Origin of the sequence: Azospirillum isscasi (assembly GCF_030849505.1) — a bacterium.
Classification (GTDB): Bacteria; Pseudomonadota; Alphaproteobacteria; order Azospirillales; family Azospirillaceae; genus Azospirillum; species Azospirillum isscasi.
In genome coordinates, this window is the sequence record NZ_JAUJFI010000015.1 from 1 (window position 1) to 55,333 (window position 55,333).

General features: G+C 66.5%; 54 protein-coding genes and 2 tRNA genes (1 of these 56 cut by a window edge). 31 read left to right on the forward strand and 25 right to left on the reverse strand.

All coding sequences use genetic code 11. The features are described from left to right. Window positions 1-417: 417 nt before the first annotated feature. Window positions 418-2,010: a VapE domain-containing protein gene (locus QSG27_RS05280; RefSeq protein ID WP_306704090.1), complete on the forward strand. Its 1,593-nt coding sequence runs from the start codon at window positions 418-420 to the stop codon at window positions 2,008-2,010. 264 nt (window positions 2,011-2,274) lie between these two features. Here the strand turns inward: QSG27_RS05280 and QSG27_RS05285 are convergent, their stop codons facing one another. Further along, on the reverse strand, window positions 2,275-2,496 hold the full coding sequence (locus QSG27_RS05285; protein WP_306704091.1) for a hypothetical protein: 222 nt from the start codon (window positions 2,494-2,496) through the stop codon (window positions 2,275-2,277). Window positions 2,497-2,644: 148 nt separating this feature from the next. On the opposite strand from QSG27_RS05285, the gene QSG27_RS05290 reads away from it, so the two are divergent. From QSG27_RS05290 to QSG27_RS05330, 9 genes are all read left to right on the forward strand, one after another. Beyond that, on the forward strand, window positions 2,645-2,791 hold the full coding sequence (locus QSG27_RS05290) for a hypothetical protein (protein WP_306704092.1): 147 nt from the start codon (window positions 2,645-2,647) through the stop codon (window positions 2,789-2,791). Window positions 2,792-2,907: 116 nt separating this feature from the next. Next, the gene (locus QSG27_RS05295) at window positions 2,908-3,372 is read left to right on the forward strand and encodes a DUF6641 family protein (RefSeq protein ID WP_306704093.1); all 465 of its coding nucleotides are present in this window, start codon (window positions 2,908-2,910) and stop codon (window positions 3,370-3,372) included. Then, on the forward strand, window positions 3,372-3,764 hold the full coding sequence (locus QSG27_RS05300) for a DUF3768 domain-containing protein (RefSeq protein ID WP_306704094.1): 393 nt from the start codon (window positions 3,372-3,374) through the stop codon (window positions 3,762-3,764). The genes QSG27_RS05295 and QSG27_RS05300 overlap by 1 nt, the downstream gene beginning before the upstream one ends. A 53-nt stretch (window positions 3,765-3,817) precedes the next feature. Beyond that, window positions 3,818-4,327, forward strand: coding sequence for a hypothetical protein (locus QSG27_RS05305; RefSeq protein WP_306704095.1), 510 nt, complete (start codon window positions 3,818-3,820; stop codon window positions 4,325-4,327). Between the two features lie 391 nt (window positions 4,328-4,718). Further along, window positions 4,719-5,696: a glycosyltransferase family 10 domain-containing protein gene (locus QSG27_RS05310; RefSeq protein ID WP_306704096.1), complete on the forward strand. Its 978-nt coding sequence runs from the start codon at window positions 4,719-4,721 to the stop codon at window positions 5,694-5,696. Between the two features lie 18 nt (window positions 5,697-5,714). Further along, a complete protein-coding gene (locus tag QSG27_RS05315) occupies window positions 5,715-6,437 on the forward strand; it encodes a hypothetical protein (RefSeq protein ID WP_306704097.1) in 723 nt (240 codons plus the stop codon). 8 nt (window positions 6,438-6,445) lie between these two features. After that, window positions 6,446-8,944: a tetratricopeptide repeat protein gene (locus QSG27_RS05320; protein ID WP_306704098.1), complete on the forward strand. Its 2,499-nt coding sequence runs from the start codon at window positions 6,446-6,448 to the stop codon at window positions 8,942-8,944. After that, window positions 8,941-9,726, forward strand: a complete 786-nt coding sequence (locus tag QSG27_RS05325; protein WP_306704099.1) for a galactosyltransferase-related protein — start codon at window positions 8,941-8,943, stop codon at window positions 9,724-9,726. Before QSG27_RS05320 ends, QSG27_RS05325 begins: the two co-directional genes overlap by 4 nt. A gap of 146 nt (window positions 9,727-9,872) precedes the next feature. After that, complete coding sequence (locus QSG27_RS05330) at window positions 9,873-10,952, forward strand: ParA family protein (RefSeq protein WP_306704100.1); 1,080 nt, start codon at window positions 9,873-9,875, stop codon at window positions 10,950-10,952. A gap of 1 nt (window position 10,953) precedes the next feature. Here QSG27_RS05330 and QSG27_RS05335 read toward each other — a convergent pair whose 3' ends face one another. Then, window positions 10,954-11,382, reverse strand: a complete 429-nt coding sequence (locus QSG27_RS05335; RefSeq protein WP_306704101.1) for an Lrp/AsnC family transcriptional regulator — start codon at window positions 11,380-11,382, stop codon at window positions 10,954-10,956. A gap of 130 nt (window positions 11,383-11,512) precedes the next feature. Between QSG27_RS05335 and rocF the strand changes: the two genes are divergently transcribed. The 4 genes from rocF (at window position 11,513) to QSG27_RS05355 (ending at window position 15,262) form a co-directional block, all read left to right on the forward strand. Then, window positions 11,513-12,487, forward strand: coding sequence for an arginase (rocF, locus tag QSG27_RS05340; RefSeq protein WP_306704102.1), 975 nt, complete (start codon window positions 11,513-11,515; stop codon window positions 12,485-12,487). Between the two features lie 35 nt (window positions 12,488-12,522). Beyond that, the gene (gene rocD, locus QSG27_RS05345; RefSeq protein ID WP_306704103.1) at window positions 12,523-13,740 is read left to right on the forward strand and encodes an ornithine--oxo-acid transaminase; all 1,218 of its coding nucleotides are present in this window, start codon (window positions 12,523-12,525) and stop codon (window positions 13,738-13,740) included. 69 nt (window positions 13,741-13,809) lie between these two features. Further along, a complete protein-coding gene (locus tag QSG27_RS05350; protein WP_306704104.1) occupies window positions 13,810-14,925 on the forward strand; it encodes a M14 family metallopeptidase in 1,116 nt (371 codons plus the stop codon). A gap of 148 nt (window positions 14,926-15,073) precedes the next feature. Beyond that, complete coding sequence (locus QSG27_RS05355) at window positions 15,074-15,262, forward strand: hypothetical protein (RefSeq protein WP_306704105.1); 189 nt, start codon at window positions 15,074-15,076, stop codon at window positions 15,260-15,262. A gap of 57 nt (window positions 15,263-15,319) precedes the next feature. Here QSG27_RS05355 and QSG27_RS05360 read toward each other — a convergent pair whose 3' ends face one another. After that, window positions 15,320-15,778, reverse strand: a complete 459-nt coding sequence (locus QSG27_RS05360) for a hypothetical protein (protein WP_306704106.1) — start codon at window positions 15,776-15,778, stop codon at window positions 15,320-15,322. A 190-nt stretch (window positions 15,779-15,968) separates the two neighbouring features. Between QSG27_RS05360 and QSG27_RS05365 the strand changes: the two genes are divergently transcribed. From QSG27_RS05365 to QSG27_RS05380, 4 genes are all read left to right on the forward strand, one after another. Continuing rightward, window positions 15,969-16,619 (forward strand): TetR/AcrR family transcriptional regulator, encoded by a 651-nt coding sequence (locus QSG27_RS05365; RefSeq protein ID WP_306704107.1) that lies wholly within the window; start codon window positions 15,969-15,971, stop codon window positions 16,617-16,619. Next, window positions 16,606-17,070 carry an SRPBCC family protein gene (locus QSG27_RS05370; RefSeq protein ID WP_306704108.1) on the forward strand — a complete coding sequence of 155 codons (465 nt, stop codon included), beginning with the start codon at window positions 16,606-16,608 and terminating at the stop codon, window positions 17,068-17,070. The genes QSG27_RS05365 and QSG27_RS05370 overlap by 14 nt, the downstream gene beginning before the upstream one ends. A 45-nt stretch (window positions 17,071-17,115) precedes the next feature. Then, window positions 17,116-17,547: a VOC family protein gene (locus QSG27_RS05375; protein WP_306704109.1), complete on the forward strand. Its 432-nt coding sequence runs from the start codon at window positions 17,116-17,118 to the stop codon at window positions 17,545-17,547. Window positions 17,548-17,621: 74 nt separating this feature from the next. Continuing rightward, window positions 17,622-17,987, forward strand: coding sequence for a DUF1428 domain-containing protein (locus tag QSG27_RS05380; RefSeq protein WP_306704110.1), 366 nt, complete (start codon window positions 17,622-17,624; stop codon window positions 17,985-17,987). Window positions 17,988-17,996: 9 nt separating this feature from the next. On the opposite strand, the gene QSG27_RS05385 is transcribed toward QSG27_RS05380, so the two are convergent. The 3 genes from QSG27_RS05385 to QSG27_RS05395 all read right to left on the reverse strand — a co-directional run bounded on the left by QSG27_RS05385 (window position 17,997) and on the right by QSG27_RS05395 (window position 21,774). Further along, complete coding sequence (locus QSG27_RS05385) at window positions 17,997-18,881, reverse strand: hypothetical protein (protein WP_306704111.1); 885 nt, start codon at window positions 18,879-18,881, stop codon at window positions 17,997-17,999. Between the two features lie 117 nt (window positions 18,882-18,998). After that, window positions 18,999-20,285 carry a 4-aminobutyrate--2-oxoglutarate transaminase gene (gene gabT / locus QSG27_RS05390; RefSeq protein ID WP_306704112.1) on the reverse strand — a complete coding sequence of 429 codons (1,287 nt, stop codon included), beginning with the start codon at window positions 20,283-20,285 and terminating at the stop codon, window positions 18,999-19,001. Between the two features lie 28 nt (window positions 20,286-20,313). Further along, window positions 20,314-21,774, reverse strand: a complete 1,461-nt coding sequence (locus tag QSG27_RS05395; RefSeq protein ID WP_306704113.1) for an NAD-dependent succinate-semialdehyde dehydrogenase — start codon at window positions 21,772-21,774, stop codon at window positions 20,314-20,316. Between the two features lie 140 nt (window positions 21,775-21,914). On the opposite strand from QSG27_RS05395, the gene QSG27_RS05400 reads away from it, so the two are divergent. Further along, window positions 21,915-22,499 (forward strand): cupin domain-containing protein, encoded by a 585-nt coding sequence (locus tag QSG27_RS05400; RefSeq protein WP_306704114.1) that lies wholly within the window; start codon window positions 21,915-21,917, stop codon window positions 22,497-22,499. A 249-nt stretch (window positions 22,500-22,748) separates the two neighbouring features. Here the strand turns inward: QSG27_RS05400 and QSG27_RS05405 are convergent, their stop codons facing one another. The 5 genes from QSG27_RS05405 to QSG27_RS05425 all read right to left on the reverse strand — a co-directional run bounded on the left by QSG27_RS05405 (window position 22,749) and on the right by QSG27_RS05425 (window position 28,437). Beyond that, a complete protein-coding gene (locus QSG27_RS05405; RefSeq protein ID WP_306704115.1) occupies window positions 22,749-23,579 on the reverse strand; it encodes an ABC transporter permease in 831 nt (276 codons plus the stop codon). After that, window positions 23,576-24,838 (reverse strand): ABC transporter permease, encoded by a 1,263-nt coding sequence (locus QSG27_RS05410; RefSeq protein WP_306704116.1) that lies wholly within the window; start codon window positions 24,836-24,838, stop codon window positions 23,576-23,578. The genes QSG27_RS05405 and QSG27_RS05410 overlap by 4 nt, the downstream gene beginning before the upstream one ends. Before the next feature lie 152 nt (window positions 24,839-24,990). Continuing rightward, window positions 24,991-26,037: an ABC transporter substrate-binding protein gene (locus tag QSG27_RS05415; protein ID WP_306704117.1), complete on the reverse strand. Its 1,047-nt coding sequence runs from the start codon at window positions 26,035-26,037 to the stop codon at window positions 24,991-24,993. A gap of 94 nt (window positions 26,038-26,131) precedes the next feature. Continuing rightward, window positions 26,132-27,229, reverse strand: coding sequence for an ABC transporter ATP-binding protein (locus QSG27_RS05420; protein ID WP_407653178.1), 1,098 nt, complete (start codon window positions 27,227-27,229; stop codon window positions 26,132-26,134). 290 nt (window positions 27,230-27,519) lie between these two features. Continuing rightward, window positions 27,520-28,437 (reverse strand): LysR substrate-binding domain-containing protein, encoded by a 918-nt coding sequence (locus QSG27_RS05425; RefSeq protein ID WP_306704118.1) that lies wholly within the window; start codon window positions 28,435-28,437, stop codon window positions 27,520-27,522. 109 nt (window positions 28,438-28,546) lie between these two features. On the opposite strand from QSG27_RS05425, the gene QSG27_RS05430 reads away from it, so the two are divergent. From QSG27_RS05430 to QSG27_RS05440, 3 genes are all read left to right on the forward strand, one after another. Next, entirely contained in the window at window positions 28,547-29,752 is a 1,206-nt protein-coding gene (locus QSG27_RS05430; RefSeq protein ID WP_306704119.1) for an acyl-CoA dehydrogenase, read from the forward strand. 196 nt (window positions 29,753-29,948) lie between these two features. Continuing rightward, the gene (locus tag QSG27_RS05435) at window positions 29,949-31,151 is read left to right on the forward strand and encodes a CaiB/BaiF CoA transferase family protein (RefSeq protein ID WP_306704120.1); all 1,203 of its coding nucleotides are present in this window, start codon (window positions 29,949-29,951) and stop codon (window positions 31,149-31,151) included. Window positions 31,152-31,235: 84 nt separating this feature from the next. Further along, the gene (locus tag QSG27_RS05440; RefSeq protein WP_306704121.1) at window positions 31,236-32,162 is read left to right on the forward strand and encodes a DMT family transporter; all 927 of its coding nucleotides are present in this window, start codon (window positions 31,236-31,238) and stop codon (window positions 32,160-32,162) included. Here QSG27_RS05440 and QSG27_RS05445 read toward each other — a convergent pair. The 3 genes from QSG27_RS05445 to QSG27_RS05455 are packed head-to-tail and all read right to left on the reverse strand — an operon-like array spanning window position 32,159 to window position 34,987. Then, on the reverse strand, window positions 32,159-32,554 hold the full coding sequence (locus QSG27_RS05445; protein WP_306704122.1) for a hypothetical protein: 396 nt from the start codon (window positions 32,552-32,554) through the stop codon (window positions 32,159-32,161). The two genes, QSG27_RS05440 and QSG27_RS05445, sit on opposite strands and share 4 nt — an antisense overlap. Before the next feature lie 19 nt (window positions 32,555-32,573). Continuing rightward, window positions 32,574-33,881 (reverse strand): hypothetical protein, encoded by a 1,308-nt coding sequence (locus QSG27_RS05450; RefSeq protein WP_306704123.1) that lies wholly within the window; start codon window positions 33,879-33,881, stop codon window positions 32,574-32,576. A gap of 2 nt (window positions 33,882-33,883) precedes the next feature. Next, window positions 33,884-34,987: a hypothetical protein gene (locus QSG27_RS05455; RefSeq protein ID WP_306704124.1), complete on the reverse strand. Its 1,104-nt coding sequence runs from the start codon at window positions 34,985-34,987 to the stop codon at window positions 33,884-33,886. A 186-nt stretch (window positions 34,988-35,173) separates the two neighbouring features. Here QSG27_RS05455 and QSG27_RS05460 point away from each other — a divergent pair, with 186 nt between their 5' ends. From QSG27_RS05460 to QSG27_RS05480, 5 genes are all read left to right on the forward strand, one after another. Next, complete coding sequence (locus QSG27_RS05460) at window positions 35,174-37,201, forward strand: AsmA family protein (RefSeq protein WP_306704125.1); 2,028 nt, start codon at window positions 35,174-35,176, stop codon at window positions 37,199-37,201. Between the two features lie 31 nt (window positions 37,202-37,232). Next, window positions 37,233-39,014 carry an SLC13 family permease gene (locus tag QSG27_RS05465; RefSeq protein ID WP_306704126.1) on the forward strand — a complete coding sequence of 594 codons (1,782 nt, stop codon included), beginning with the start codon at window positions 37,233-37,235 and terminating at the stop codon, window positions 39,012-39,014. A gap of 106 nt (window positions 39,015-39,120) precedes the next feature. Continuing rightward, window positions 39,121-41,259 (forward strand): excinuclease ABC subunit UvrB, encoded by a 2,139-nt coding sequence (gene uvrB, locus QSG27_RS05470; RefSeq protein WP_306704127.1) that lies wholly within the window; start codon window positions 39,121-39,123, stop codon window positions 41,257-41,259. Between the two features lie 95 nt (window positions 41,260-41,354). After that, a complete protein-coding gene (locus QSG27_RS05475) occupies window positions 41,355-41,624 on the forward strand; it encodes a neuropeptide-like protein 29 (protein ID WP_306704128.1) in 270 nt (89 codons plus the stop codon). Window positions 41,625-41,779: 155 nt separating this feature from the next. Next, a complete protein-coding gene (locus QSG27_RS05480) occupies window positions 41,780-42,895 on the forward strand; it encodes a DUF2336 domain-containing protein (protein ID WP_306704129.1) in 1,116 nt (371 codons plus the stop codon). Between the two features lie 55 nt (window positions 42,896-42,950). On the opposite strand, the gene QSG27_RS05485 is transcribed toward QSG27_RS05480, so the two are convergent. The 6 genes from QSG27_RS05485 to QSG27_RS05510 form a co-directional block, all read right to left on the reverse strand. Then, window positions 42,951-43,706: a copper resistance protein B gene (locus QSG27_RS05485; RefSeq protein ID WP_306704130.1), complete on the reverse strand. Its 756-nt coding sequence runs from the start codon at window positions 43,704-43,706 to the stop codon at window positions 42,951-42,953. A 26-nt stretch (window positions 43,707-43,732) separates the two neighbouring features. Beyond that, the gene (locus QSG27_RS05490; RefSeq protein ID WP_306704131.1) at window positions 43,733-45,430 is read right to left on the reverse strand and encodes a copper resistance system multicopper oxidase; all 1,698 of its coding nucleotides are present in this window, start codon (window positions 45,428-45,430) and stop codon (window positions 43,733-43,735) included. A gap of 11 nt (window positions 45,431-45,441) precedes the next feature. Next, a complete protein-coding gene (locus QSG27_RS05495; RefSeq protein ID WP_306704132.1) occupies window positions 45,442-46,017 on the reverse strand; it encodes a cupredoxin domain-containing protein in 576 nt (191 codons plus the stop codon). Between the two features lie 274 nt (window positions 46,018-46,291). Further along, complete coding sequence (locus QSG27_RS05500; RefSeq protein WP_306704133.1) at window positions 46,292-46,597, reverse strand: hypothetical protein; 306 nt, start codon at window positions 46,595-46,597, stop codon at window positions 46,292-46,294. 492 nt (window positions 46,598-47,089) lie between these two features. Further along, window positions 47,090-47,165: transfer RNA gene (locus QSG27_RS05505), tRNA-Lys, on the reverse strand. 253 nt (window positions 47,166-47,418) lie between these two features. Continuing rightward, a complete protein-coding gene (locus tag QSG27_RS05510) occupies window positions 47,419-47,844 on the reverse strand; it encodes a ribbon-helix-helix domain-containing protein (protein ID WP_306704134.1) in 426 nt (141 codons plus the stop codon). Between the two features lie 277 nt (window positions 47,845-48,121). On the opposite strand from QSG27_RS05510, the gene QSG27_RS05515 reads away from it, so the two are divergent. After that, window positions 48,122-49,171 carry a helix-turn-helix transcriptional regulator gene (locus tag QSG27_RS05515; protein WP_306704135.1) on the forward strand — a complete coding sequence of 350 codons (1,050 nt, stop codon included), beginning with the start codon at window positions 48,122-48,124 and terminating at the stop codon, window positions 49,169-49,171. An 11-nt stretch (window positions 49,172-49,182) separates the two neighbouring features. Continuing rightward, window positions 49,183-49,563, forward strand: a complete 381-nt coding sequence (locus QSG27_RS05520) for a hypothetical protein (RefSeq protein WP_306704136.1) — start codon at window positions 49,183-49,185, stop codon at window positions 49,561-49,563. 203 nt (window positions 49,564-49,766) lie between these two features. On the opposite strand, the gene QSG27_RS05525 is transcribed toward QSG27_RS05520, so the two are convergent. From QSG27_RS05525 to erpA, 5 genes are all read right to left on the reverse strand, one after another. Next, on the reverse strand, window positions 49,767-50,300 hold the full coding sequence (locus QSG27_RS05525; protein WP_306704137.1) for a helix-turn-helix domain-containing protein: 534 nt from the start codon (window positions 50,298-50,300) through the stop codon (window positions 49,767-49,769). 518 nt (window positions 50,301-50,818) lie between these two features. After that, window positions 50,819-50,908: transfer RNA gene (locus QSG27_RS05530), tRNA-Ser, on the reverse strand. Window positions 50,909-50,967: 59 nt separating this feature from the next. Then, entirely contained in the window at window positions 50,968-51,540 is a 573-nt protein-coding gene (locus QSG27_RS05535; protein ID WP_306704138.1) for a hypothetical protein, read from the reverse strand. 76 nt (window positions 51,541-51,616) lie between these two features. After that, on the reverse strand, window positions 51,617-52,402 hold the full coding sequence (locus QSG27_RS05540; RefSeq protein ID WP_306704139.1) for an exodeoxyribonuclease III: 786 nt from the start codon (window positions 52,400-52,402) through the stop codon (window positions 51,617-51,619). Between the two features lie 46 nt (window positions 52,403-52,448). After that, window positions 52,449-52,817, reverse strand: a complete 369-nt coding sequence (gene erpA, locus QSG27_RS05545; protein WP_306704140.1) for an iron-sulfur cluster insertion protein ErpA — start codon at window positions 52,815-52,817, stop codon at window positions 52,449-52,451. A gap of 182 nt (window positions 52,818-52,999) precedes the next feature. Here erpA and QSG27_RS05550 point away from each other — a divergent pair, with 182 nt between their 5' ends. Both QSG27_RS05550 and argS read left to right on the forward strand, forming a co-directional pair. Further along, window positions 53,000-54,208, forward strand: a complete 1,209-nt coding sequence (locus QSG27_RS05550) for a deoxyguanosinetriphosphate triphosphohydrolase (protein ID WP_306704141.1) — start codon at window positions 53,000-53,002, stop codon at window positions 54,206-54,208. 33 nt (window positions 54,209-54,241) lie between these two features. Continuing rightward, window positions 54,242-55,333, forward strand: partial view of an arginine--tRNA ligase gene (gene argS, locus QSG27_RS05555; protein WP_306704142.1) — the 5' portion only. It continues 669 nt past the right edge of the window; the window shows 1,092 of its 1,761 coding nt (coding positions 1-1,092); its start codon is at window positions 54,242-54,244; its stop codon lies off the right edge, out of view.

Below are 55,333 nucleotides of genomic sequence, written 5' to 3' on the forward strand. Positions count from 1 at the left end.
GTCCGCGCGATGACGCGCCACGCAAACCTCAGGCGCCGACCCCTACTTTGCCAAGGCGGTGCTCACCGGAGGCGTACCTATTGCCTGGGGTGGGCCAAGGAAACAGGTCATCTCGTTCATACTGGGTGTCGATCTGGCACATCGTAATCTCCTGTTAGCGCGGTAGTTTGAGTATTTAGCCGCTCGATGCCAGGGAGCTTCGCTGCGATGCACTCTTTAAGATGCCAAAGCCACTACCCAGATAGCGTTCACGCCGGAATATTGCGAGCTGCAACCCGCTCACAGTATAAATAAGCAGACACTTAAAGCGTCTGCTGCAACAGGCTGATACGTGAGAGGTGATAGCGCACGAAGCTCAATAGTTTATCCATGATTTTACAGTGCGTGCGTTGCCTCTCGCGCACTTGATGGCCCCGGATGTTGCAGCATCCGGGGCCTTCTTGTTTAGAGGCAGAAATCATTATGAAAGAAAATTATAGCTGTGATAGCGTTTCTTTGGACATGCCCATGGTTCATTCACCAGGACCAACCCCGATAGATTTTCAGGCCGAGATGATTGCCGACTTGGCAAAGCGGCAAGCGAAGGGGGATCGGATCGACGGTCGGGAGGTCGTCGCGCTTTTGAACCCTGGTGCCGATAACCGCCAAGTTCGGGAATGGCTTGTTCAGAACCGCATCATGAAAGGCGCTGAGTTTGATCAGGCTCTGAAAAGAGAATGGCAGCGTCAAAAAATCGAAAACCGTTTGGGATTTGTTCCCGATACGGTCGTGGCGTTTGTGGAGGGCTATGCCGCTCGTGAGCGGATTGGGACCACATACCGTGGCCTGCTGCAACGCAACAAGCCGGTCACATACGGCAAACTCGTTGATGACAAAGAGTTGGCCAACACCGTGATCAAAGAGGAGGACCGGAGCGACCTCCACATCGACAATTATGTCCGGCTTACAGCGGGCAATCGAACGCAAATCAGCGACTTTCAGCGCGAGTTGCGCCTCCTCTCTGCAGAGTTGGGATTGGGCTACTCGGATAGCAACATTCTTGACGCGGTGCAGGAATGGACGTTGAAGCAACGGGAGGAGCACAAGCTCGCGATCTTCAACCGCATTGCTGGCTGCAAACTCGGCCCGGCGGCGCAAGAGCGCGCGCAAGTGGCGTGGGATGCTCTGGAACGGGCCGCGTTCGACGTATCGGAAACCTGTCCCGGTTTCGCGGTTGCAGTGCTTCGCAAGTTCATCTGGCAGGTCAAGCGCAAGATGCTGGGGTTGCCGGTAACGAACCACCTCATGCCCGTCTTGACCGGCTCCCAGGGCAAGGGCAAGAGCACGTTGGTCCGAAATCTGCTCCGCCCCGTCGAGGAATGCACGGCCCACAGCGACTTCAAACAAATCACCGATGACCGCAACATTCAGCTATGGGAGAATTACGTCATTTTCCTCGACGAGCTTGGGCATGCAAAGCGAGCTGAAATGGATGAGGTCAAAAACATCATCACCGCCGATGTCCTTACCCGACGCCCAATGAGGACCAACGATGTTGAACATGTCGAGCAGCGGGCGACCTTCATCGGTTGCACTAATAAGGGTTTGAGCGAGCTGATCCGGGATGAAACAGGTGTTCGACGCTTTGCCGAACTTGCCTTCACCAACACCCCGGATTGGGACGCGATCAACGCCTTGGATTGGGAACAGATGTGGCGCAGCGTCGATGAGCGGGGACCAGACCCCAGCTCCATCATCGCGGTGGCGTTGGCAACGCAGCAGAGCGCAAATCGGACCATGAGCGCCGTCGAACAATGGGCGCGTCAGGCAAAAGTTGAAGGGAGAAGGCGCGCTGAGGAGCTTCATTCAGTGTTTCGGGAATGGGAGAAAGACAAGTTCCCACGCAATGCCACGGACCTTGCGAGTTGGGGCAAGCAAATGAAGCGCCTTATGCAAAATGACACCGACTTTCCGTGGTCCGCTGGGCGAGACGGTCGTGGCGTGTGGTATTGCAAGGGCGTGGCTGTGTAGGCGGTATGTAGGGAGGGTGTAGGGACTGCCTACACCGTCCTTTTCCAATTGAGTGCTCCCATCTGTGCATTTGATGCTGAAATCACTGGATTTTAATGGGGAAATAGCAGGATTGGCTGTTTGTGTAGGGAGTGTAGGTTATTTCTATTTATTCCCCAGCCAATCGAAAATACCGAAAAACAAGCCTGCGGTAACACAAAGCAGGCTTAAAACGCTACACAGCCTACACTCCCTACACAGCGGGAGTCGGCACCGCGAAGGTCATCATCCGGTTTTGCTTCCTCTTTGCGCGTCTGCCAGCTCCTTTTGCTTCTTGGCAAGCTGTTGCCGCATCTTGTTCACGGTTGCTCGCTTCTTCATGAGCTTTCCTTGCTTGACCAACTCCGCAGCTCGACGGCTCGCGGCATCCGTGGTGCTATCGTCCATTTCCAGCAGACTGGCCGACCATTCCTCGTGAGTAAGCCCCATAACCTCATGCAATCTCATCGCTCGTTCCTCTCTGTTGCGCTTTCCAGCCAGCTATTTACCGTTCGCGCAACCACAAAGAATGCCCGCGTCGGGCTTGATAGTGGCCGCCACGGCTGTAGCATCGAGACCCAGGACTGGCAGATGTATGGAGAGGGCGGAGGACAAGGTGAACGATTTCATCGTTGAAGGGACAGCTCTTGGAAAGCCGATCAGGGTTCGCGTCTTCGCCCAAAACCCGCACCACGCCCAACAGGCAGCGAAGCAACTGACCGGCGATCCGCACATGAGTTTTCGGTCTGTGAAGGCGGTCTGAACATCGTCGGTCTTTGGTGAAATCAAGTTCAGAAACAGCCCTCTGTTCAACTTCCGAGGGTTGAGCGCCAGTGCCATGGCATTAACGTATGTGCGGCAGAACATATGGAGAACGCCATGTCTATTCTGGAAAGCCTGACACTGACGAGCACCGCGAAGCGCATCGACACCAGCCCAGTCGGCACCGCTCGCCGCAAGTTGCTCGACGCCCTGGTCCTTCAGATCGAGGCTGCGACGGCGACCATCAAAGGTGAGGTGTTCATCCGCCGTGTCGGCCGGTGGGTGAACGTGGACGGGACGAAGGAGCGGCGTGACGTTCCGGTTCGTTTCCGGCCCTGGTGGTGGAAGGACGAGGCGGGAACGATCCATCTCCACATCCACTACGGCAACAGGCCGCTCGAACTCAAGCCCGGCAAGTCTGTCATCACCGTGGGCGCGATGGACCGGCTTGTGCCGGTGCTGGAACAGGTTCGTCAAGCCATCATGGCCGGTGAACTCGACAGGTCGATGACCGAGGCGGTCGCGCGGCGGCAGCGCGTGCTGCAGAAGGCGACGACGACCACAGTCGGAAAGGCCACGTAATGACCGACAAGGCGCTGGGGCGTGCGGCAGAAATCGCACGCCTCAACGACCATCTACGCCGAAGCTTCGAAGGCGGTCGGGTGGTCATCACCTCCGGTATCGCGGCACTCGATCCCCTCCACATCAATCTCATTCTGGCCGGAGTGCGGACATTCAATGCCTTCGCGGCAGATAACGACCCCTATGGCGAGCATGATTGCGCGACCCTGATGGTCCGAGGGGTGAGGGTAATGTGGAAGATCGACTACTACGACCCCACGATGACCTATCTGTCATCCGATCCCGCTGATCCCAGCGTGACCGTCCGGGTGTTGACCATCATGCTGGCCGACGAGTTTTGTGGAGTGCGCGCTTGCGAGATGCTGATCCAGACAAATCGAGACTCTGATTGACAGTTTGGCAGAGACTGGCTATCTACCCTCTGTCACTTAGAAAGGAGGGTCTGATGAAGGTAAGTTGGATTACGTTTGAGGGGACGCTAGAGGAGTTCCTGAGTGTCCAACATGCTCTGCCGCAGGGAACAGTTTTCTCTGTCGCTACAGCAGATACGATGCATGAGGAGCCGGAGCTGGCCACGAGTGGCGGCAAGGCAAAGTCACTTCCGCAGCTAAGCAATGAAGATGCAGGGAAGGTGGCGATAGAGTTCGTCAAAAGTCTCCCTGACACCCTCAAGACCGCCTTTTTGACCCTAGTTGAGAGTGAGGATGTGCATCTGGAAAGGGGTGAGTGGGCGAAAAAGCTCGGCTACAGTGACACACAACTCAATGGAACTATGACCCAGCTAAGCGCCCGCGTGGGGGCTGCGATGGTGACCGTACTGGGTGAGGATGCTGTACCGCAAAGTCACAAGGGTGCGCTCTACTGCTTGGTCGAAAAGGGAATGCGGGCAGGGAAGACGGCATTTCGAGTGACGGCGGCTGCTCGCTCTGCGCTGAAAGAAGCGGGGCTTCTATAGGAAATTCCAGCTATGCATGATGGTGCCAAGCGCCGGGAGCAGAGGGATATTCCCCTCCTCTCGGGCGCTCGGCTCGTTTAGGAAAGTTATCCTGTGCGCCGCCGCCCTAGCACAATTCCAGCACATATAGAACAAAAATTGAATAAAAACAATATTTTATGCGCCGGTGCTTTTAACTGAAAATCCCCGTGTCGGCGGTTCGACTCCGTCCCTGGGCACCACTTCATCCCTTCGCGGGACTGTGGTGTCCGAACGCTCCGTCACCCGCGGGGCGTTTTTTGTTGTCCGCATGATTTTGCACGGTGCCCTCCCAGCGCGCGCAGAAGGCGGTGGCGTTCCCATGGCGGCGACCGTATCGTGCGCTCCGCATGGTTCCGGCGCGGATGGCGGGATGATCGATCAGCGGACAAGCGCGTTTCTGGCGGATTTCCTGGCGAAGCCCGGCGGCGATCCGGACCGGCTCGACCGTTTCCTGCTGCACGGCCCCTACCGCGGGCGGCGCGGCGGCAAACCGCGGCTGAAGCTGGCCTTCCACGATTTCTGGCCGGAGTTCGACAAGGGCACGAACTTCTTCATCGAGATCCTGTCCGGCCGCTTCGACCTGTCGGTGGTGGAGGACGACAGCGACCTTGCCATCGTGTCGGTCTTCGGCGGCCGGCACCGCGAGGCGCGCAGCCGCCGCACCCTGTTCTTCACCGGGGAGAACGTGCGTCCGCCGCTGGACCGCTTCGACATGGCGGTGTCCTTCGACCGCATCGACGACCCGCGCCATTTCCGCCTGCCGCTCTACGTCATGCATGCCTACGAGCACATGCGGGAGGGGGCGGTTCCCCATTTCTGCTCCCCGGTCCTGCCGCCAGCACCGCCGACGCGGGCCGCCTTCGCGGAGCGCAGGTTCTGCGCCTTCCTCTACAAGAACCCGAACGGGGAACGCCGCAACCGCTTCTTCCCGGTGCTGGACGGGCGGCGGCGCGTCGATTCGGTGGGCTGGCACCTGAACAACACCGGCAGCGTCGTCAAGATGGGCTGGCTGGCGAAGATCCGCGTCTTCGAGCGCTACCGCTTCGCCTTCGCCTTCGAGAACGCCAGCCACCCCGGCTATCTGACGGAGAAGATCCTGGACGTGTTCCAGGCCGGGGCCGTGCCGCTCTACTGGGGCGACCCCGACCTGGAGCGGGAGGTGGCGGCGGGCAGCTTCATCGACGTGTCGCGTTTCGCCACGGACGAGGAGGCGGTGGAGCACATCCTGGCGCTGGACGACGATTACGACGCCTATTGCGCCCACCGCGCCGTGCCGCCCTTCCTGGGGACGGAGGAGTTCCATTTCGACGCCTACCGCCTCGCCGACTGGATCGAAAGCCGCCTGTAAGGGCCGGATGGGGGAACGATGGCGCGGGTGCTTCTGAATTACGCGGACGGGGCCTTTCTGGCGGCGCAGAAGCGCAACGCCCGGAGCGGGCTGGAGGTCGGCGGTTTCGATTCCGTGGCGATGCTGGGCCGCGGCCACATCGACCCGGCCTTCGTGGAGCGCAACCGCTTCATCCTCGACCAGCCGCGCGGGGCGGGCTACTGGCTGTGGAAGCCCTGGGCGGTCTGGACGCTGCTGCGCGACCATCTGAAAGACGGCGACGTGCTGTTCTATTGCGACAGCGGCGCCCATTTCGTGCACCGCGCCGACCCGGTGATCGAGCTGTGCCGGCAGCGGCGCGACCTGCCCATCCTGCTGTTCACGCTGCAGGACGAGTTCAAGAACCGCGGCTGGACGAAGCGCGACTGCTTCCATTTCATGCGGCTGGACCGGCCCGAATACACCGACGCCACCCAGATCCTGGGGAGTTTCATCGTCTGCGAGCGGACGCCGGAGACCATCGCCTTCGTCTCCGAATGGCTGCGCTTCGCCCAGGACGAGCGCATCCTCACCGACGCGCCGAACGAGTGCGGAAAGCCCAACTACCCGGAGTTCCGCGACCACCGGCACGACCAGAGCATCCTCAGCCTGCTGGCCCGCCGCCGCGGGGTGTCCACGATCCCCGACATCTCGCAATGGGGCGACGACCGGCGCCCGGCGGAGATCCCGCGCATCCTGTTGCACACGCGCTCGCGGGAATAGGGGGCCGCATGGAACCCAACGAAACCGCCGAACGGGCCACAGCGCTGCACCGGCAGGCCGTCGCCGCCCACCGCGAGGGCCGCATCGCGGACGCGGTGCCGCTGTTCCAGCAATCGCTGGCGCTGCGCAAGGATGCGGAGGTCTATCTGGATTTCGGCGCCCTGCTGGCGGCGCTGTCGCACTGGGCCCCGGCGGGGGCGGTCTATGCCGCGGCGCTGAAGCTGGCCCCGGGCTCGCTCGACGCCCATTACGGACTGGCGCTGGCCCACCACGCCCAGGGCCGCCCGGCGGAGGCGGAACCGCATTATCGGACCGTCCTGGCGTCCTGCCCCGGCCTGGGGGAGGCCTGGAACAATCTGGGAGTCGCGCTTCAGGAGCAGGGCCGGCCCGGCGAGGCGGAGGCGGCCTACCGTGCGGCCCTGCGCCACCAGCCGGGGGATGCCGGAACCTGGAAGAATCTGGGGGTCGCCCTGGAGGGGTTGGGCCGGAGCGCGGAGGCGGAGGCGGCCTACCGCGAAGCGCTCGCCCGCAATCCGGACCATGCGGTCACCCTGAACAATCTCGGCGGCCTCGCCCTGGCCGCCGGGCGGCTGGAGGAGGCCGGGGCGGCGGGCCGACGCATGGCGGCGCTGAACCCGGCGGACCGGCTCGCTTGGATGCTGCTGGGCAACGCCGCCCACGCGGCGGGCCGCTGGGCCGAGGCGGTGCGGGTGAACGCGGTGGCGGTCCGGCTGGCGCCGGACGATCCGGCCCCGCGCCGGAATCTCGCCAACGCGCTGGCCGTCTCCGGGCGGCGGGTGGAGGCGGTGGCGGAATACCGGGCGCTCCTGGGGCTCCGGCCCGATTCCCCCGCGGTGGCGGTCGAACTCGCTGTGGAGTTGTGCGGCCTGCACGACACGGCGGGCGCCCTGGCGGTGCTGCGCGGCGTGATCGGGCGGCATCCGGACCATGGGGCGGCGTGGCGTGTTCTGGGGCGGGTCCTGGGGCGGGCCCTGGCCGGCGGCTTCCAGCCGGACGCGGCGCTGGACGCGCTGCGCCGCGCGGTCGCGCTCGATCCCGGCGACCGGGCGGGCTGGGAGGATCTGGGTGCCGTCGCCACGCTGGCGGACCGGATCGCGCTGTCCATCGAGGCCCTTCGCCGCGTCCGCCGGCTCTTTCCCGCCTACAACCCCGCCCTGGCGCAACTGGTGCAGCAGCAGAGACACGCCTGCGAATGGCGCGACCTTCCGGCCCTGGAAAGCGACTTGATCGGGCGGATGCGCGCCGGAGCGCTGGGCGTGCCGCCCTTCGGCCTTCTGGCGGCGGACACGGCCCCGGCGGACCAGCGCGCGGCGGCGGAGCGCTGGGCGCGGCAGAAGGCCGAAGGGGTGGCGGCGGTGGCGCGGCCCGCGGTTCCCGGCGACGGGCGCCTGCGGATCGGCTATCTGTCCGCCGACTTCCACGAGCACGCCACGGCCTATCTGATGGCGGAGCTTCTGGAGCGGCACGACCGGGCGGGGTTCGCCGTCACCGCCTATTCCACCGGCATCGACGACGGCAGCCCGATGCGGCGGCGTCTGACCGCCGCGGTGGAGCGCTTCGTGGACCTGCGCGATCGCTCGGACCTCGACGCCGCGCGGGCCATCGCCGCGGACGGGATCGACATTCTGGTGGACCTGAAGGGCTACACGGCCTTCGCCCGCACGGCGATCCTGGCGGCGCGGCCCGCCCCGGTGCAGGTGAACTGGCTGGGCTATCCCGGCACCATGGGCGCGGACTTCATCGACGTGATCCTGGCCGATGCCGTGACCATCCCGCCGGGTGAGGAGGGGTTCTACAGCGAGGCGGTGCTGCGGCTGCCCCACTGCTACCAGCCCAACGACCGCCACCGGGCCATCGCGGAGCGCACGCCGTCGCGCGCCGAATCCGGCCTGCCCGAGGACGGATTCGTCTTCTGCTGCTTCAACAGCCCCTACAAGCTGACGCCGGCCCTGTTCGACGTCTGGGCGCGGCTGCTGCGCTCCGTGCCGGGGAGCGTGCTGTGGCTCTACGCCGGGAACCCGCTGGTGGCCGGCAACCTGCGGCGGGAGGCGGCGGCCCGCGGCGTGGCGGCGGAGCGTCTGGTCTTCGCGCCGCCGCGTCCCCTGGCGGAGCATCTGGCGCGGCACCGGCTGGCCGATTTGTTCCTCGACACGCTGCCCTACAACGCCCACACCACGGCCAGCGACGCGCTGTGGGCCGGGCTGCCGGTGGTGACCTGCCGCGGCGCGACCTTCGCCGGGCGGGTGGCGGCCAGCCTTCTCACGACGGTGGGCCTGCCGGAACTGGTGACGGAATCGCTGGAGGCGTACGAGGCGCTCGCCCTGGACCTCGCCCGCGGCCCGGACCGGCTGGTCGGGCTGAAGGCACGGCTGGCGGCGGCGCGGGGAACGAGTCCGCTGTTCGACGCCACGCGCTTCGCCGGGGATCTGGAGGACGCCTACCGGACCATCTGGCAACGTTTCGGACCCGCAGGAGACAGGCGATGACGATCACGGACCGGCGGCTTCACATCGTCGTGCCCTACCGCGACCGCGAGACGCATCTGCGGGAATTCGTGCCGCGGATCAGCGCTTACTTCGCAACGCTTCCCGATCCCATCGACTACCGCGTCACCATCGTGGAGCAGGAGGCGGGGCTGCCCTTCAACCGGGGCGCCATCAAGAACGCCGGATTCCTGCTGGGCGAGGCGGAGAGCGGCTACACCTGCCTGCACGACATCGACTATCTGCCCATCGACGCCGATTACGCCTGGGTGGACCGCCCGACCCCCATCCTGTCCTTCGGGGCGGAGCAGCGCCCGGTGGCGCCGGGCCGTTCGGAGCAGACGGTCACCACCGACCTGGAAAGCACCATGGGCGGCGTTCTGCTGATGCCGAACGACGTGTTCCGGCGGATCGACGGCTATTCCAACGCCTATTGGGGGTGGGGTTACGAGGATTTCGACCTGTCGCTGCGCATCCGGTCCCGCCGCATCCCGACCGCGCGGCGGCCCGGGCGGTTCGAGCCGCTGGACCACGACAACGAGGGCTTCAACCCCGACGCCTCGGCCTCGCCCATTTCGCGGGTCAACAAGCGGGTGTTCCAGGCGAACTGGTCCGGCGGGACGATCCCGGAGGAGGACGGGCTGTCCACCCTGTCCTTCGACGTCCTGGACCGCCGCCCCTGCGATGGGGTGCATCTTGGCGCCGAAGGGCGGTGGGAGATCGTGCGCGTCCGCCTGACCATGGCGCCCCTGCCGGGCCAGTTGGCCGCCTTCAAGGCGCGCTGACGCTGTTACCTTTGAGGACAGCGGCGCATCTGCGGGAAGACACCGGCACGCCCGCTTGGCTATAGTGCGGCGCTCGCGGCGTTGTTTGGCCCGCAGAACGACTTCCCACAGAACGACTTCCCGCAGAACGACGAAGCGGAACGGACATGACCAGCCACGAAGACGTCTTCGACGCGCCGGAGACGCGGCAGCCGACCATCCTGGCGGTGTACAACCAGAAGGGCGGCGTCGGCAAGACGACCACCTCGGTGAACCTGGCCCTGGCGCTGGCCGCGCTGGGCAAGAGCGTCGTCCTGATCGACTTCGACCCGCAGAGCAGCGCCACCAGCAACTTCCTGCTCCGGGAAAAGGCGCGTGTCGGCATCAACGACCTGTTGAGCCAGGAAACCTTCGTCGAGGACGCCATCACCCCGACCAGCTTCGACGGGCTGTCGATGATCGTCGGGGCGCGGAAGCTCTATTCGTTGGAGCACGCGCTGGACGCCCGCGGCGGCTCGCAGCGGGGTTTGCGCAAGGCGCTGCACTTCTCGCGCAACCCGCCGGATTATGTGGTGATCGACTGTCCGCCGGCGCTGGGCCATCTGGCGGCGGGCGCGCTGGCGGCGTCGGACCGGCTGGTGCTTCCGGTCTTTCCGGGTCGCTACGCGCTGGACGGGCTGAAGCGCACCCTGTCGGTGGTGGAGCACATCCAGAAGGGCATGAACCCCAACCTGGCGGTGGCCGGTGTCCTGATGCTGTCGATCACCAACGACGAGGTCGGGCGCGATTCGCTGACCCTGCTGCGCTCCGAATATCCGGACCTGATGTTCCGCACGGCGGTGCCCTACGACGTGGACGTGGTGAAGGCGACCTACCGCCGGATGCCCGCCGCGATCTTCAGCCCGGAGGGGCGGACCACCACGCGCTTCCTGGCGCTGGGCTGGGAGATCGTCCATGGCCGCGGCGCCGCCCCGACCGACGAGCAGTTGAAGCCGGCGCAGGACCGCATCCGTGCGTGGCATGCGGACACCGACGCCTCCTACAGCGCCCGCCGCGCGGCGGCCCCGGACGAGGCCGACGAGTCCACGGGCGGCGGCAACGGGCGCGGTGCGTCGGCGGAGGCGCCCGCGGGCGGCGGCGGTCGGGCGCTGATCGCGGCGGTGGTGGGGTTGATCGTCGGGTTTGCCTTGGGCGCCCTGTTCGGTCAGCCGATCCTGGGCGGCCTGCTGGCCGGTCTCGGCGGGTAGGCTACAGCACCGCCTTGCGGGCGGAGAGCAGGATGCTGGTCTCGGTGGAGGCGATGCCGGCGATCTGCCGGACGCGGCGCAGCGTGTCGTCGAACGCCTCTAGCGACTCCGTTTCGATTTCAGCGACCACGTCCCAGCGCCCGTTGGTGGTGTAGACGGTCCGCACCTCCGGAAAGCCGTGCAGGCGGGCGATGACCGTTTCGGCGGCGCGGCCTTCCACCTCGATCATCGTGATGGCCCGGACCATGGCGGGCCGCAGATCCTTGCGCAGAAGCACCGTGAAACCGGCGATGACCCCGCTGCCGACCAGACGGTCGATGCGCGCACGCACGGTCGCGCGCGACACCTTCAGCGCTGCGGCGAGGCCGGCGACGGGCTGGCGCGCGTCGGCGCGGAGAAGCCCCAGGAGGCGGTGGTCCAGGTCGTCCATGCCGGAATGATAAATCGGGCTTTGCAAACTGTCAAAAACGCCGCCGTTCGTTGGCACTTTTCCGTCTTTCTGCCGCCTGTCCCGCCACCGATAGTCATGGAAAGGGTGTTCACACAGGGAGAGGGACGGCATGGCGTCGCTGGAGTCGGCGGATCGGGACGATCCGCGCTTCGTGGAGATCATCGGCGTTCCCATCGAGGCGGGGGCCGGCCATCCCGGCGCCCTGATGGGGCCGGCGGCGCTGCGCACGGCGGGGCTGGTCCGCGCCCTGCGCGATCTCGGGCACGAGGTGCGGGATCTTGGTGATCTGACGCCCGATTCCTGGAGCGATCAGGACCCCGCCACGGCCCGTCTGGCGGAGATCACTGCCTGGTCGCGGGCTCTGGCCGACCGCTCCTACGCCATGATGCGGGCGGGCGGGGTGCCGGTGTTCCTGGGCGGCGACCACAGCCTGTCCATGGGCTCCGTCACCGGGGTGGCCCGCCATTGCCGGGAGGCGGGGAAGCCCCTGTTCGTCCTGTGGCTGGACGCGCACGGCGACTTCAACACGCCGCACACTTCGCCGTCCGGCAACATGCACGGCATGCCGGTGGCCCTGCTGTGCGGGGAGGACGGGTTCGACGCCGTGTTCCCGCCGGAGCAGCGCGCCACCGTGAACCCGGCCCATGTCCATCTGTTCGGCATCCGCTCCCTCGACTCCGGCGAGCGGCGCCTGCTGCGCGCCCGCGGGGTGGACGTGGTGGACATGCGGCTGATCGACGAGCACGGCGTCGGCGTCCACATGCGCCGCATCATCGAGCGGGTGCGGCAAGCCGGCGGCCATCTGCACGTCAGCCTGGACGTGGACTTCCTCGACCCCTCCATCGCGCCCGCGGTGGGAACGGCGGTGCTGGGCGGGGCGACCTACCGCGAGGCGCACCTGATCATGGAGATGCTGCACGACGCGGGCGTCGTCGGCTCCCTGGACGTGGTGGAACTGAACCCCTTCCTGGACGAGCGGGGCAAGAGCGCCCTGCTGCTGGTCGATCTGGTGGCGAGCCTGTTCGGGCGCCGCATCATCGACCCCGCCGTTACCCAGTCGCAGATCGGCGGGCAAGCCGTCTGACGTTCCGACAAGAAACGCACACCGGAGAGAACGCCATGCTTCAGCACGCCGCCGACCTGATCGGGACCGAACACCGCCTGGGCGCCCACAATTACAAGCCTTTGGACGTCGTGCTGTCGCGCGGTGAGGGCGTCTATGTCTGGGACACCGAGGGCAACCGCTATCTCGACTGCCTGTCGGCCTACTCCGCGGTCAACCAGGGCCATTGCCACCCGAAAATCCTGGAGGCGATGGTGCAACAGGCGTCCAAGCTGACGCTGACCTCCCGCGCCTTCCGCAACGATCAGTTGGCGCCGTTCTACGAGGAGTTGGCGGCGCTCACCGGGTCGCACAAGATCCTGCCGATGAACAGCGGGGCGGAGGCGGTCGAATCAGCCATCAAGACGGTGCGCAAGTGGGGCTACGAGGTGCGCGGCGTGCCGGAGAATCAGGCGGAGATCATCGTCTGCTCCGACAATTTCCACGGGCGCACCATCACCATCGTCAGCTTCAGCACCGACCCGGACGCCCGCGGCGGCTTCGGCCCCTTCACGCCGGGCTTCCGCACCGTGCCCTTCGGCGACGCGGCGGCGCTGGAGGCGGCGATGACCGCCAACACGGTGGCCGTCCTGCTGGAGCCGATCCAGGGCGAGGCCGGGGTGGTCATCCCGCCCGCCGGCTATCTGCGCCGGGTGCGCGACCTGTGCACGGAACGCAACGTCGTGATGATCCTGGACGAGATCCAGACCGGCCTGGGGCGCACCGGCAAGCTGCTGGCCGAGGAGCATGAGGGGGTCGAGGCCGACGTGACCTTGATCGGCAAGGCGCTGTCCGGCGGCTTCTACCCGGTGTCGGCGGTGCTGTCGAACTCCGAGGTGCTGGGCGTGCTGAAGCCCGGCCAGCACGGCAGCACCTTCGGCGGCAACCCGCTGGCCTGCGCCGTCGCCCGCGCCGCCATGCGGGTGCTGGTGGAGGAGGGGATGATCGACAACGCCGCCGCCCAGGGCGCCTGGTTCCTGGAGCAACTCGGCGGCATCCGCAGCAACGTGATCCGCGAGGTGCGCGGGCGCGGCCTGATGCTGGCGGTGGAACTGCACCCGGAGGCGGGCGGGGCGCGCCGCTATTGCGAGGCGCTGCGGGCGCGCGGCGTTCTGGCGAAGGACACCCACGACCACACCATCCGCATCGCCCCGCCGCTGGTCATCACCCGCGAACAGGTCGATTGGGCGCTGGAGCAGTTCGACGCCGTTCTGACGGGAACCTCCCTTCCATAAAAGGCGCTTGTGGCCCGCCCCGGCCTCCGCCACGGTGGGGGCGGGCTTTCCAGCAGGCAGCGGTCCGACATGCGCAGCACCATCATCGATCTTCCGTCCGCCACCCCCGGCACCCGGCGGACCCTGACCGTTCAGCGGTTCGGCACGGCGGGCGCGCGGCCCTGCGCCTACATCCAGGCGTCGCTGCACGCCGACGAGATCCCGGCGATGCTGGTGGCCGACAAGCTGCGCCGCATCCTGACCGCGCTGGAGGCCGAAGGGGGGATCGCCGGTGAGGTGATCCTCGTCCCGGTCGCCAACCCGGTGGGGCTGGGCCAGTCGCTGATGGACCATCACCTGGGCCGTTTCGACCAGGACGACGGCAAGAACTTCAACCGCGACTACCCCCACCTGACCGAGGCGGTGGCCGAGCGCGTGGCCGACCGCCTGACCGGGGACGGCGAGGCCAACAAGGCGGCCATCCGCGCCGCCCTGGCCGAATCGCTGGCAGAGCGCACCCCGCGGACCGAGACGGAGCACATGAAGCACCGTCTTCTGGACCTCGCGCTCCAGGCCGATTGGGTGCTGGACCTGCATTGCGACCTGGAAGCGGTGATGCACCTCTACACCCTGACGCCCTCGGCGGAGGCTTTCGCCCCGTTGCAGCGGCTTCTTGGCGCGCAGGCGGTCTTCCTGGCCGAGGAATCCGGCGGCGACCCCTTCGACGAGGCGGTCAGCCGCCCCTGGAACGAGCTTGCCAAGCGCTGGCCCGACCGCCCGATCCCCTTCGGCTGCCATTCCGTGACGGTGGAACTGCGCGGGCAGGCGGACGTGGAGCACGCCCAGGGTGAAGCGGACGCCCAGGCCATCGCCGGCTTCCTCACCCATGTCGGCGTCCTGTCCGGCGAGCCGCCGGCCCTGCCGGAGCCGCTGTGCGCCCCGACCCCGCTGGAATCCTCCGAACCGCTGATCGCCCCGATGGGCGGCGTGGTGGTCTTCCATCACAAGGTCGGCGACCGCGTGGAGGCCGGCGCCGTGGTCGCCGACATCCTGGACCCGCTGACCGGGGAGGTGACCCCGGTGCGCAGCGGGTCGGCGGGTGTGCTCTACGCCCACAGCGCGACCCGCTTCACCCTGGCGGGCAAGCGGATCGCCAAGGTGGCGGGGACGACGCTGCGGCGGACGGGGCCGTTGTTGAGCGCGTAAACGGCTCTATTCTGCGCTTCCATCAGGGGCGCAGTCTCCTCGGAACACGGCGGTGCTCAAGGTTTTCCGGCTCTGCTGGAGACTCCACCGCCTCGTTCATCCGGTTCGCAAGTGGCTTTGGGCCCCAATCTTTCGAATTTGGCTGTCAGTGGAACTGATTCTTGAGCATAGGGTAAAAAGCCGCATGCTGCTCTTTAACCTGCTCAAGGAATTTCTGGCGCTCGGGGGCCCTCATGATGAGATCCTTATGCAAAGGGCTGTTCGCCCAGGTGCTTTCACCATCAAGGGAAAATCCGAAATATTCAGGGTTCAACAGTATTTTATAGGTCAGAAATGAGTGATCATTGGTGAGGCGAAAAGTGGCATTGATCATAAATTGTGGAATGATGACGCCTTACTCAGAAATGGTCTGTCGAATATTCTTGCCATGAGTTGGTTGGTAGTTGCTTGTCGCTTCCATGATGATGTGGTTTATGCCCCGGCGCGCTTGCTCCCGTTGATAGTGGGCATCGGCCTGGATGAAGTGGACATCTTTTCGTGAACAGAATCTGGAGAATTCCCGGCCTCCAGCACCGAGATCGACATTCGTTCCGATAGACACATGCCCCAAGAATTTGCCGTTCGTGATGTTTGCCGTCGTCAGGAAGGCGGTGATGTTGTTTCGGTTGTTTCGGCTTTCGTTGAGTGCTGTGACTGTCCATTTACCAAGGGGTAGGGGAACTTTGGTACGGGAAACCTGGATCGTACCGTCATAGGACGATCCGGTCGGTAGCTGCGAAGCGACGCTGTCAGCGCGAGCTGTGTGAATGGTGAAAAACGCCAAGAATGCCGCGATGGCTGTAAAAAACCGCAAAATGCATCTCCTTCGTATTTGATTTTTGTGAAAGCGCAAGCATAACCAAGAAAAGACTTGGCCAATCGGCAAAGAAAATGCAACTTTAACGTGCTGTAATCGTTAAATGAGAGCTTCCAACGACCGCGGTGGAAGCCTTGTCATAAGGCGCGCTTGACAAACATACCAACCGTTCGGTATGTTTCAGCCCATGCCGCGACCCGCCAAACACCACCCCGAACGCGGCGACGCCCGCGCCCGGCTTCTCGAAGCGGCGCGGGACGTCATCCGCGCCAAGGGCTTTGCGGCGACCTCCGTCGATGATCTCTGCAAGGCGGCGGGGGTCACCAAGGGCGCGTTCTTCCATCATTTCGAGACCAAGGAAGCGCTCGGCGTCGCCGCCGCTGCCTATTGGGCGGAAACCACCTCGGCCTTCTTCGAGAACGCGCCTTACCGCAAGCTCGAAGACCCGCTCGACCGCCTGTTCGGCTATGTCGAGTTCCGCAAGGCGATCATCGACGGGGATCCCGCCGAATTCACCTGCCTCGTCGGGACCATGACGCAGGAGGTCTACGGGTCGCATCCGGCGATCCGTGACGCCTGCGCCGCCAGCATCTTCGGCCACGCGGCGACTCTGGAGCCGGACATCGCGGCGGCCATGGCGGCGCGCGGGATCGAGGCCGACTGGACTCCGGCCAGCCTCGCGCGGCACACCCAGGCCGTTCTCCAGGGCGCCTTCATCCTCGCCAAGGCGACGGGCGACCGTGCCGACGCGCTGGACAGCGTCGATCACCTGAAACGCTACCTCACGCTGCTCTTTTCAACGCCCCGCTCGAAAGGGAATCCCCATGACGGATGTTGAGCGCGACCTCGTTCTGACCCGCAGCCTCGACGCACCGCGTCCCGCGCTGTGGCGCTGCTGGACCGAACCCGAGCTGCTGAAACAGTGGTTCTGCCCCAAGCCCTGGTTCGTGTCCGAGGCGCGGATCGACTTGCGGGCGGGCGGGGAGTTCTTCACGCTGATGAACGGCCCGAACGGCGAATCCTTCGGCGAACCCGGCGTCTTCCTCGACGTGGAGGAGGGCCGGCGTCTGGTCTTCACCGACGCCTTCCGTCCCGGCTGGCGGCCGTCCGGCCGGGCCTTCATGACCGCGGAGGTGCTGTTCGAGGACGCGGGCGCCGGGAAAACCCGCTACACCGCGCGGGCCATGCACTGGAGCGCCGAGGCGCGCGACGAGCACGAGAAAATGGGCTTCCACGAAGGCTGGGGCAAGGCGACCGACCAGCTCGAAGCCCTCGCCAGAACGCTCTGACCCAAAACACTTTGGCCGGAAGAATGGCCGGGAGGAGACGACGCCATGGAACCGACGATCTACCTTTTCTTCAACGGGACCTGCCTGGAAGCGATGACCCACTACGCCGCAACCCTCGGCGGCGAGGTCCTCTACGTGTTCCGCAACGGCGACGCTCCGGATGCGGAAAGCCGGATGCCCGGCGGTGATCATCTTGTGATGAACATGATGGTGAAGCTGGGGGCGGCCAGGGTGATGGCGTCCGACACGCCGGACAGCATGCACAGCAAGCCGCAGGGCTTTGCGGTGTCGATCGCCCCGCCGTCGCTCGCCGAGTTCGACCGTGTTTACGGCGCGCTCGCCAAGGACGCCCGGTCCGTGGAGATGCCACCGGGCGAAACCTTCTGGGCTGAGCGCTTCGCCATGTTCACCGACCGGTTCGGCACGCCCTGGATGCTGAATTACGAAGGCGCGAAGGCCGCTGGCGCGGCGTCCTGACGACGGCATTTGGAAAGGCCCGTGCGGACAAGGGCCTTCCGTTCAAACTTCCGTCCAAACATGGGAGGAACGACATGGCTTACATCGACGGGTTCGTCATCGCGGTTCCGACTGCCAACAGGCGGGCCTTCATCGACCACGCGAGCAAGGCCGACAGCGTGTTCAAGGAGCTCGGCGCAACGCGCATTCTCGAATGCTGGGGCGACGACGTGCCCGACGGCAAGCTCACCGATTTCCGCCGGGCGGTGCAGGCGACGGACGACGAGACCGTCGTCTTCTCCTGGATCGAATGGCCGGACAAGGCCACGCGGGACGCCGCCATGGGGCGGATGGAGGAACTCATGAAGACCGACGAACGGTTCAGTCAGGAGAAGAATCCGATGCCCTTCGACGGAAAGCGGATGATCTTCGGCGGCTTCGCGCCGGTCGTCGAGCTGTGAACGGCGGCCTCAGGGGCGGGTAAGCGCGCCCGCCCCGATGCCGGAAAGCCCGAGATCCGCGGCGGCGCCCCGCATCACCTCCACCGCATCCCGCCTCCTCATGCACCGCCACCCCGCCTCCGCCAGCGCCTCCCGTCGCGCGTCGTCCGCGACCAGGGCGCAGGCCGCCTCGACCAGCCCGTCGTAAGGGGCGAAAGCCATGGCCTCCAGCAGGTCGGGGTCGATCCCGGTGTCGGGGTGGCGCTCGGCCAGAACCGCCTTGCGGTTCGACAGCAGGTGGGAGACGCGGACGATCTCGAAAATGCCCGCCTCGTAGTAATGCAGGTTCAGCACCAGCTTCGCGTCGGCGACGAAGCGGTCGCGCAGGTCGCCGTAATAATGCTGGAGGCTGACCACGGTCAGGCCGCGCTCGCCCAGCGCGTCGAGGATCGCGCGGCGGCGCGGGTTCACGGCACCGTAGAACAGCACGTCGATGCCGGGGGAGGGGCTGTTCGGGATGCGGGTCATCTCGTCCACATGGCCGATGGGGACGTGCCGGGCCCGGATGCCCTGGCGGGCCAGATCGGCGATGTTGCGCGGGCTGTAGTCCCACACCCGGCAGCGGCGCAGCAGGTCCAGGTAATGGGCGTTGCGCGGGTGCAGCGTGGCGATCTGCTCCAGATTGTAGAGGATCGTGCCGCTGGGAAGCCGGTCGCCTTCCTCCGGCGACAGGTCGTGGGCGCCCAGCACGATGGCGCGGCGCCGCCGGCCCACGCGGTTCCAGGCGATGGCCGCGTCGACCCCCAGCCGGCGCAGCGCGAAGCACAGGGTCTCCGCGACCTCTCCGAAGACGCTGGCCCCGGCGTCGCCCAGGCCGTTCTTCTTGATGATGACGATGTCGATTCCGCCGGTCATGCGCCCGCCCCTCCGCTCCGCGCGCCCATCCTAAGGCGCCGGGGGACCGCCGCACAAAAAGAAACCCTCCTTCCCTTGCGGGAAGGAGGGCGTGCAGTCAGGGGACGTCGCGGATGCTTAGGCCGCGACCAGCTCCTCAAGGGAGCGTTCGATGATGTCCAGACCCTCGTCCACCAGCGCGTCCGACGCGGTCAGCGGAACGAGGATGCGGATCACGTTGCCGTAGGTGCCGCAGGACAGCAGGACGAGGCCCTTCTCCGCCGCCTTGGCGACCAGCGCCTTGGTCAGCTCCGCCGCCGGTTCCTTGGTGTCGCGGTCCTTCACCAGCTCCATGGCGATCATGGCGCCCAGGTTGCGCACGTCGCCGATCACCGACAGGGTGTTGCGCTGGGCCATGCTGCGGAAGCGGCCCGCGATGCGCTCGCCCAGGTCGTTGGAGCGCTGGATCAGCTTCTCCTCCTCGATGACGTCCAGCACGGCGAGCGCCGCGGTGGTCGCCAGCGGGCTGCCGGCGTAGGTGCCGCCGATGCCGCCGGGGATCGGGGCGTCCATGATCGCCGCCTTGCCGGTGACCGCCGACAGCGGGAAGCCGCCGGCCAAGCTCTTCGCCATGGTCATCAGGTCGGGCTCGACGCCGGAATGCTCGATGGCGAACATCTTGCCGGTGCGGGCGAAGCCGGTCTGGATCTCGTCGATGATCAGCAGGATGCCGTTGTCGTCGCAGATCTTGCGCAGGGCCTGGAGGAACTCCGGCGGGGCGATGTTGAAGCCGCCCTCACCCTGCACCGGCTCCACGATGATCGCGGCGACGCGGGTGGCGTCCACGTCCGACTTGAAGAGCTGCTCCAGCGCCTTCAGGCTGTCCTGGACGCTGACCCCGCGGTAGGCGTTGGGGAAGGGCGCGTGGTAGACCTCCGCCGGGAAGGGGCCGAAGCCGACCTTGTAGGGCACGACCTTGCCGGTCAGCGCCATCGCCAGCAGCGTGCGGCCGTGGAAGGCGCCGGTGAAGGCGATCACGCCGGGACGGCCCGTGTGGGCGCGGGCGATCTTCACGGCGTTCTCGACGGCTTCCGCGCCCGTGGTGAAGAAGGCGGTCTTCTTCGGCGTGGAACCCGGAACCAGCGCGTTCAGCCGCTCCGCCAGGGTCACGAAGGACTCGTAGGGCGTGACCATGGCGCAGGTGTGGGTGAAGCGGTCCAGCTGGGCCTTCACCGCCTCGACGATCTTCGGATGGCGGTGGCCGGTGTTCAGAACCGCGATGCCGCCCGCGAAGTCGATGAAGCGGTTGCCCTCGACGTCCCACAGCTCGGCGTTCTCGGCGCGGTCCACATAGACCGGCATGGCGTTGGCGAGGCCGCGCGGAACGGCGGCGTTGCGCCGCTCCTGGAAGGACTGGTTGCTCATCTCTAACCCCCGATTGGAAAGGATGGCGTCAGGCGCCCAGGCCGACGCACAGGTACTTGATCTCCAGGAAGTCATCCACGCCGTACTTGGAGCCTTCCCGGCCGATGCCGGACTGCTTGATGCCGCCGAACGGCGCCACCTCGGTCGACAGGATGCCCTCGTTGATGGCGACCATGCCGTATTCGAGCTGCTCCGCCACGCGCCACACCCGGCCGATGTCCCGGCTGTAGAAATAGGCCGCCAGACCGAATTCCGTGTCGTTCGCCATGCGGACGGCGTCGGCCTCCGTCTCGAACTTGAACAGCGGGGCGACCGGGCCGAAGATCTCCTCGCGGGCCACGCGCATCTCCGTCGTGACGCCGGTCAGGATGGTCGGCTCGAAGAAGGTGCCGCCCAGATCGTGGCGCTTGCCGCCGAGCGCCACCGTGGCGCCCTTGGCCACCGCGTCGCCCATCAGCTCCTCGACCTTGTCGATGGCCTGGCTGTTGATCATCGGACCCTGGCTGACCCCGGCCTCCAGGCCGTTGCCGACGCGGATCTGCTTCACCGCCTCGACCAGCTTGGCGGCGAAGGCGTCGTAGACGCCGGCCTGGACCAGCAGACGGTTCGCGCAGACGCAGGTCTGGCCGGAGTTGCGGTACTTGGACGCCAGCGCACCCTTGACCGCCTCGTCCAGGTCGGCGTCGTCGAACACGATGAAGGGCGCGTTGCCGCCCAGTTCCAGCGACACCTTCTTCACCGTGTCGGCGGACTGGCGCATCAGGATCTTGCCGACCTCGGTCGAGCCGGTGAAGGACAGCTTGCGCACGATCGGGTTGGCGGTCAGCTCGCCGCCGATGGCGACGGGGTCGGAGCCGGTGACGATGTTAAACACCCCCGCCGGGACGCCCGCGCGCTCGGCCAGCTCGGCCAGCGCCAGGGCGGACAGCGGCGTGTCCTCCGCCGGCTTGACCACCACGGTGCAGCCGGCGGCCAGCGCCGGGCCGACCTTGCGGGTGATCATGGCGTTGGGGAAGTTCCAGGGCGTGATCGCCGCGACGACGCCGATCGGCTCCTTCAGGACGACGATGCGCTTGTTGCCGGCGAAGGTGGGGATCACGTCGCCGTAGACGCGCTTGCCTTCCTCGGCGAACCACTCGATGAAGCTGGCGCCGTAGGCGACCTCGCCGCGGGCCTCGGCCAGCGGCTTGCCCTGCTCCAGCGTCATCAGGACGGCCAGATCCTCCTGCGCCGCCATGATCAGCTCGAACCAGCGGCGCAGGATTGCCGCGCGCTCCTTGGCGGTCTTGGCGCGCCAGGCGGGCAGGGCTGCGTCGGCGGCGTTGATGGCCTGCCGCGTCTCTTCCGCACCGACGTCGGCGACCCGGGCCAGCTCCTCGCCCGTCGCCGGGTTGGTCACCGCGAAGGTCTTGCCGGAGAAGGCGTCGCGCCACGCGCCGTTCACATAGGCTTGTGTCCGAAGAAGGCTCTGGTCGTTCAGCGACAGCATTGTGATCCGCCTCGATTTGCGATGTGGAAGGAGCGTACCCATGTTTAATAAATTAAACAACCCTAATCGGGTGTTGAGTTTTTGATGACGCACACACGCGAATCCGGTATGCCTTCCGGTCAGGAGTGAGGAACCGATCCATGGATGTGGACGCTGTCGATTTCAACGTGGGCGCGCGCCTGAAGCAGGTGCGGGAAGCGCACGGCCTGTCCCAGCGCCAGTTGGCGCAACGGGCGGGCGTGACCAACGGCACCATTTCGCTGATCGAGCAGAACCGCTGCAGCCCTTCGGTCTCCTCCCTGCGCAAGGTGCTGCAGGGCATCCCGATGACGCTGGCGGAATTTTTCTCCTCCGACGACCTGCCGCCGCGCGAGCAGATCTTCTTCAAGGGCGGCGAGCTGATCGAACTGACCGGTCTGGTGAAGAGCCGGGTCGGCTCCATCTCCTTCCGGCAGGTGGGCGACCTGCGCGGGCGCAACCTTCAGGTCCTGCACGAGAAATACGCCCCCGGCGCCGACACCGGCGGCCGCACCATGCTCCAGCACGATTCGGAGGAGGGTGGGGTCGTCATCAAGGGCCGGATCGAGCTGACGGTCGGCGACCGCAAGGAGATCCTCGGCCCCGGCGACGCTTATCTGTTCGACAGCCGCATCCCGCACCGCTTCCGCAACCTCGGCGAGGAAGAGTGCGAAATCATCAGCGCCTGCACCCCGCCGTATCTGTAATTCCCTCTGTAGTCCCCTCTCTCCCCTGCTCACGCGCAAACGAAGTTTGCGCTGACGCGACAGGCGGACCTTTGGTCCGCCGAAAGCGGGGAGAGGGTTAGGGGGAGGGGGGTGCACTTTTGCCGAACGTACCGCCACGTACACCCTCCTCACCGGCCCTTCGGGCCACCCTCTCCCAAGGGGGGAGAGGGTTGATTTAGCTGAAGTTTAATCGTGGCACGCCGCGGGTGGCGTTCCACGGAACGGGAGTCAGCGCAGATTGCCCTTCAGCCGCTCGTTGCGGCGGCGCAGGGCCTCCAGCGTGGCGAGCAGGATGACCGAGATGGTCGTCAGGATCACCGCCGCCGCCGTGATGGTCGGGCTGATGTTCTCGCGGATGCCGCTGAACATCTCGCGGGGCAGGGTGCGCTGCTCCGGACCGGCCATGAACAGCACCACCACCACCTCGTCGAAGCTGGTGGCGAAGGCGAACAGGGCGCCCGACGCCAAGCCCGGCAGGATCAGCGGCAGGATCACCCGGCGGAAGGCGTAGAGCGGCGACGCGCCGAGCGAGGCGGCGGCGCGGGCCAGATTCATGTCGAAGCTCTGCAGCGTCGCGCTGACCGTGATGACCACGAAGGGCGTGGACAGCGCCGTGTGCGCCAGGATCAGACCGGCGTAGCTGCCGGTCAGTCCGATGGGGGCGAAGAAGAAATACAGGCCGACCGCGGTGATGACGCCGGGCACGACGACCGGCGACAGCACGATGGCCAGCACCAGCGGCTTGAACTTGCTTTTCCACTGGGCGAGGCCGAGCGAGGCCAGCGTGCCCAGCACCATCGACAGGATGGTGGAGGCCACGCCGATGATGACGCTGTTCTTCAGCGACGACACCCAGCGCGGGGAGTTGAGGAAATCCTCGTACCAGCGCAGCGACAGGCCCGGCAGCGGGTAGGTCAGGTAGGAGCCGGAACTGAAGGACAGCGGCATGATCGCCAGGATCGGCGCCATCAGGAAGACCAGCACCAGCGAGGCGACGACGACGGTGGTCGTCCAGGCCGCGCGCTGGCTGGCCGTGCGGGGGGCGTGATTGTCACTCAATTCTTCATCCCTCCCGTGACCTGCTGGCCATGGACCAGCTTTCCATAGACGACGGCCAGCAGCAGCGTGGCGAGCAGGAGCACCGCGCCCAGCGCCGAGGCGAGGCCCCAGTTGACGGTTTCCGTGGTGTAGAAGGCGATGAAGTAGCTGATCATCTGGTCGGCGGCACCACCCACCAGGGCCGGCGTGATGTAGTAGCCGATGGCCAGGATGAAGACGAGCAGGCTGCCCGCCCCGATGCCCGGCACGGTCTGCGGCAGGTAGACCCGCAGGAAGGCGGTGACCGGCGAGGCGCCGAGCGACGCCGCTGCCCGCATGTAGGCCGGGGAGATCGACTTCATGCTGCTGTAGAGCGGCAGGATCATGAAGGGCAGCAGCACATGCGTCATCGCCACATAGACGCCGAAGCGGTTGTAGATCAGCCGCAACGGCTCGTCGATCAGGCCGAGCCAGCGCAGGCTGTCGTTCACGATGCCCTCGCTCTGCAACACGACGATCCAGGCGCAGGTGCGCACCAGAAGCGAGGTCCAGAAGGGCAGCAGCACGAAGATCATCAGCAGGTTCGACTGGCCCGTGGGCAGCGTCGCCAGCATGTAGGCGACCGGGAAGCCCAGGATCAGGCACAGCGCCGTGACGCCGAAGCTGATGGTGAAGGTGCGCCCGAAGACGTCGCGGTAGATCGCCTGCTCTTCCGGTGCGGCGACGATGGCGCCGTCCAGATTGCGGGTCAGGTCGAGCGCGCCCAGCAGGTAGAAGCCGGTGAGCGGCCCGCTGGCGCCCTTGATGGCCGCCCAGGTGGCGCGTTCGCCCCAGGCCGGGTTGATGGCGATCAGCGTGGCCTTGGCGGTGCCGGGGTCCGGCAGGGTCTTCAGGTTGCGCGCCGTGCCCGCCATGATGGTGCGGAACCCGTTCAGCGCGTAGTTCAGCCGCTTGGACGCGATGGCGACGGTGCCGGCGTCGCGCGCCGTCCGGATGTCGCCCGCGAGCGCGGCGAAGGCCGGCTCGCCCGGAACGTCCTTGCCGTCCCAGTCGGCCAGGGCGGCGACGGTGTGGGGCAGGACCTGACGCACCTCCCAATCGTCCACCGACCGCCAGAGCATGCCGGCGATGGGACCGAGGAAGGTGAAGAGAAGGAAGAGGAGAAGCGGCAGAATCAGCGCCAGGGCCTTGAGCCGGCGCGTCCGCTCCGCCCGTTTCAGGCGGCGCTTGAGAGGCACCTCGGACGACGCATCGGCGCCGGCGACGAACGCGGCTGTCATGGGCGGCCTATTTCGAAGAATGCGGTAGAGAGATGTGCGGAGTGGTCGAGGTGGAGCCCCCTCCCTAACCCTCCCCCGCTTCGCAGGGGAGGGGACTTGAAGCCCTCCCCTGCGAAGCGGGGGAGGGTTGGGTGGGGGCTCTGCTCAGCGGCTTACTTCGCCGCCCACTTGTTGAAGCGCTCGGTCAGGCGGTCGATGTTCTCCAGCCAGAAGGGAACGCTGATCTCGACGGCGTTCTTCATGTTGTCCGGAGCGGTCGGCAGATCCTTCAGGACGGCGGGGGCCAGCTTCGACGGGGCGTCCTTGTTGGACGTGCCGTAGGCGATGTTCTCCGACAGCTTGGCCTGGTTCTCCGCCTTGCCGGCGAATTCCAGGAACTTGTAGGCGGCGTCCTTGTTCGGGCTGCCCTTCAGGATGACCCAGCTGTCGATGGTGTAGAGCGCGCCGTTCCACACCATGCCGAAGTTCTTCTTCTCGGCCTTGTTCGCGGCGTCGATGCGGCCGTTGTAGACCGAGGTCATCGCCACCTCGCCCGACGCCAGGAGCTGCGGCGGCTGCGCGCCGGCCTTCCACCAGACGATGTCGTTCTTGATGGTGTCCAGCTTCTTGAACGCGCGCTCCAGACCCTCTTCGGTGCCCAGCACCTTGTAGACGTCCTTCGGCGCGACGCCATCGGCCATCAGGGCGATCTCCAGGGTGGTCTTGGCGCCCTGGCGCAGGCCGCGTTTGCCCGGATACTTCTTGGTGTCGAAGAAGTCGGCCCAGCTCTTCGGCGCGTCCTTCAGCTTGTCCTTGTCGTAGCCGAGCACGAAGTCGTACACGATCGCGCCGACGCCGCAGGCGTCGACGGTCTGCGGCAGGTACGCCTGCTCGCCGCCGATCTTGTTGAACTCCATGGTCTCGAACAGGCCCTCTTCACAACCGACGGCCAGTTCCTCGCTCTCCACCTGCACGACGTCCCAGGTCGCCGCGCCGCCCTGCACCTTGGCGCGCAGCACGCCGATGCCGCCGTCCCAGGACTCGTCGTTCAGCGGGGTGCCGGTCTTCTTGAACGGCTCGAAAAACACCTTCTTCTGGGCTTCCTGATAGGCGCCGCCCCAAGACACGACCGTCAGGTCGCGGGCCTGCGCGGCGGTGGCCAGCGCCACACCGGCGGTGAGCGTCGCAAGGAACCCAACTGCCACCTTAAGCTTCGACATCGTCCCCGTTCCTTCATTATGTATGGTTGCGTCAGGAGGTGGTGCGCCCCCCGGCCCCCCTCCCGGAGAGGCCGGCCGGACGGACGGGTGCCGATCACACGGGATCGAGCGCCCGGCAGTCCTCGGGGCGGAAGCCGATGGACACGCTCTGGCCGTGGCTGAGACCCGCATGGGCGCCCGGCGGCAGCTTGACCATGAATTCCCCGTTGCCGGCGACCTTCAGCACGGCCAGCGCGTGGTCGCCGAGATAGATGGTGTCCTGCACCTGGGCGGGCAGGGCGTTCAGCCCGTCCGGCGCCTGCCCGTCGGTCAGGATGCTGATGCGTTCGGGCCGGACCGACAGCGCGGTGGCCGTGCCCGGGCCGGCCACATTGATCGCCTGGGCCACGACCGAGCCCCCCGCGGCCAGCGCCACCCGGCAGAAGCCCTGTTCGATATTCTCGACGGTGCCGGCCAGCACGTTGTTCTCGCCGATGAAATTGGCGACGAAGCTGTTGACCGGGCGTTCGTACAGCGCGTCCGGCCTGTCGATCTGCTGCACGATGCCGTCGTTGAACACAGCGATGCGGTCCGACATGGTCAGCGCCTCGCTCTGGTCGTGGGTGACGTAGACGACGGTGATGCCCATCGTCTCGTGCAACTGCTTGATCTCAAGCTGCATGTGCTCGCGCAGCCGCTTGTCCAGCGCGCCCAGCGGTTCGTCCATCAGGACGAGCTGCGGGTTGAAGACCAGCGCGCGGGCCAGCGCCACGCGCTGCTGCTGGCCGCCCGAAAGCTGGCCGGGGTGCCGGTGCGCCAGATTCTCCAGCTTGATCATGCGCAGCGCCGACCGCACCCGCTCCTTCACCTCCGCCCGCGGCATCTTGCGCACGGTCAGCGGGAAGGCGACGTTCTCCTCGATCGTCAGGTGGGGGAACAGCGCGTAGTTCTGGAAGACCATGCCGATGTCGCGCTTGTGCGGCGGCATGTTCTTGATCGGCCGGTCGGCGAGATAGATCTCGCCATGGGTCGGAACCTCGAAACCGGCCAGCATCATCAGCGTGGTCGTCTTGCCCGAGCCGGAGGGGCCGAGCAGGGTGACGAACTCGCCCTTCCGGATGTCGAGGTCGAGGTTCTTCACCACGAGGTGCTCGCCGTCGTAGGTCTTCTGCACCCCGACGAAGCGCACCAGTGCCTGTGCGGTCGTGACCATGCCGCCGTCCATCATCCTCCCCCCGTCCGAGCTATCCCGGTCCAGATCCCGCTCCAGGGTTGCGTTCCCGGCACAGGACCTATGCAATGGGTCAGACGGTATACCCGTTTAATAAATTCGACAAGCCCGTTGCTCGCGTCATGATCATTTCAACGGTCTGGCGAAATTTTGTGCATCTGCGAAGGCCATGCACGCGGTTTGAACGGGAGTTTGCTCCTTCCTTGACCGGTTGAGAACCCCGACTTTGGGCGGTTTGGGGTCCGGACGGGCGATTTTGTCCGAGTCGCCCGTCACGCGCCGCGGGCGGGCGGAGAAAAAGGAACGATCCGTTCCACGAGGTCGGTGAATTTTTTCACCAGGGGGGAGCTTTCGTTGCTCCGCCGGGCCAGTTGCAGGGTGGTGAAGGCGTCCGGCGTGTCGAGCGGGCGGTACACCACCCCTTCCAGCGCCACCTGCCGCAACTGGCCGGGCAGAATCGACACGCCCAGCCCGGCGGCGATCAGCCCGATGATGGTGAAGGCTTCCCGGGCGTCCTGCGTCACGTTGGGGCGGAATCCGGCGGCGGCGCAGAGCGCGAAGACCTGCTCGTGCGTGCTGGTGCCGAAATCGGCGGGGTAGAAGACGAAGGGCTCGTCGCGCAGGGCGGCCAGCGGCACGATCTCCCGCCCGGCCAGCGGATGGTCGGCGCGCATCACCGCCAGCAACGGCTCCCGCACGACCTCGTGGAAGCGGAAGGACTCGGGCTCGGGGACGAATCGCGGTTCCCGGATGAAGCCGACGTCCAGCCGGCGGTCGGCCAGCGCCGTCAACTGTTGCTTCGACGGCAGTTCCACCAGCGTCAGATGCACGTCCGGATGGGCGCGGCGGTAGGCGTCGATGATCCGCGGCACCATCGGCAGGAAGGGGGCGGCGGCGGTGAAGCCGACTCGCAGCTCGCCGACCTCTCCCCGCGCGGCGCGGCGGGTCAGCACGGCGGCGCGTTCCGCCCGCGCCAGGATCTCCCGCGCCTCGCCCAGCAGAAGCTGGCCCGGCTCGGTCAGTTCCACCCGGCGCTTGGTGCGTTCGAACAGGCGGGCGCCCAGCTCCGCCTCCAGCGCCTGGATCGACTGGCTGAGCGGCGGCTGCCCGATGCCCAGCCGGGCGGCGGCGCGGCTGAAATGCAGCTCTTCGGCGACGGCGACGAAGTGGCGGAGGTGGCGCAGGTCCATGCGCCCAATCTTATATGTTTTTCATATTAAAGTCTCCTGATAAATGTATTTGAACCATGAAAGCGACCGCGCCATGTTGGGGCGCATCGGACCTAGGGAGACACCAAACATGGCCGCCAAGACCGGAGCCGCCTCCGCGAAGCTCGCATCCTTCACCTGGGAAGACCCGCTGCTTCTCGACGAGCAGTTGACCGAAGACGAGCGGATGATCCGCGACGCCGCGCGGAGCTATTGCCAGGACAAGCTGCTGCCGCGCGTGACCGAGGCCAACCGGCACGAGATCTTCCACCGCGAGATCATGAACGAGATGGGCGAGCTGGGCTTCCTCGGCCCGACCATCGACGGCTATGGCTGCGCGGGCGTCAACTACGTCTCCTACGGTCTGGTCGCCCGCGAGGTGGAGCGGGTGGACAGCGGCTACCGCTCCGCCATGTCGGTGCAGTCCTCGCTGGTCATGCACCCGATCTACGCCTACGGCAGCGAGGCCCAGCGGGAGAAATACCTGCCGAAGCTCGCCACCGGCGAGTGGATCGGCTGCTTCGGCCTGACCGAGCCGGACGCCGGTTCCGACCCCGCGGGCATGAAGACCCGCGCGAAGACGGTCGCGGACGGCTACATCCTCACCGGCTCGAAGATGTGGATCACCAATTCCCCGGTCGCCGACGTCTTCGTCGTCTGGGCGAAGAACGACGCGGGCAAGATCAACGGTTTCGTGCTTGAGAAGGGCATGAAGGGCCTGTCGGCGCCGAAGATCGAGGGCAAGTTCTCGCTCCGCGCCTCGGCCACCGGCGAGATCGTCATGGACGAGGTCTTCGTGCCGGAGGAGAACCGCCTGCCGAACATCGAGGGCATCGTCGGCCCGTTCGGCTGCCTGAACCGCGCCCGCTACGGCATCGCCTGGGGCGCCATGGGGGCCGCGGAGTTCTGCTTCCACGCGGCGCGCCAGTACCAGCTCGACCGCAAGCAGTTCGGGCGTCCGCTGGCGGCGAACCAGATCCCGCAGCTCAAGTTCGCCAACATGCAGACGGAGATCGCTCTGGGCCTCCAGGCCGCGTTGCAGGTCGGGCGTCTGCTCGACGCGGGCAAGGCGGCGCCGGAGATGATCTCGCTCATCAAGCGCAACAACTGCGGCAAGGCCCTGGAGATCGCCCGCGTCGCCCGCGACATGCACGGCGGCAACGGCATCGCCGACGAGTTCCACATCATCCGCCATGTCATGAACCTGGAGGCCGTGAACACCTACGAGGGCACGCACGACATCCACGCCCTGATCCTGGGCCGCGCCATCACCGGCATCCAGGCGTTCAGCGCGTAACGTCTTCAAAAGGGGGCGGGGATTTACCACGAAGACACAAAGGCACAAAGATTCTTGTGAAGAGGCGCTGGCGCTGCGGTCAACTGCCCGAGAAGAGAACACCTCTTTGTGAAATTCTTCGTGTCTTCGTGGTGAGAACCCCCTCAACCGTTTCTGCGCTTCTGTCGGCAGCTTTGTCGAAAAGGATGTGTCCACCATGCCCGGCCCGCTTTCCCATGTCCGTGTCCTGGAACTCTCCCGCGTGCTCGCCGGGCCGTGGGCGGCGCAGACGCTGGCCGATCTCGGCGCGGATGTCATCAAGGTCGAACGGCCCGGCGCCGGGGACGACACGCGCGCCTGGGGTCCCCCCTGGGCCGGGGAGGAGTCGGCCTATTTCCTGTCCACCAACCGCGGCAAGCGGTCGATCACCATCGACTTCGAACGCCCGGAAGGGCAGGAGCTGGTGCGCAAGCTGGCCGCCCAGGCCGACGTCGTCATCGAGAACTTCAAGGTCGGCGGGCTGGTCAAGTACGGGCTGGATTATGACAGCCTGAAGGCGATCAATCCGGGCCTCGTCTACTGTTCGATCACCGGATTCGGGCAGGACGGCCCCTACGCCAAGCGGGCCGGCTACGACTTCATGATCCAGGGCATGGGCGGGCTGATGAGCATCACCGGCCAGCCGGACGCCGAGGCGGGCGGCGGGCCGGTCAAGGTCGGCGTCGCCGTCACCGACGTCTTCACCGGGCTCTACGCCACCATCGGCGTGCTCGGCGCGCTCGCCCACCGCGACCGGACGGGGGAGGGGCAGTGGGTGAACCTCGCCCTGCTCGACGTGCAGGTGGCGGTGCTGGCGAATCAGGCGATGAATTATCTGGTCGGCGGCAAGGCGCCGCAGCGGCTGGGCAACGCGCACCCGAACATCGTGCCCTATCAGGCGTTCGCGACGCTGGACGGCCACATCATCCTGGCGGTCGGCAACGACGGGCAGTTCGCCAAGTTCTGTCAGGTCGCCGGGCGTCCGGAGCTGGCGCAGGACCCGCGCTACGCCACCAACCCGGCCCGAGTCGCCAACCGCAAGGAGCTGGTGCCGATCCTGGAACTGCTGCTGGAGCAGCGCACCAGCCGCGACTGGCTGTCGGCGCTGGAGGCGGTGGGCGTGCCCTGCGGGCCGATCAACGACGTGTCGCAGGTCTTCGCCGACCCGCATGTCCAGGCCCGCAACATTCACCAGGATCTGCCGCACCCCAGCGCCGGGACCGTCCCGACGGTGGCGAGCCCGATCCGCTATTCCGCGACCCCCATCGAGCACACCGTCGCCCCGCCGACGCTCGGCCAGCACACCGACGCCGTGCTGGAAGAGGCGCTCGGCCTATGCGCGGCGGACATCGCGGCCCTGCGGGAGAAGGGCGTGGTCTGAACCGCGCGTTCCCGTCATTTTGCCGCCCTTCATCCCATCCCTCCTCCCGCCGCGTGCGGGGGAGGGATTTTTGCGTGAACCGAGATGACCGCCCTCACCACCCCGTCTTCCGCCGCCACCGACACCCGCCTGGGCATCCTGCTGATGCTGCTGGGCATGTCGCTGTTCACCGTCAACGACGCGCTCGGCAAATGGCTGGTCGCCGACTATCCGGTGGCGATGCTGCTGGCCATCCGCAGCCTGTTCGGCGCGGTGCTGCTGGCCCCGCTGATCCTGCGCGAGGGGGTGCGGTCGGTCTTCGCGGTGAAACGCCTGCCGTTGCATCTTCTGCGCGTCGGCTGCGTGGCGGGAGAGGTCGCCTGCTTCTATTGGGCGGTGCGGTCGCTGCCGCTCGCCAACGTCATGACCATCTACATGGCCGCCCCGCTGATCGTCACCGCCCTGTCGGTGCCGCTGCTGGGCGAGAAGGTGGGCTGGCGCCGCTGGGCCGCGGTGCTGGTCGGCTTCGCGGGCGTGGTGATCGTGCTGAACCCCACGGGCCAGTTCGACGCGCTGCCGTCGCTCATCGCCCTGTCCGGTACGGTGGTCTTCTCCCTCGGCCTGATCTCCACCCGGCTGCTGCGCGATTCCAGCAACCTGTCGCTGGTCAGCTTCCAGACCTTCGGCACCGGCCTGCTGGGCGGCGCGGCGCTGCCTCTGGTGTGGGTGCCGCCGCCGGGGCTGGATTTCCTGCTGCTGGGGGCGCTGGGCGTCACGGCGCTGGCCGGGCACGCGGCGATGAACCGCTCGCTCCAGCTCAGCCCGGCGGCGGTGGTGGTGCCGTTCCAGTATGTGTCGATCGTCTGGGCGGTGGCGCTGGACCTGCTGGTCTGGGGCACCGCGCCGACGCTGCGCATCCTGCTGGGAGCGCTGCTGATCATCGGCAGCGGCCTGTTCGTCTTCCACCGCGAGCAGGCGCTGAATCGCGGTGCCGCGGCGGAGTCCAACGCCGGTGGCGGTCCCGGCGCCTAATCCGGGAAGAAGCGCGGCTCCAGCCGGACGGACACCGGCCCGACCGGCGCCCAGCCGAGCCGCCCGATCACCGCGTTCGACTCCACCGCCCGGCGGCCCGGACCCAGCGACCATGTGACGTGACAGGTCCCGCCGCCGGGCCGGTCGGTGGTTCCGGCGATGGCGACGACCAGCGCCTGGACGCCCTCTCCGTCGTCGGCGAGGCCGACAATGGTCCCCTGGCGCTCCATGGGCAGCGGGTGCCTTGCCCCCACGCCATAGGCCAGCGTGACGTGATGGGCGACGGTGCGGGCGTAGCGCGGGGGAAACAGCGCCAGCAGGCGGGCGCGCTCCGCCTCCGGCAGCGCCCAGCCGACATAGCCCCGGCCGACGTGGCCCCGCTCACGGCTCATGCGGCCTCCCCGGTGCCGCTCAGCGGCGGGCACCTCTCAGGATGTCGTCCATGATCTGGTTGGCTTCCGCGGGGCCGGCAATCAGCTCGATCATGCGGATGGCGGTGTAGCCGGTCCGCGCGTCGCCGACGCCCTCGGACAGCGACTGGCGCGCCGTGCCGGTCAGGGACGCCGTGGTCTGCTGGGTCACGCTCTTCAACTCGCCGCGCAGGCCCAGCGTGTCGGCGATGGTCGAGCATTTGCGCAGGGCGCGGGCCTGGTTCTCCGCCTGCACCATCCGGGCGGTGTCGGCGCCGGGGGCCAGCGTCTCCACGGCGGACAGGATTTCCGTCTCCGCCCCGTCGAGCACCTGGGTGCGCACCAGCTCGTGCACGGACTCCCGGACGGTCTTCAGCCGCTGGTCGAAATCCTTGTTGCGGCTGTGCTCCATGGCGTTGCGCGTGGCCTCCAGGCTGGCCATCAGATCGACGGCGAGGGTCGCCGCGGCCATGCGGTCCACCGTGACGGTTGTGGTGGCGGCGCCGCGCGACCGCTCCTCGATCTGCGCCACCACGGTGCCGCTGAGATCCAGGAACAGAGTGGCGCGGTCGCTGGATTTCTGCCCGAGATCCATGTCCCACAGGCTGCCCAGCAGGATCGACGGATCGGTCAGGCGGGCCGCCGCCAGCAGGACGAACAGCTTCAGCGCCTCCGGGCGGGAGCGCGCGACCTGCCGCCCGATGGTCTGGATGCCCTCCAGATGGTCCTTGTGAAGTTTCTGGATCGGTTTGGGCGACAGGACGGCCTTCAACTCGGACACCGGCTGGGCGATGGTCAGTATCCTGGCGATGTCCTGGATCGTGCGGATGCGGTCGGGGTTCAGCCGCAGGCCGAGATCGTCCACGAAGCGGCCCGCCTCCGCCTCCTCCAGAATGTCGGCCACGGTGGCCGCGGCCATGCTCCAGAAGGCGCGGGCCGGCTCCACCCGCGACGCGCCGTCGCCAAGGGCGGCGGTCACGCCGCGCAGCCGGTCCTTGCCGATCTGGCCTTCCACCAGTGGCCACAGGGAGTTGACCACCCCGCGGTCGATCTTGTTCAGCGGTGCGGGCTGGCCGCCCGTGGGAAGCTGGAACAGGTCTTCGAAGGGTTCGCAGAACAGCCGCTTGAAGGTCGGGCGCCGCTTGGGCCGCACCTCCGCCAGGCGGGGGCGGATCAGCGAGAAGGTGTGCTGGACCTCCGGCAGGTCGCCGATCTGCTGCAGCAGGTCCACCACCTGCCGGAACCGGGCCTCGTCGATGTCCAGCAGCTTGGTGCCGAGGCTGAGGAGGGCATGGGGGTCCATGGTCATGGTCAGGCCGCCTTTGCCTTGATCGCCTCGATCCGCATGACGAGGTCCATGTCGAGCTGGCCGCTGCGCCAGTCCACATAGGCCCTCACCGTCCGGCGGTTCGCGGCCAGAAGCCCGTCCGCCAGCAGCGCGTGGTCGGACTTCTCCTCGTCCTTGGGCAGCAGGGGCAGGACGCGGAACAGCTCGTGCACGGCCATCTCCTGCTCGTGCTTGCTCCGGGTCTGGGCCTCCGCCCAGCTCGCGATGATGAAGTCCCAGCCGTCGAGCAGCCAGGACAGCCGGGTGGTGGCCCGCCGCACCAGCGGGCGCTTGACCTCCCACTGGCGCAGAAGCAGCTCGAAGGCCGCGACGGACTGGTCGAGCTGGTTCACCACGTTGCGGACCTGATTGAGCGTGTGCTCCGCCACCTCCGCGCAGAAGGTGCCGATGGGGGCGGTTTCCGACACGTTGCCGGTGGACCATTCGGTCATGCTGTCGCGGAATTGCAGCAGGTCGCGCGCCAGACGGCGCAGCCGCGCCGGCTTGGGCGAACTGGCGATGCCCACCGGCTCCATGAAGGTCGCCAGCTCGGCCACCCGCGTGTACAGCTCCGTCGGTTCCAGGGCGAGGCTCTGCGCCGCCTTTGTCATGTAGCTGCGGGTGAGCTGCTCGCCCTTCTCGGAACCGAGGCCGGCGCGCAGGATGTCCGACGACTCCAGCCCGACCGCCTTCAGAACCTCCACGATGAGCTGGTAATTGATGAGCAGCCGCTGCTCGTCCTCGTCGCGCAGGGCGGCCTCCGCCGCCTCCACGGCCAGCGGTCCGGCGAGGCCGCAGCGCGCCGCCTGGAGCACCGCCTTGCGGATGTCGTCCGGCGAGCAGCCGTCGCCGCGGCGGATCAGGTCCTGCAACATGCGGTCGTGGACCGTCATGGGAAAGGCGAGCGGCAGGCCCTTCCACGGCACCACATAGACGCCGTGCCCGTCCGAAAGGTTGGGGATCAGGACCTCCAGCAGCTCCCGGTCGTCCTTTCGCACCCGCGTCTGCGCCAGCACCGGGGTCGTGAAGGCCACGGCGGCGCCGCGCTCCTCGAAGGTGGACGGAGCAAAATTAATAAGTGAACGCATGGTTCTCGGGCTGGGAGGGGAGTGAAGGAATGCGTCGCACCAGCCATAGCATGGTCCACTCAATTTTTCGTTAAATCCGTACCAGATCGTCTTTCCCTCTGCCCTTTGTGGGTAGCGCGCCACGCCGCCGGCCTTTTGCCCGTTATTCGGCCAGAGGGTGCTGAGCAGGCAGGGGAGGCGCGGCGGATGGCCGTGGTGAAGTGGATCGGCTATGGGCTGCTGGGGCTGGCGGTGACCGTGGCCGCGGGCATCGGCATCGCGCTGGCCGTCTTCGACTGGAACGACGCCCGCGGCTTCATCGCCCGGCAGGCGTCCAAGGCGCTGAACCGCGAGGTCGCCATCGACGGCGCTTTCAACGTCCGGTTGGGGGACCCGCTGCGCATCCGCGTCGAGGGGCTGCGCATCGCCAACGCGGACTGGAGCGACGAGAAGACCATGGCCGAGCTGCGGGTTCTGGACCTCCAGCTTCGCCTTTGGCCGCTGCTGCGCGGCGACTTCGAATTTCCGGAAATCCGCCTGACCGGCCCCAAGCTGCTGCTGGAGAAGAACCGGGAGGGGGCGGCCAATTGGGCTTTCGGCGGGCCGGACCCGCGCAAGGAGGCCGCGAAGGAGACGGTCAAACCCGAAGACCGTGGCGACCTGCCGATCATCGAAACGCTGCTGGTCGAGGAGGGGCGCGTCCGCTTCCGCGATCCGGTCAGGAAGATCGACATCGACAGCGGAATCAACACCGCCGTCGGCGGCAACGGGGAGCAGGAGGTCCGGCTGGACGGCAAGGGCGATTTCGCCGGCAAGCCCTTCACCCTGACGGCGGCGGGCGGCTCGCTGGAGTATCTGCGCGACGACCCCAAGCCCTACCCGCTGCGGGTGGAAACCGCCATCGGCAAGACCCGCGGCAAGATCGAGGGCTCCATCGCCGAGCCGGTGCTTCTTCAGGGGGTGGACCTGTCGGTGGAGTTGCGCGGCGACGATCTGGCCGACGTCTTTCCGATCCTGGGCATTCCCGTGCCGAAGACGCGGCCCTACGCCATTTCCGGCCATCTGGGGCGCGACGGCGACGTCTGGCGGTTCGAGGGGCTGAACGGCAAGGTGGGGGAAAGCGACCTGTCCGGGCGGGTGGCGGTGGATCTGGGCGGCGACCGCCCGCGGATCATCGGGGACCTCACCTCGCGGAAGCTGGCGGCGGTGGATCTGGCCGGCTTCATCGGCGCCTCTCCGGAAGGGCGGGGCGACTACCCGACCAAGGGGCGGGAACGGATCATCCCGGCCACCGAGGTCCCGCTGGAGAAGCTCCGCACCGCCGACATGGACGTCAAGTTCCGCGGGGAGCATGTGGAGGCGCCCTTCTCCACGCTGGACGATTTGGACGCGCGGGCGAAGCTGGAGAACGGGCGGCTGGTGCTGGACCCGCTGTCGCTGGGCGTCGGCGGCGGGCGGGTGGCGGGAACGGCGGTGCTGGACGGCAGCCGCAAGACCCCGGCGCTGGACGTGAACCTGGATGTCCGGCAGGTGAAGCTGGCCCGGCTGTTCCGCGAGACGCCCTTCGCGAAGGAGATGGGCGGCACGGCCAGCGGGCGCATCCAGTTGAAGGGGCAGGGGGCCACCGTCGCCAACATCCTGGGCGCGTCCGACGGCAAGCTGGGCGTCGCGGTGGACGGCGGGCGGATCACCAGCTACGCGGTCAAGGGGCTGAAGACCAACATCCTGGAAACGCTGGGGGTGGTGCTGTCCGGCGACCAGCCCTTGCCCTTCAACTGCCTGGTCGCCGACGTGACGGTGAAGGACGGGCTGGCGGAAAGCCGGGCGCTGGTGCTCGACACGCCGGAAACGCTGGTGACGGCGGAGGGCACCATCAACCTGCGCAGCGAGGCGATGGACCTGACCGTGCTGGGGCGGGCCAAGAAGCCGCAGATCTTCGCCACCCACGTCCCGGTCCATGTGCGCGGCACGCTGGGCGATCCGGACATCGGCGTCAATCCGGCGGAATCGGCGGCGCGGGGGGCGGCGGCGGTGGCGCTGGGCGTTCTGCTGACTCCGCTGGCCAGCGTCCTGCCTTTTCTTGACCCTGGCAGCAATGAACAGCCACATTGTGGGGAACTCGTCAGGAACGCCCGTTCCCCGTCGAACTCCAGCACCGGCTCCGGCGGTTCCGGCGGAGCCGGCAAGGAACGCGACGCGGCTCCCCCGGGCTCTCCCTCCGGCAAGTCCCAGTAATCACGGATCAACCATCCCCGCAAAAGGCTGCATGACGCTCGATCAGGGATTCGCCTTCGGCATCATCGGCGCGGTGATCGCGCTGCTGATCTGGGACAAGCTGCGCTACGACCTCGTCGCCATGCTGGCGCTGCTGGCGGCGGTGGCCGCCGGGATCGTCAAGCCGGGGGACGCCTTCAAAGGCTTCTCCGACGACATCGTCATCATCGTCGGCTCCGCGCTGGTGGTCAGCGCCGCGGTCGGCCGCTCCGGCATCGTCGAGGAGGCGATGCGCCCCCTCAGCGCCCGCATGAAGACCGTGCCGGCGCAGATCATCGTGCTGACCGGGGCGGTGACCCTGCTGTCCGCGGTGGTCAAGAACATCGGCGCGCTCGCCATTTTCATGCCCATCGCCATGCAGGTGGCGCGGCGCAACGGGACCAAGGTGTCGTCGCTGCTGATGCCCATGGCCTTCGGCTCGCTGCTGGGCGGGCTGATGACGCTGGTCGGCACCTCCCCCAACATCATCGTCAGCCGCCTGCGCAGCGAGATGGTGGGCGAGCCCTTCGGCATGTTCGACTTCACGCCGGTCGGGCTGATCGTCGCGGTGGCGGGCGTCGCCTTCCTGGCGGTCGGCTACCGCCTGCTGCCCAGCGGGCGCCCGGCGGCCTCGGGCAGCGCCGGGGGCTTCTCCATCGACGACTACACGGCGGAGGCGCTCCTGCCGGAGAAGTCCCCCTTCGTCGGCAAGACGGTCGCCGATCTGGAAGCCTACGGCGAGGGCGACGTGACGGTCGCGGCGATCATCCGCGGGCGGCACCGCCGCCACATCCCGTCCGGCCATTGGGTGCTGCTGGCGGGCGACGTGCTGGTGCTGGAGGCCGACACCCAGGCGCTGGCCGACCTCGTGAAGCACGCCGGTCTGGCGCTGATGCACGAGAAGGAGCTGGAGGGGGTGGCGAGCGACGAGGATCTGGCGGTCCTCGAAGCGGTGGTGGAGCCGCGCTCCCCCCTGATCGGCAGCAACGTGGAGGACGTGGAACTGCGGGAGCGCTACGGCGCCAACCTGCTGGCGCTCAGCCGGCGCGGGCGGCCCATCCGCCAGCGGCTGCGCCGCGTGCGCTTCCAGCCGGGCGATCTGGTGGTGCTCCAGGCGCGGGCGGCGGGGCTGTCGGACACGCTGAACGAACTCGGCTGCCTGCCGCTGGCGGAGCGCAACCTGTCCATCGGGCGGCGGCGCAAGCGGCGGATGGCGCTGGCCGTCATGACGGTGACCATCGCCATGGTGGCGACCAGCCTCGTGCCGGTGGCGCTGGCCTTCTTCGGCGCCGCGGTCGCCATGACGGCGCTGCGGGTGGTGACGCTGAAGGAAGCCTACGAGTCGATCGAATGGCCGATCCTGGTGCTGCTGGGTGCCCTGATCCCGGTCAGCGAGGCGTTGCGCACCACCGGCGGGACGGAGCTGATCGCCGGCTGGCTGTCCATCGTCGCGCAGGGGCTTCCGCCGATCGGCGCGCTGGCCCTGATGCTGGTGGCGGCGATGGCGGTCACGCCCTTCCTGAACAACGCGGCGACCGTGCTGGTGATGGCGCCCATCGCGGCCAGCCTCGCCAACCATCTGGGGCTGCGGCCCGATGCCTTCCTGATGGCGGTGGCCGTGGGGGCGGGGTGCGACTTCCTCACCCCCATCGGGCACCAATGCAACACGCTGGTCATGGGACCGGGGGGCTACCGCTTCAGCGACTATGCGCGCCTGGGCCTGCCGCTGTCGCTGATCGTGATCGTGCTGGGCACCGCGGCGATCGCGCTGTTCTGGCCCCTGATGCCGCACTGATGCCGGGGTGACGGCCTGATCCCCGACAAGCCCACGCTCGACAGCGGGGGTGGGGTGGGCCATATACTCGGTTCCCGTTCTGTACCGCTGGCGCGAGCGTTTTCCGATGTCCCATCCCGTCCTGACCGCCCTCCCGCAAAAGTCCCTGCCCAAGCTGGAGGCGGGCAAGAGGTTCGAACTGGTGTCGGAGTTCAAACCGTCCGGCGACCAGCCGCGCGCCATCGGGGAGCTGACCGAGGGGCTGCGCGCGGGCGAGAAGGATCAGGTGCTGCTGGGCGTCACCGGCTCCGGCAAGACCTTCACCATCGCGCATGTCATCCAGCACATCCAGCGCCCCACCCTGGTCCTCGCCCCGAACAAGACGCTGGCGGCGCAGCTCTATGGCGAGATGAAGTCCTTCTTCCCGAACAACGCGGTGGAATACTTCGTCTCCTACTACGACTACTATCAGCCGGAAGCCTATGTTCCGCGCACCGATACCTACATCGAGAAGGAATCCTCGATCAACGAGCAGATCGACCGCATGCGCCACTCGGCGACACGGGCTCTGCTGGAGCGGGACGACGTCATCATCGTGGCGTCGGTGTCCTGCATCTACGGCATCGGCTCGGTCGAGACCTATTCGGAAATGACCGTCGATCTGCGCAAGGGGGAGGTGGTCGCCCAGCCCGACCTGCTGCGCAAGCTGACCGAGCTTCAGTACAAGCGCAACGACGCGGCCTTCGGGCGCGGCCTGTTCCGGGTGCGCGGCGACACGGTGGAGCTGTTCCCCGCCCACATGGAAGACCGCGCGTGGCGCATCTCGCTGTTCGGCGACGAGATCGAGGGCATCCACGAGATCGACCCGCTGACCGGCGAGAAGATCGCCTCCCTGGAGGCCGTCCGCATCTATCCCAACAGCCACTACGTGACGCCCAAGCCGACGCTCAACCAAGCCATCGAGCAGATCAAGCGCGAGCTGAAGATGCGGCTGGAGGAGTTCAACGCCCAGGGCAAGCTGCTGGAGGCGCAGCGGCTGGAGCAGCGCACGACCTTCGACATCGAGATGATGGCGGCCACCGGCGCCTGCGCCGGCATCGAGAACTATTCCCGCTACCTGACGGGCCGCGCGCCGGGCGAGCCGCCGCCGACGCTGTTCGAGTATCTGCCGGGCGACGCGCTTCTGATCGTGGACGAAAGCCACGTCATGGTGCCGCAGATCGGCGGCATGTACCGCGGTGACCGGATGCGCAAGGAAACGCTGTCCGAGTACGGTTTCCGCCTGCCCAGCGCCATGGACAACCGTCCCCTGAAGTTCGAGGAGTGGGAGGGCATGCGCCCGCAGACGGTCTTCGTCTCCGCCACCCCCGGCCCGTGGGAGATGGAGCGCACCGGCGGCGTCTTCGCCGAGCAGGTGGTCCGCCCGACCGGCCTGATCGACCCGGAGGTGATCGTCCGTCCCACCGAAACCCAGGTGGACGACCTGATCCACGAGTGCAAGGAGGTGGTCGCCAAGGGCAACCGCGTGCTGGTCACCACCCTGACCAAGAAGATGGCGGAGGCCCTGACCGAATACATGCACGAGGCGGGTCTGCGGGTGCGCTACATCCACTCCGACGTGGAGACGCTGGAGCGCATCGAGATCATCCGCGACCTGCGGCTCGGCGCCTACGACGTGCTGGTCGGCATCAACCTGCTGCGCGAGGGGCTGGACATCCCCGAATGCTCGCTGGTCGCCATCCTGGACGCGGACAAGGAGGGCTATCTGCGCTCCAAGACCTCGCTGATCCAGACCATCGGGCGCGCCGCGCGCAACATCGAGGGCCGGGCGATCCTCTACGCCGACCGGATCACCGGCAGCATGCAGTACGCCATCGACGAGACGGCCCGCCGCCGCGAGAAGCAGCAGGCGTACAATCTGGAGCACGGCATCACGCCGGAATCCGTGAAGAAGGCCATCGGCGACATCCTGGAGAGCGTGTACGAGCGCGGCGACCACGTCACCGTGAAGACCGGCCTGAACGCGACGGAACTGGTCGGCCACAATCTGAAGTCCGTCATGGCCGACATCGAGAAGCGCATGAAGGCCGCCGCCGCCGACCTGGAATTCGAGGAGGCCGCCCGCCTGCGCGACGAGCTGCGCCGGCTGGAGGCGATGGATCTCGGGCTGGAGCAGCCCGGCAGCATCGGCATCAGCTCCGCCCGCCAGGGCCGCGGCATTCCCGAAGGCGCCCCGAAGAAGCAAGGCCGCCGGGCGCGGCGCTGACCGCCGCCATCATCGGAATAATTTCTCCAAATCGTGCGTTCATCCTGTCAGTACGGCCCGCTCGCCGGGCCGTGAACCCTGGCACAGGATTGCCAATGACGACGCTCCGCTCGCTGTCCCTTCTGTCCCTTGCCGTCTTTCTGCTGTCCGGTTGCTACGTCGCCGCCGGAACGCCCGGACCCGTCTACGGCTATGGACACCGCTCCTACGGGTACGGCTATTACGAGCGCCCGCAGTACCGCTATTATGGGCCGCCCGTCGTTTATGAACGCCCTTCCTACGGTCATCGCGGCGGTCATCGCGGCGGTCATCGTGGCGGCCATCACGGCGGCCCGCGTCACCATCACCGGGGCGGCGGGTGGTGATGGGGCGCCGCCGTCCGGACCGGCCCGGCGCCGGGAATCGTCGTTAACAAAGGCTCAATGCTTTGGTCCGATCATGACCTGAATACATTCGCTCCCGCTGATGCACGAAATCGGGGCACGGGGGGCGAAGCGGGGCAGGAAAGGGTCGGGGACCCATGAGCGACCAACTCACCAAGGACGACGTTGCCAAGCTGCTGTCGGACCCCTCTCCGAACAGCCGTTCCGAACTGGCGGTCAAGGTGGCGAGGCAATTCTCCGCCTCTGCCCTGTCGGACAGCGAACGCAGGCTTGCCGAGGACATCATCCGTTTCATGGCGCGCGACGCCGTCGTGCGCGTGCGCCAGTCGCTGGCCGAGAATCTGAAGGCCAACCCGGCGCTGCCGCGCGACGTCGCGCTGATGCTGGCGCGCGACGTGGAGGCGGTGGCGATCCCGGTGCTCAGCGTCTCGACCGTGCTGACCGACGCCGATCTCGTGGAGATCGTGCGGACGGGCACGGACGCCAAGCACACCGCCATCGCGCAGCGCCCGGCCCTGTCGGCCAGCGTCGCCGATGCGCTGATCGACACGGCGTCGGAAGGGGCGGTGGCGGCTCTGGTCGCCAACGAGAGCGCCGATCTGGGCGAGCGCACGCTCGGCCGGGTCATCGAACGCTTCGCCGACAGCGAAGCCGTGCAGGAACCGCTGGTCCAGCGCGCCCGCCTGCCGATCACCATCGCCGAACGGCTGGTCGCCGTGGTCTCGGAAAAGCTGCAGCAGCATCTGGTGACCAACCACGACCTTCCGGCCAAGGTCGCCGCCGACCTGATCCTGCAAAGCCGCGAACGCGCGACCGTCTCCCTTTTCACCGGGGAAAGCGACGAGGGCGCTCTGGAACGGCTGGTCGCGCAACTGTCGCGCACCGGGCGGCTGACCCCGTCGCTGCTGGTGCGGGCGCTGTGCATGGGCGACGTGGCCTTCTTCGAAACGGCCCTGTCCCATCTGGCCAACGTGCCGCTCACCAACGCGCGCCTGCTGATCCACGACGCCGGGCGGTTGGGGCTGAAATCCATCTACGACAAGGCGAAGCAGCCGCCGGCCCTGCTGCCCGCCTGCCGGATCACGCTCGACGTGCTGAAGGAAACGCCCTACGACGGCGAGGCCCACGACATCGAACGCCACCGCCGCCGGGTGATCGAGCGGATCCTCACCCAGTACGAGGATCTGGCGGCGGAGGATCTGGATTACCTGCTCGACAAGCTGGGGGACCTGATGCGCGCCGAGGCGGACTGAGCCCGGGCTTCTTTCGGGGGTGGGCCGGTCGCTCGGCGCGGCCGGCCCGGTTGATTTAGAACCAGAACCGGACACCGGCGACGAAGGCCAGATCGCTCGGGTCCTCGCCGTGACCGCGGGCGATGTTGGCGGTCTCGCCCAGCTTGCGCTCCCAATTCACGCCGACATAGGGCGCGAACTCCTTGGCGAACTCGTAGCGCAGCCGCAGGCCAAGCTCCACGTCGCTGATGCCCCGGCCCACATGGAGGTTCGCGACCCGCTGGGCCGAGGCGTTCACCTCCACCGCCGGCTGGAGGACGAGCTTCTGCGTGATGAGCAGATCATACTCCGCCTCCAGGCGGGCGCTGAGGTCGCCGTCCTCGCTGACGAACATCCGCGCGGTCACGTCGAGGAAGTAGGGGGCCTGCCCCTGGAGCCCGAGCACGCCGTAGGTCGTCTGCGGCTCCGGCCGCAGGTCGTGCCGCAAGCCGGCCTGCGCGTCCCAGAACTCCGAGATCATCCGGCTGTAGAGAAGCTGGAACTCGGCCTTCTCCAGCTTTCCATCGACCGCCTTGCTGCCCTTGGAGTTGAAGCGGAGTTTGTCGGTGTCGCCGCCGATCCAGCCCTGGGCCTCCCAGTCCACCGAGTTCTCGCCGTCGCGCCAGCGGTGTTCCAGCCGGTCGACCTGGAAGGTGGCCAGGATCGGCGGTTCCTCGTGGAACCGTTCGGACTGGTGTCCGGGCTGGGACCCGTTGGCGGCCCCGGCGGCTCCCGCCGAAAGCGCCAGGGTCACGGCGATGGCCGCGAGCGCGGCCCGTCCCGGGCTCGTCATTGTCGTTCCCATGTTTTGCTCCCGGATCAGAGGCTCGCGGTCTTCGGCTCGACGATGAACCGCGTCATCATGCCGGAGGCCATGTGGTAGAGGAGGTGGCAGTGGAACGGCCATTCGCCGGGCTCGTCCGCCGTCAACTGCACCGAGGCGGTCTGGCCGGGAGGCACGAGGACAACGTGCTTTTTCGGCATCCGGTCCGTCTGCCCGTTCTCCAGTTCCACGAACATCCCGTGCAGGTGCATGGGATGGGCCATCATGGTCGTGTTGACGAACCGGATGCGGACGCGGTCCCCATAGGCCACCCGGATCGGAGCGCCCTCGTCGAATTTTTCGCCGTTCAGCGTCCAGATGTACCGGGACATCATGCCGGTCAGCCGGACCTCGATCTCGTGGGCCGGAGCCCGGAGATCCCTGGTCTTCGAAAAGGACTTCAGGTCGGCGTAGGAGAGCGCCCTGGCCCCCGGCGGCGTGCCGGCATCGGCCCACCCGACCGCCTGCTCCCGGCCTGCCGCCGAGCCGCCAGTCATCGAGCCGTGATTCATTCCCGGCATCTTGCCGTGGTCCATCCCGGCCATGGAGCCGTGGTTCATGCCCGGCATCGACCCATGGTCCATTCCGCCATGCGCCATTCCCATGTCGGCCATGGTCAGCACGGCCCGCGGGCGCCGCTCGGGGATCACGCCCTCCATCCCCTGGCGGGTCGCGATCGTGGCCCTGGCGAAGCCCGTGCGGTCGATCGGCTCGGCGAAGAAGGTAAAGGGCTTGTCCCCGGTCGGCATGACGATGACGTCGTAGGTCTCGCCGACGCCGAAGCGGAACTCGTCCACCTTCACCGGCACCACATTCTGCCCATCGGCGGCCACGACCGTCATCGGGAGGCCGGGAATGCGGACGTCGAAGATCGTCATCGCGGAGCCGTTGACGATCCGCAACCGCACGCGCTCGCCCGGCTTGAACAGCGCCGTCCAGTTGTCCCCCGGCCCCTTTCCGTTGACGAGGAAGCGGTAGCCGGTCACGTCCGCGAGATCGGTCGCGTCCATTCGCATTTCGCCCCAGTCGAGCCGGTCGCGCAGGGTGGCGCCGAGGCCATCGCGTCCGGCGTCCCGGAAGAAATCCATCAGGGTGCGTTTGTTGTCGTTGTAGTAGCCTTCGCTGACCTTGAGCTTGCGCAGCACCGCCTCCGGCGCTTCGGGGGTGTGGTCGGAGAGCAGGACGACGTAGTCGCGGTCGGCCCGCACCGGGTCGCGGTCGGCAGGCTCGATCACGATGGCGCCGTACATGCCCTCCTGCTCCTGCGCGGCGGAGTGGCTGTGGTACCAGTAGGTGCCCGCCTGCCGGAGCTTGAAGCGGTAGGTGTAGGTCTGCCCCGGCATGATCGGCTGGAAGCCGTTGAAGCCGGGAGCACCGTCCATGACCCCCTGGATCAGCAGCCCGTGCCAGTGGATGGAGGTCGGCTCGTCCAACCGGTTGGTCACACGGACGACCACCTCGTCACCCTCGCGCCAGCGGAGCGTCGGCGCCGGAATGGAGCCGCCGATGGCGATGGCGTCGCTGGTCTCGCCGTCGATGGTGATGCGGGTCCGCTCCACCGCCAGGTCGAGGGGCGGTGCGGAGGCGGCGAAGGCGCGGCGTCCGGGATAGGCCGTGACGATGCCCGCCAGGCCCGCCGCCCCGGCGAGCTTCAGGGCATCCCGGCGGGAGAGGCCGCGTGGTGCGATGTGCATGTCGTCCTCCCTCAGCGCTGCACGTCGACCTTGCCGACCATCCCGGATTCATAGTGGCCGGGTATGTTGCAGGCGAATTCAAGGGCGGCGTTCTTCGTGAACTTCCAGGTGAGTTCCCTGGCCTTGCCGGGTTCGATGAGGACGCTGTTCGGGTCGTCGTGCGTCATGGAGGTTCCTTCCATGCCCGGCATCCTGGAATGGTCCATGTTGGCCATCTCCTTGTTTATGCCGGTCGGCGTGAGCATCCCGTGCTCCATCATCACCGCCATTTCCTTCTGGTGGGCGGCGTGCATGGCGGCGGTGCCGATGTTGAATTCGTGCAGGAACTCGCCCTTGTTCGTGACGACGAAGCGGACCGTCTCGCCCGCCTTCACCTGGACGCTGTTCGGCTCGTAGTAGTTGTCGCCCATGGTGATCTGGACGGTGCGCGTCTTGGCGGTCGCCTTGGCGGGTTCGCCGATGGCCGCGGTGCCGTGCTGGTGTCCGGCCTCGCCGGGGGCGGCGAAAGCGGCGGCGGGCGCGGCGAGGAGGCTGGCACCGGTGATCAGCGCGGCGACGGTGCTCAGGGTGCGGGTGTGCAGACGCATCTTGGATGTCCTTCATCCGGTGCCGGTGCCGGTGTCGGTTGGCCGACCGGAACGGGAAGCGATGAAACAAGGGCCAGCGGGCGATCCGATGCGGGCGGAGCACGGGAATGGAACCGGTCAGCCAAGGCAGCTCCTGGCGGCACACGCCTCCGGGGCTTGCGAGGCAGCCGTTCCCGGACAGAAACCGCGGTCTGGTTCGACGCTGGGGTTGGCTCGTTCCGCCGATGGGAAGAGCTCAGGAAGCCTCGCTCCGCGCCTCTTGCGCGGAGCGGCCTCAGGCAGCCGGTCTGGGCGGACGGCGCAAGGGGGAGACGGTCCGGTCGCGAAGCGCATCGTCGCCGAACGGCAGGACGGCGGACGCCCATTCGATGGGGGGTATCGGCTGTTGGGCCGGCGCCAGGGCGGACATGCCGCAGGCCATCACGCAACACCCTTTGTGGGTGAGCTTGAAATGGTCCTTCCCGTCATCCTGACGGTCGCCCTGTTCATGGTGTTCGGCCTGTGGACTGCAGCCGGCGTCGGCATCGCCGTCCACTGCCGCCGCATGGTGGGGCATGGCTGCGACGGCGGCGACGGGCATGGCGGCGCTTCCCCAGCCGATGAGGAGGACGCCCAGCAACACTGCCGTCAGGAGACGAGTAAAACGCATGCCTGCCGTTGAGCCCATGTCCGCGGACCGCTCCCGCGTCATTTTACCATAGCCGCGTGGCCATTGAGAGCGCAAGCGTCCGACGCGGGCGCGATGTGCTCGGGCTGCTCACCGCTCAGGGAGGCGGAGCGCCGTTGTGCGCCCTGTTGCCCCCATTGAGGTCCGCCGTCAGCCGGACGGCTTCGCCCCGGACTGGCAGCGGCGCGTCACGGCACTGCGGTGCGCGCACACCCCGAGTTCGGCCTTGGCTTCGTGGCTGACCTGAAGGCCGCCGACCTGCTTGACGGGTGCTTGGTCACGACGTCCGATTGGTCAAGCGGGCCGCTCGTCGGCGCAGAATGCAGACACGGCGCGGACACAGGAGCGAATGCCCCGACACAACGCCGGATCCTCTTCATAAACGATTAACATCAATAGGAGTTTTGGTGATCCGGGTGGGACTCGAACCCACGGCCACATGATTAAAAGTCACGTGCTCTACCGACTGAGCTACCGGATCACAAAAAGCACGGTCTGTCGCCGGTGCGGAGCGCAACATAGGGGCCGCTAACGCGCTGGTCAACAGCAGGGTTGGACGGAGCGTGCATAAATTTCGCTTTCTTTCACCGAGCCGGTCCCCATTGTCCGCAAACCGCGGTTGGTGGGGCTCCGTTCGCCTTCCCCAACCGCCTCCCGGCAGTGCTCGACGTTCATGGTGTCCGGCATCCATTGGGGATACCGGCCGGAATGCCGGCTTCAACAGGCATCCGCCGCTATGATCCCGGCTGCGGCACCATGGAGCTTCCTGTGGGCGATGCGTGGGCCGTCATGCCGTCCCTCATGACGGTCGCGGCTGTGGCAGCGTTATGGAGGGCGGCGGTTCGATAATAGGTGACGACGAAAACCCGGACGGCTCCGGCCAAAGTGGCCCATGAGCCGCCGCTGCGAACGCCGGTCCGCAGATGCCTCGCCCGGAGCCGCTGCAATCCGAGACGCACGCCGCGCGCATCGACAGCCGCCACCAATGCGCGCCGATTGTCGAAGCCTTCGCGCTGGCAAACGTCGCCGAGCGCCGCCCACCACTCCTCTTCCAGTTTCATGCTCGACCGCTGGCCATTTGCGCGGTCGATGGTGCGGACCGTCGTGGGCGAGACAATGAGATCGACGGCTTCAAATGCGGCTTCCAGTGCGGCACTCATGAAAGACTCCATCGAATTCGAATGCGCCGTACCAACGCAAGAGTGCGTCGCCATGGCCGGCCTGAGGGAGGCTTGAGCGGCATGTCGGCAGGCCCGGTCGCCGGCCGGACAGATGCTATTCAAATAGAATACAATTAACAACTCATTTTGAATATCGATGTGCGCCGCCGCCGCGGCCTGTGAGCTGGCGTGTGTTCACAGTACCAAAAATAGGGTATCCACACGCCTGCGTTCCAGGGTAGTATGAATTCAGAAGAATTTCCGAGAATACATAGATATGCATTCAGCTATACCACTGCCAAGCGATACGCCGGAATCAATTGCTCGCATCGCGCAGATTGGCCATGCGGTCGGAGCGGCGGTTTTTGTTACAGGAATTGGGGATCGTATTGAGGCAGCCAATCAAAAATACCGTGTTATTTTTCCGTGCTGTTCCTTTGATGACCGACCGGAATTTGGAGCGGCGTTTCTGCAGTCGGTTGAGGCTGGAATAAATGCCGACTCATGCCTCGTGGCCGACCCGTTTTCGTATTTGCGGAGTATTGAAAGGTTTCGGTTATCAGAGAGAGCTTCATTTATCAAGTCGTGGGGAAATCGACGAGCATTCTGTTTGCATTATCGCTGCGGTGATTGGACCACTCGTTTGACGATTTCAATCGACGATCAATACTCTGCGCTTGAAAAGACGTTGCGGGATGTCTCCGACGTCGAGCTTTTCATATCTATGCAGGCAGCCAACGCAACTTTGATAGGTGCGCTGGACGAATCCCCGCAGCCCACGGCCTTCGTTTTCTCCGACTCGCGTCTGTCCTACTGGAATCGTGCGATGCTGAAGCACCTCCAGACCGGAGCGGGGCTGGCGATTTCCGACGATGGCCGACTCATCGCTTCTGGGCAGGACGCGACTCTTTTCGCATCGGCTGTTGCATCCCGTGCGACCGCCGGTGGGAGGCCCGTCGTGCTTGCCTTGGACGCACACCACGGCCATGCCGCCCAACTGTCCACGGTTTCAACGGCTGGCCCTGGTCTTGCCATGGTGCAACTGCCGGCACCGGTGATCGAAGATTCGGCGCTGATCACGCTGCTGTGCGGTCTCGGCTTTCCGCCGGGAAGGGCCAGGATTGCCGTATCCATTGGGGCGGGAATGAATGTTGAGAGCGTCGCCGCCAAGCACAGCATTACTGTTTCAACCGTTCGAACCGAAATCAAAAACATTTCTAAATTTATCGAGGTAAAGAAGCTATCAGCGAGCAAAGGAATACGGTCAATTTCCGACTTGGTTTCGAAGCTCGCTTCTGTGGCTGGCAGTACCAGTCTTATCAACTAAGGAGTCAGTAATTGACTATTGAGAGCATTATCCGCAGCGTTGACACGACTGCTATCAAGGCTGTTCTGATCGGGCAGGGCATGGCCGAATTGGACGCCGAGGCGGCCTGCGACGAAGGGCTGAACGATCTCGTCATTGCGGCGGAGAACCCTGGCACGGCGATCGTCCCGACCAAGCTCGGTGACGAGGCGATCCATGCCATCATCGCCACCCCGGGTCTGTGCGATGCGATGGCGTCTGCCGTCGCCGGGCCGGGAGCCCGGTTCATTCACGAAGTGGGGGGGCAGGGCGACTGGGGGGCGTCTGAAGCGATCCGCCGTGCGCGCTTCGGTGAGCCCAAGCGCTCGGCGAGCGCCGCCGGATGCATGATCGTTCTGAAGCTGGCAGCGTAACGGAAATACCGTCAGCGGTTCACGGACCATTCCGTGGGCCGCTGATGGTCGAACGGCCATGAGCTGGAAGCTGGATTACATCAACGACATCGTAGAGCATTTGGAGAAGGCTGTCGTGGCAGCCCGATCCTCTCGTCATGATCCGATCCAGGCGAAGCAGAGCGATCCACATGATATGAAAAATAGGGGTGAATCGAGACAGATCAGCGACCCACCGTCCAAAACCTCAGAATAGATTTGACGCGCTCCGTGTCCAAGTCCGGTCCTTGACGACCGTGGCGTACCTCGGACTGATACACAGAGCAAAACTTGACAACAATGTCACCTTGTGCCTTTGGAGCCATTTCGAGTTTCTCCTCCTGAAGAAACTCAGCCAAAGCCGTGACGGTCGTTCTGACATAGCTATCTTCTAATATATTGGGTGGAAGCTCCCCCTCATCTTTCAGGATGTCGGACGGAAATCCAGCCAACTCCAGAATCTCCTCGGCGCCGATGCCGCGAGGCTTCATGATCGAAATCAATCGAACGACTGTTGGGACGGGCAAAAAATTCGCTTTTCGGTCCGGGTTTTCGAAATGATACCCACCAAGGTATTTGTAGCCCAGCGCCTTTGCCAGTTCAGTTTTCGACATGCCCGCTCTTTCTCGTAGCAGCCTCAGGCGCTCAGAGACATGCATCGAATCCCCCTCCTTAACCTGGGATGAGTCGTCGCATACCAGGGTGGAATAAGTCAGCATCGGCGATGCTTCTCATTCTAATTAGTTACATAGGCATGAGCTATGCAAGACGGATAATTTCTGCGTTTCCGTATGCGAACGGCAGCTTCTCCAAGGCCGAGCAGGCCACCGCGCAATCGAACATGTCCCAGCAGCAGGGGCGGGCGCGGTTGTTCTGGAAGGTGTCAGCGACGACGAGAAGGTATCCGTCAACTGGGCGGTTCAACGCGCTGTCGGTCAGTTCGGGTGCGAACGGACGATGCGGGGCAGCGGCCGGAAACCGGACGATCTCGACAGCAATGCCTGCTGGTCCGCATGATCACGGGGGCCACGGACCGTCTCAAGGACAAATCGCCGGATGCCGTCGCCACCGGTGGATATGCCAAGGATTTGAAGGAGATGCCGCGGTTCCGCGACGGTGTGCCGGAGATCGCGGCCAGCGCGGGTCGCTCGGCATCCGGGCATGACCGTCCGAAACGGTCGAGCGTGTGACGACTCAGCGGACATGCTGGTCTGGCATGGTTCGGCGAAGAAGGAAATGGCGGATGGGGTGGGATTCGAACCCACGGTGGAGTTGCCCCCACGCCAGTTTTCAAGACTGGAGCCTTAAACCGCTCGGCCACCCATCCGTTTCGGTGTCGCGGATAAAGGATTGTGACGCGGCGGTCAACAGTTCAAAGCAGAAGCGTCACGCGCGGATCGGACGCCCCAGGTTCGAAAGCCGTTTTGTTGGCTTCGGGGGCGTCGGGGCGTCGGAGAAATCGGGCAGACTGGGGGCGCGGCTGACGACCTTGCGGATCATGACGCTGGTCGCTTCCAAATCCTCGATCACCGTGTTGGACACGCGGCCCGCATAATGCGGGCGGTCCAGCTTGGTGCGCATTTCGTCGATGATCTTCAGCTCAGGCTCGAACAGCTCGCGTGCGCCGATGGGAAGAGCCTGATCGTCCCGCATCCGTTCGAAGTAGTTCCGCGTGGCGCGGGCCAGCAGGCCGGTCAACAGAAGGTCGATGCGCTCGAATTCCGTGCGCAGGTCGGCCAGCTTGGCGGTGCTCACCGTCGTCAGGCGCTCCTCCGTCAGGGCGACGAGGGCGCGCACCTCCTCCACCTTCCGGCGGAAGCCCAGGAAGGAGGAAAAACGGTCCTCCTGAATGTCGCGCTGCGCGCGCGCGCCCAATGCGACCGCCTCGCCGGCCTGATGTTCGATGGCCGACAGCAGTTCTTCGATCGCTCTGCGACCGGCATCCTGTCCCCAGCCCATCGCCCTACCGCTCCTCCCTGCGGGTTGGCGCCCGCCGGTTCCGTTCCGAGTCGGCTTCGAGGATGCGTGAAAAAATTTAAGAAATGTCTGACTTGTCGCGCAGGTCGAGGATGACCGGCGTGTGGTCGGACGCTTTTTCCGCACCGCGCGGGCGGCGGTCGATGCGGCAGCCCACCAGCCGGTCGGCAGCCTGCGGGGACAGCAGGAAATGGTCGATCCGCAAGCCCAGGTCCCGCGGCCAGCAACCCGCCTGATAATCCCAAAAAGTGTAGGCGTGGTCGTCGTCGTGAAGGGCGCGGTACGCCTCGGTCAGGCCGAGATTCAGCAAGGCACGGAACTTCGCCCGCGACTCGGGCTGGAACAGGGCATCGCCTGCGAAGGCAACCGGGTCGAAGACGTCGCGCGGCTCCGGGATGATGTTGTAATCGCCCCCCAGGACGAAGGGCACCTCCTGCGCCAGAAGACCGCGGGCGTGGGCGTGCAGCCGGTCCATCCAGCGGAGCTTGTACGCGAACTTCTCCGTCCCGATGGGGTTGCCGTTGGGCAGATAGAGCGAGGCGATGCGGACGTCTCCCACCGTGGCTTCGACGTAACGGGCCTGCTCGTCCTCCGGTTCGCCGGGAAGGCGGGCCAAAACGTCCTCGTGCGGGGCCTTGGAGAGGAACGCCACGCCGTTGTAGGACTTCTGCCCCACCGGCGTGACGTGATAACCCAACTCCTCGAAGGCCGCGCGGGGGAACGCCGCCGTCTCGCACTTGATTTCCTGCAGCAAAGCGACGTCCGGAGACTCCGCGCGCAGCCAGTCTGTGATCAGCGGAAGGCGGGCCTTCGCCGAATTGACGTTCCAGGTGGCGATCTTCACGTCGGTTTCTTCTTGTTCGGCAAAAGCCCGGGGGCAGGAGAACCGGTCAGGCGGCGAAGGAATTGCCGCAGCCGCAGGACGCCGTGGCGTTCGGATTCTTGATCTGGAAGGCGGCGCCCATCAGGTCCTCGACATAATCGAGCGTGGCGCCGGCCAGCAGATCGAGCGAGCAGTCGTCGGTCACGACCCTGACCCCGTCCTTCTCGAACACATGGTCGTCGTCGTTCGCCGTGGCGTCGAAGGCGAAGGCGTATTGGAAGCCGGAGCAGCCGCCGCCGGAAACGGTCAGGCGCAGCATCAGGGACGGATCGCCCTCGTGCTCGATCAGGAAGGCGACGCGCCGGGCCGCGCTGTCGGACACGGTGAGAACGCGCGCACCCTCTTGCGCGGGGGCGGGAAGGGCGGTGTCGGGCATGGGACGGGCCTCAGGGTTTCGCGGGACAGACGACACATGGACGAATGTAAGGGTGCGTCCGCCTTTCGTCAAAGAGATGTCCGGCAATTTCATGCCGGACCCGCGGTTTGCCTGCGGGCTCCTCCCGGATGTCTCCGCCTTCGCCGTTGCACAGGGCGGTTTGCGCCGGTAGTGTCCGCGCCATGACGGCGGACTTCTTCCAGGATCGCCCGGCGCCCTATGGCTGCGACCCCGCACAGACGCGCGGGCGGCTGTTCCCGGAGCCGGAAAGCCCCACGCGCTCGTGCTTCCAGCGCGACCGCGACCGCATCGTGCATTCCGGTGCCTTCCGCAAGCTGAAATACAAGACGCAGGTCTTCGTCTATCACGAGGGCGACTATTTCCGCACGCGCCTGACCCACAGCCTGGAGGTGGCGCAGATCGCGCGCTCCATCAGCCGCGCGCTGGGGCTGAACGAGGATCTGGCGGAGGCGGTTGCGCTCGCCCACGATCTCGGCCACACCCCCTTCGGCCACGCCGGAGAGGATGCGCTGAACGCCTGCATGGCGCCCTACGGCGGCTTCGCCCACAACGACCAGACCCTGCGCATCCTGACGATGCTGGAGCGGCGCTATGCTGATTTCGACGGGCTGAACCTGACCTGGGAAACGCTGGAGGGTGTGGTCAAGCACAACGGCCCGCTGCTGCCGCTCGGCAACGGCAGCAGCGGCGACCGGCTGCCGACGACGCTGGCCGCCTTCCAGGAGCAGCGGGACCTGGAGCTTCACACCAACCCGGGGGCGGAGGCGCAGGTGGCGGCTCTGGCCGACGACATCGCCTACAACAACCACGACATCGACGACGGGCTGCGCGCCGGCCTGTTCACCGTGGACGAGGTGGCGGAACTGCCGCTGGTCGGCCCGGTGGTGCGGCAGGTCTGCGACCGCTATCCGGGGCTGGAGCGCTCCCGCCTGATCCACGAGACGATCCGGCGGATGATCAACAACATGATCACCGACCTGCTGGCCGAGACGCGGGAGCGGCTGGACCGCCACCGCCCCGGCAGCGCGCCGGAGCTCCGCGCCCTGCCGGAGCCGGTCGTCAGCTTCTCCCCCGCGATGTTCGAGGCGCAGCGCCCCTTGCGCGCCTTTCTGAAACAGCGCATGTACCGCCATTACCGGGTCAACCGGGAAATGAGCAAGTGCAAGCGGGTGGTCACCGCCCTGTTCGACCTGTTCATGGCCGAGCCGAACACCCTGCCGACGCAATGGCAGGAGGACATCGCCAGACAGGGAGGACACCGGGACCGGACGGTGCTGGCGCGGCTGGTCGCCGACTACATCGCCGGGATGACCGACCGCTACGCGCTGGCCGAATACGCCCGCCTGTTCGACATGGACGCCCAGACCTGAAAACGGCCAAGACCTAACCCAAGAATTGAAACGATGAACATCTTCAAGGTCTTCGAGAACGACATCCGCAAGCTGCTGGACGAGCTGGCCGCCGAGGGCCACATCCCGGCGGGGCTCGACACCGCGCGCCTGACGGTGGAGCCGCCGCGCGAGGCGGCGCACGGCGACCTGTCGACCAACGCGGCGATGATCCTGGCCAAGCCGGCGGGCAAGCCGCCCCGCGCGCTGGCCGAGCTGCTGGTGGCGAAGCTGAAGACCCGCCCCGACGTGGCGAGCGCCGAGATCGCCGGTCCGGGCTTCGTGAACCTGCGCCTGTCCGCCGACGTCTGGCGCGACCGCATCCGCGACGTGCTGACCGCCGGCACCGCCTATGGCGAAAGCACGCTGGGCGCCGGGCGTCCGGTGAACGTCGAGTATGTGTCGGCCAACCCCACCGGCCCGCTGCACGCCGCCCATGGCCGCGGCGCCGTTTTCGGCGACGCGCTGGCCGCGCTGCTGGAGAAGGCCGGCTACGCCGTCACCCGCGAATACTACATCAACGACGCCGGGGCCCAGGTGGATGTGCTGGGCCGCTCCACCTTCCTGCGCTACCGCGAGGCGCTGGGCGAGGCGGTCGGCGAGATTCCGGCGGGCCTCTATCCCGGTGAGTATCTGAAGGAGGTCGGGCAGGCCCTGGCCGAGCGCGACGGCAGCAAGTGGGTCGGCGCCGACGAGGCCGACTGGCTGCCCGCCTGCCGCGACTTCGCCATCGCCCGGATCATGGAATGGATCGAGGAGGATCTCGGCGTCCTCGGGGTCCGCATGGACGTCTACAGCTCCGAACGCGCGCTGGTGAAGGCCGGGGCGGTGGACATCGCGCTGAAGGCGCTGGAGGACCGCGGCCTGATCTATGTCGGTGTGCTGGAGCCGCCCAAGGGCAAGAAGCCCGACGATTGGGAGCCGCGCCCGCAGACCCTGTTCAAGTCCACCGGCTTCGGCGACGACGTCGATCGTCCGCTGAAGAAGTCGGACGGGTCCTTCACCTACTTCTCCAACGACATCGCCTACCACTTCGACAAGCACCGCCGCGGCTTCGACGCGCAGATCGACGTGTGGGGCGCCGACCATGGCGGCTACGTCAAGCGC

Excerpts from the sequence above, each read along its gene's own strand:
- QSG27_RS05280 (WP_306704090.1), top strand. The coding sequence starts at position 418 with ATGTTGCAGCATCCGGGGCCTTCTTGTTTAGAGGCAGAAATCATTATG.
- QSG27_RS05285 (WP_306704091.1), bottom strand. The coding sequence starts at position 2,496 with ATGAGATTGCATGAGGTTATGGGGCTTACTCACGAGGAATGGTCGGCC.
- QSG27_RS05295 (WP_306704093.1), top strand. The coding sequence starts at position 2,908 with ATGTCTATTCTGGAAAGCCTGACACTGACGAGCACCGCGAAGCGCATC.
- QSG27_RS05300 (WP_306704094.1), top strand. The coding sequence starts at position 3,372 with ATGACCGACAAGGCGCTGGGGCGTGCGGCAGAAATCGCACGCCTCAAC.
- QSG27_RS05305 (WP_306704095.1), top strand. The coding sequence starts at position 3,818 with ATGAAGGTAAGTTGGATTACGTTTGAGGGGACGCTAGAGGAGTTCCTG.
- QSG27_RS05310 (WP_306704096.1), top strand. The coding sequence starts at position 4,719 with ATGATCGATCAGCGGACAAGCGCGTTTCTGGCGGATTTCCTGGCGAAG.
- QSG27_RS05315 (WP_306704097.1), top strand. The coding sequence starts at position 5,715 with ATGGCGCGGGTGCTTCTGAATTACGCGGACGGGGCCTTTCTGGCGGCG.
- QSG27_RS05320 (WP_306704098.1), top strand. The coding sequence starts at position 6,446 with ATGGAACCCAACGAAACCGCCGAACGGGCCACAGCGCTGCACCGGCAG.
- QSG27_RS05325 (WP_306704099.1), top strand. The coding sequence starts at position 8,941 with ATGACGATCACGGACCGGCGGCTTCACATCGTCGTGCCCTACCGCGAC.
- QSG27_RS05330 (WP_306704100.1), top strand. The coding sequence starts at position 9,873 with ATGACCAGCCACGAAGACGTCTTCGACGCGCCGGAGACGCGGCAGCCG.
- QSG27_RS05335 (WP_306704101.1), bottom strand. The coding sequence starts at position 11,382 with ATGGACGACCTGGACCACCGCCTCCTGGGGCTTCTCCGCGCCGACGCG.
- rocF (WP_306704102.1), top strand. The coding sequence starts at position 11,513 with ATGGCGTCGCTGGAGTCGGCGGATCGGGACGATCCGCGCTTCGTGGAG.
- rocD (WP_306704103.1), top strand. The coding sequence starts at position 12,523 with ATGCTTCAGCACGCCGCCGACCTGATCGGGACCGAACACCGCCTGGGC.
- QSG27_RS05350 (WP_306704104.1), top strand. The coding sequence starts at position 13,810 with ATGCGCAGCACCATCATCGATCTTCCGTCCGCCACCCCCGGCACCCGG.
- QSG27_RS05365 (WP_306704107.1), top strand. The coding sequence starts at position 15,969 with ATGCCGCGACCCGCCAAACACCACCCCGAACGCGGCGACGCCCGCGCC.
- QSG27_RS05370 (WP_306704108.1), top strand. The coding sequence starts at position 16,606 with ATGACGGATGTTGAGCGCGACCTCGTTCTGACCCGCAGCCTCGACGCA.
- QSG27_RS05375 (WP_306704109.1), top strand. The coding sequence starts at position 17,116 with ATGGAACCGACGATCTACCTTTTCTTCAACGGGACCTGCCTGGAAGCG.
- QSG27_RS05380 (WP_306704110.1), top strand. The coding sequence starts at position 17,622 with ATGGCTTACATCGACGGGTTCGTCATCGCGGTTCCGACTGCCAACAGG.
- QSG27_RS05385 (WP_306704111.1), bottom strand. The coding sequence starts at position 18,881 with ATGACCGGCGGAATCGACATCGTCATCATCAAGAAGAACGGCCTGGGC.
- gabT (WP_306704112.1), bottom strand. The coding sequence starts at position 20,285 with ATGAGCAACCAGTCCTTCCAGGAGCGGCGCAACGCCGCCGTTCCGCGC.
- QSG27_RS05395 (WP_306704113.1), bottom strand. The coding sequence starts at position 21,774 with ATGCTGTCGCTGAACGACCAGAGCCTTCTTCGGACACAAGCCTATGTG.
- QSG27_RS05400 (WP_306704114.1), top strand. The coding sequence starts at position 21,915 with ATGGATGTGGACGCTGTCGATTTCAACGTGGGCGCGCGCCTGAAGCAG.
- QSG27_RS05410 (WP_306704116.1), bottom strand. The coding sequence starts at position 24,838 with ATGACAGCCGCGTTCGTCGCCGGCGCCGATGCGTCGTCCGAGGTGCCT.
- QSG27_RS05415 (WP_306704117.1), bottom strand. The coding sequence starts at position 26,037 with ATGTCGAAGCTTAAGGTGGCAGTTGGGTTCCTTGCGACGCTCACCGCC.
- QSG27_RS05420 (WP_407653178.1), bottom strand. The coding sequence starts at position 27,229 with ATGGTCACGACCGCACAGGCACTGGTGCGCTTCGTCGGGGTGCAGAAG.
- QSG27_RS05425 (WP_306704118.1), bottom strand. The coding sequence starts at position 28,437 with ATGGACCTGCGCCACCTCCGCCACTTCGTCGCCGTCGCCGAAGAGCTG.
- QSG27_RS05430 (WP_306704119.1), top strand. The coding sequence starts at position 28,547 with ATGGCCGCCAAGACCGGAGCCGCCTCCGCGAAGCTCGCATCCTTCACC.
- QSG27_RS05435 (WP_306704120.1), top strand. The coding sequence starts at position 29,949 with ATGCCCGGCCCGCTTTCCCATGTCCGTGTCCTGGAACTCTCCCGCGTG.
- QSG27_RS05440 (WP_306704121.1), top strand. The coding sequence starts at position 31,236 with ATGACCGCCCTCACCACCCCGTCTTCCGCCGCCACCGACACCCGCCTG.
- QSG27_RS05445 (WP_306704122.1), bottom strand. The coding sequence starts at position 32,554 with ATGAGCCGTGAGCGGGGCCACGTCGGCCGGGGCTATGTCGGCTGGGCG.
- QSG27_RS05450 (WP_306704123.1), bottom strand. The coding sequence starts at position 33,881 with ATGACCATGGACCCCCATGCCCTCCTCAGCCTCGGCACCAAGCTGCTG.
- QSG27_RS05455 (WP_306704124.1), bottom strand. The coding sequence starts at position 34,987 with ATGCGTTCACTTATTAATTTTGCTCCGTCCACCTTCGAGGAGCGCGGC.
- QSG27_RS05460 (WP_306704125.1), top strand. The coding sequence starts at position 35,174 with ATGGCCGTGGTGAAGTGGATCGGCTATGGGCTGCTGGGGCTGGCGGTG.
- QSG27_RS05465 (WP_306704126.1), top strand. The coding sequence starts at position 37,233 with ATGACGCTCGATCAGGGATTCGCCTTCGGCATCATCGGCGCGGTGATC.
- uvrB (WP_306704127.1), top strand. The coding sequence starts at position 39,121 with ATGTCCCATCCCGTCCTGACCGCCCTCCCGCAAAAGTCCCTGCCCAAG.
- QSG27_RS05475 (WP_306704128.1), top strand. The coding sequence starts at position 41,355 with ATGACGACGCTCCGCTCGCTGTCCCTTCTGTCCCTTGCCGTCTTTCTG.
- QSG27_RS05480 (WP_306704129.1), top strand. The coding sequence starts at position 41,780 with ATGAGCGACCAACTCACCAAGGACGACGTTGCCAAGCTGCTGTCGGAC.
- QSG27_RS05485 (WP_306704130.1), bottom strand. The coding sequence starts at position 43,706 with ATGACGAGCCCGGGACGGGCCGCGCTCGCGGCCATCGCCGTGACCCTG.
- QSG27_RS05490 (WP_306704131.1), bottom strand. The coding sequence starts at position 45,430 with ATGCACATCGCACCACGCGGCCTCTCCCGCCGGGATGCCCTGAAGCTC.
- QSG27_RS05495 (WP_306704132.1), bottom strand. The coding sequence starts at position 46,017 with ATGCGTCTGCACACCCGCACCCTGAGCACCGTCGCCGCGCTGATCACC.
- QSG27_RS05500 (WP_306704133.1), bottom strand. The coding sequence starts at position 46,597 with ATGCCCGTCGCCGCCGTCGCAGCCATGCCCCACCATGCGGCGGCAGTG.
- QSG27_RS05510 (WP_306704134.1), bottom strand. The coding sequence starts at position 47,844 with ATGAGTGCCGCACTGGAAGCCGCATTTGAAGCCGTCGATCTCATTGTC.
- QSG27_RS05515 (WP_306704135.1), top strand. The coding sequence starts at position 48,122 with ATGCATTCAGCTATACCACTGCCAAGCGATACGCCGGAATCAATTGCT.
- QSG27_RS05525 (WP_306704137.1), bottom strand. The coding sequence starts at position 50,300 with ATGCTGACTTATTCCACCCTGGTATGCGACGACTCATCCCAGGTTAAG.
- QSG27_RS05535 (WP_306704138.1), bottom strand. The coding sequence starts at position 51,540 with ATGGGCTGGGGACAGGATGCCGGTCGCAGAGCGATCGAAGAACTGCTG.
- erpA (WP_306704140.1), bottom strand. The coding sequence starts at position 52,817 with ATGCCCGACACCGCCCTTCCCGCCCCCGCGCAAGAGGGTGCGCGCGTT.
- QSG27_RS05550 (WP_306704141.1), top strand. The coding sequence starts at position 53,000 with ATGACGGCGGACTTCTTCCAGGATCGCCCGGCGCCCTATGGCTGCGAC.